The 56,163-nt window shown below is 45.6% G+C and carries 57 protein-coding genes, 3 tRNA genes and 1 riboswitch (1 of these 61 running past the window's edge); of the genes, 27 read left to right on the top strand and 33 right to left on the bottom strand.

Annotated features, from left to right (window positions below):
- Together ICN40_RS01290 and ICN40_RS01295 are read right to left on the bottom strand one after the other, a co-directional pair.
- On the bottom strand, window positions 1–81 hold the start of the coding sequence (locus ICN40_RS01290; protein WP_216241501.1) for a peptidylprolyl isomerase. The gene continues 423 nt to the left of window position 1, outside the view; 81 of the gene's 504 nt are visible here — the first part of the coding sequence; it begins with the start codon at window positions 79–81; its stop codon lies off the left edge, out of view.
- The gene (locus tag ICN40_RS01295; protein WP_216241503.1) at window positions 53–967 is read right to left on the bottom strand and encodes a M48 family metallopeptidase; all 915 of its coding nucleotides are present in this window, start codon (window positions 965–967) and stop codon (window positions 53–55) included. The genes ICN40_RS01290 and ICN40_RS01295 overlap by 29 nt, the downstream gene beginning before the upstream one ends.
- A 60-nt stretch (window positions 968–1,027) precedes the next feature.
- Between ICN40_RS01295 and cysS the strand changes: the two genes are divergently transcribed.
- Genes cysS through tilS form a run of 4 tightly spaced genes read left to right on the top strand, consistent with a single transcriptional unit; the run spans window position 1,028 to window position 5,383 of the window.
- Entirely contained in the window at window positions 1,028–2,449 is a 1,422-nt protein-coding gene (gene cysS, locus ICN40_RS01300) for a cysteine--tRNA ligase (protein WP_216241505.1), read from the top strand.
- Entirely contained in the window at window positions 2,449–3,123 is a 675-nt protein-coding gene (locus tag ICN40_RS01305; protein WP_216241507.1) for a DNA-3-methyladenine glycosylase, read from the top strand. Before cysS ends, ICN40_RS01305 begins: the two co-directional genes overlap by 1 nt.
- Before the next feature lie 9 nt (window positions 3,124–3,132).
- Window positions 3,133–4,104, top strand: coding sequence for an acetyl-CoA carboxylase carboxyltransferase subunit alpha (locus tag ICN40_RS01310; protein ID WP_215360100.1), 972 nt, complete (start codon window positions 3,133–3,135; stop codon window positions 4,102–4,104).
- On the top strand, window positions 4,070–5,383 hold the full coding sequence (gene tilS / locus ICN40_RS01315) for a tRNA lysidine(34) synthetase TilS (protein ID WP_216241509.1): 1,314 nt from the start codon (window positions 4,070–4,072) through the stop codon (window positions 5,381–5,383). Before ICN40_RS01310 ends, tilS begins: the two co-directional genes overlap by 35 nt.
- Here tilS and ICN40_RS01320 read toward each other — a convergent pair.
- Entirely contained in the window at window positions 5,373–5,666 is a 294-nt protein-coding gene (locus ICN40_RS01320; RefSeq protein WP_216241511.1) for a type II toxin-antitoxin system RelE/ParE family toxin, read from the bottom strand. The two genes, tilS and ICN40_RS01320, sit on opposite strands and share 11 nt — an antisense overlap.
- Window positions 5,660–5,944, bottom strand: a complete 285-nt coding sequence (locus ICN40_RS01325) for a hypothetical protein (RefSeq protein ID WP_216241513.1) — start codon at window positions 5,942–5,944, stop codon at window positions 5,660–5,662. The genes ICN40_RS01320 and ICN40_RS01325 overlap by 7 nt, the downstream gene beginning before the upstream one ends.
- A gap of 171 nt (window positions 5,945–6,115) precedes the next feature.
- Between ICN40_RS01325 and ICN40_RS01330 the strand changes: the two genes are divergently transcribed.
- The 4 genes from ICN40_RS01330 to ICN40_RS01345 all read left to right on the top strand — a co-directional run bounded on the left by ICN40_RS01330 (window position 6,116) and on the right by ICN40_RS01345 (window position 10,776).
- Complete coding sequence (locus tag ICN40_RS01330; RefSeq protein WP_216241517.1) at window positions 6,116–7,366, top strand: aspartate kinase; 1,251 nt, start codon at window positions 6,116–6,118, stop codon at window positions 7,364–7,366.
- 72 nt (window positions 7,367–7,438) lie between these two features.
- Window positions 7,439–7,533, top strand: a tRNA-Ser gene (locus ICN40_RS01335).
- Window positions 7,534–8,009: 476 nt separating this feature from the next.
- A complete protein-coding gene (locus ICN40_RS01340; protein WP_216122720.1) occupies window positions 8,010–9,479 on the top strand; it encodes a Fic family protein in 1,470 nt (489 codons plus the stop codon).
- Between the two features lie 529 nt (window positions 9,480–10,008).
- Complete coding sequence (locus ICN40_RS01345) at window positions 10,009–10,776, top strand: metallophosphoesterase (protein WP_216241519.1); 768 nt, start codon at window positions 10,009–10,011, stop codon at window positions 10,774–10,776.
- A gap of 29 nt (window positions 10,777–10,805) precedes the next feature.
- Here ICN40_RS01345 and ICN40_RS01350 read toward each other — a convergent pair whose 3' ends face one another.
- The 4 genes from ICN40_RS01350 to ICN40_RS01365 form a co-directional block, all read right to left on the bottom strand.
- A complete protein-coding gene (locus ICN40_RS01350) occupies window positions 10,806–12,113 on the bottom strand; it encodes a type II toxin-antitoxin system HipA family toxin (protein ID WP_216241521.1) in 1,308 nt (435 codons plus the stop codon).
- Window positions 12,113–12,469, bottom strand: coding sequence for a helix-turn-helix transcriptional regulator (locus ICN40_RS01355; RefSeq protein ID WP_234397328.1), 357 nt, complete (start codon window positions 12,467–12,469; stop codon window positions 12,113–12,115). Before ICN40_RS01355 ends, ICN40_RS01350 begins: the two co-directional genes overlap by 1 nt.
- A 144-nt stretch (window positions 12,470–12,613) precedes the next feature.
- Window positions 12,614–13,858 carry a site-specific integrase gene (locus ICN40_RS01360; protein WP_216241524.1) on the bottom strand — a complete coding sequence of 415 codons (1,245 nt, stop codon included), beginning with the start codon at window positions 13,856–13,858 and terminating at the stop codon, window positions 12,614–12,616.
- A 326-nt stretch (window positions 13,859–14,184) separates the two neighbouring features.
- Window positions 14,185–14,730 carry a hypothetical protein gene (locus ICN40_RS01365; protein ID WP_216241526.1) on the bottom strand — a complete coding sequence of 182 codons (546 nt, stop codon included), beginning with the start codon at window positions 14,728–14,730 and terminating at the stop codon, window positions 14,185–14,187.
- 546 nt (window positions 14,731–15,276) lie between these two features.
- Here ICN40_RS01365 and ICN40_RS01370 point away from each other — a divergent pair.
- Genes ICN40_RS01370 through ICN40_RS01390 form a run of 5 tightly spaced genes read left to right on the top strand, consistent with a single transcriptional unit; the run spans window position 15,277 to window position 17,104 of the window.
- On the top strand, window positions 15,277–15,576 hold the full coding sequence (locus ICN40_RS01370; RefSeq protein WP_216241527.1) for a hypothetical protein: 300 nt from the start codon (window positions 15,277–15,279) through the stop codon (window positions 15,574–15,576).
- A 59-nt stretch (window positions 15,577–15,635) separates the two neighbouring features.
- Entirely contained in the window at window positions 15,636–16,061 is a 426-nt protein-coding gene (locus tag ICN40_RS01375) for a Smr/MutS family protein (protein ID WP_216860698.1), read from the top strand.
- A gap of 48 nt (window positions 16,062–16,109) precedes the next feature.
- Window positions 16,110–16,451, top strand: a complete 342-nt coding sequence (locus ICN40_RS01380; RefSeq protein ID WP_216241531.1) for a YqjD family protein — start codon at window positions 16,110–16,112, stop codon at window positions 16,449–16,451.
- Window positions 16,452–16,457: 6 nt separating this feature from the next.
- On the top strand, window positions 16,458–16,826 hold the full coding sequence (locus ICN40_RS01385) for a phage holin family protein (RefSeq protein ID WP_216241534.1): 369 nt from the start codon (window positions 16,458–16,460) through the stop codon (window positions 16,824–16,826).
- Window positions 16,823–17,104: a YqjK-like family protein gene (locus ICN40_RS01390; protein WP_216241536.1), complete on the top strand. Its 282-nt coding sequence runs from the start codon at window positions 16,823–16,825 to the stop codon at window positions 17,102–17,104. Before ICN40_RS01385 ends, ICN40_RS01390 begins: the two co-directional genes overlap by 4 nt.
- Window positions 17,105–17,107: 3 nt before the next feature.
- On the opposite strand, the gene ICN40_RS01395 is transcribed toward ICN40_RS01390, so the two are convergent.
- Entirely contained in the window at window positions 17,108–17,626 is a 519-nt protein-coding gene (locus ICN40_RS01395) for an adenine phosphoribosyltransferase (RefSeq protein WP_216241539.1), read from the bottom strand.
- Window positions 17,627–17,637: 11 nt separating this feature from the next.
- Here ICN40_RS01395 and ICN40_RS01400 point away from each other — a divergent pair, with 11 nt between their 5' ends.
- From ICN40_RS01400 to ICN40_RS01410, 3 genes are all read left to right on the top strand, one after another.
- A complete protein-coding gene (locus ICN40_RS01400) occupies window positions 17,638–18,198 on the top strand; it encodes a 5'-methylthioadenosine nucleosidase (protein WP_216241541.1) in 561 nt (186 codons plus the stop codon).
- Window positions 18,199–18,275: 77 nt separating this feature from the next.
- A complete protein-coding gene (locus ICN40_RS01405; protein WP_374222772.1) occupies window positions 18,276–19,436 on the top strand; it encodes an alkane 1-monooxygenase in 1,161 nt (386 codons plus the stop codon).
- A complete protein-coding gene (locus ICN40_RS01410; protein ID WP_216241543.1) occupies window positions 19,433–21,031 on the top strand; it encodes a GMC family oxidoreductase in 1,599 nt (532 codons plus the stop codon). The genes ICN40_RS01405 and ICN40_RS01410 overlap by 4 nt, the downstream gene beginning before the upstream one ends.
- On the opposite strand, the gene ICN40_RS01415 is transcribed toward ICN40_RS01410, so the two are convergent.
- From ICN40_RS01415 to ICN40_RS01445, 7 genes are read right to left on the bottom strand one after another with little or no spacing between them, the layout of a single operon-like run.
- Window positions 21,028–21,792, bottom strand: a complete 765-nt coding sequence (locus ICN40_RS01415; RefSeq protein ID WP_216241548.1) for an enoyl-CoA hydratase — start codon at window positions 21,790–21,792, stop codon at window positions 21,028–21,030. The two genes, ICN40_RS01410 and ICN40_RS01415, sit on opposite strands and share 4 nt — an antisense overlap.
- Window positions 21,793–21,797: 5 nt before the next feature.
- Window positions 21,798–22,778 carry a nitronate monooxygenase family protein gene (locus tag ICN40_RS01420; protein WP_216241550.1) on the bottom strand — a complete coding sequence of 327 codons (981 nt, stop codon included), beginning with the start codon at window positions 22,776–22,778 and terminating at the stop codon, window positions 21,798–21,800.
- A gap of 20 nt (window positions 22,779–22,798) precedes the next feature.
- Window positions 22,799–23,254, bottom strand: coding sequence for a DUF2147 domain-containing protein (locus tag ICN40_RS01425; protein WP_216241552.1), 456 nt, complete (start codon window positions 23,252–23,254; stop codon window positions 22,799–22,801).
- A 41-nt stretch (window positions 23,255–23,295) separates the two neighbouring features.
- Window positions 23,296–24,492 (bottom strand): acetyl-CoA C-acyltransferase, encoded by a 1,197-nt coding sequence (locus ICN40_RS01430; RefSeq protein WP_216241555.1) that lies wholly within the window; start codon window positions 24,490–24,492, stop codon window positions 23,296–23,298.
- A gap of 17 nt (window positions 24,493–24,509) precedes the next feature.
- Complete coding sequence (locus tag ICN40_RS01435) at window positions 24,510–26,951, bottom strand: 3-hydroxyacyl-CoA dehydrogenase/enoyl-CoA hydratase family protein (RefSeq protein WP_216241557.1); 2,442 nt, start codon at window positions 26,949–26,951, stop codon at window positions 24,510–24,512.
- Window positions 26,952–26,961: 10 nt separating this feature from the next.
- Window positions 26,962–28,749 carry an acyl-CoA dehydrogenase C-terminal domain-containing protein gene (locus tag ICN40_RS01440; RefSeq protein ID WP_216241558.1) on the bottom strand — a complete coding sequence of 596 codons (1,788 nt, stop codon included), beginning with the start codon at window positions 28,747–28,749 and terminating at the stop codon, window positions 26,962–26,964.
- 24 nt (window positions 28,750–28,773) lie between these two features.
- The gene (locus tag ICN40_RS01445; RefSeq protein WP_216120928.1) at window positions 28,774–29,409 is read right to left on the bottom strand and encodes a TetR/AcrR family transcriptional regulator; all 636 of its coding nucleotides are present in this window, start codon (window positions 29,407–29,409) and stop codon (window positions 28,774–28,776) included.
- Between the two features lie 234 nt (window positions 29,410–29,643).
- Between ICN40_RS01445 and ICN40_RS01450 the strand changes: the two genes are divergently transcribed.
- From ICN40_RS01450 to ICN40_RS01460, 3 genes are all read left to right on the top strand, one after another.
- A complete protein-coding gene (locus ICN40_RS01450) occupies window positions 29,644–30,408 on the top strand; it encodes an outer membrane beta-barrel protein (protein WP_216120930.1) in 765 nt (254 codons plus the stop codon).
- A 139-nt stretch (window positions 30,409–30,547) separates the two neighbouring features.
- Window positions 30,548–32,224 (top strand): long-chain-fatty-acid--CoA ligase, encoded by a 1,677-nt coding sequence (locus tag ICN40_RS01455; protein ID WP_216241560.1) that lies wholly within the window; start codon window positions 30,548–30,550, stop codon window positions 32,222–32,224.
- A gap of 119 nt (window positions 32,225–32,343) precedes the next feature.
- Window positions 32,344–33,084: a lysophospholipid acyltransferase family protein gene (locus ICN40_RS01460; protein WP_308281757.1), complete on the top strand. Its 741-nt coding sequence runs from the start codon at window positions 32,344–32,346 to the stop codon at window positions 33,082–33,084.
- A gap of 33 nt (window positions 33,085–33,117) precedes the next feature.
- On the opposite strand, the gene ICN40_RS01465 is transcribed toward ICN40_RS01460, so the two are convergent.
- The 5 genes from ICN40_RS01465 to ICN40_RS01485 all read right to left on the bottom strand — a co-directional run bounded on the left by ICN40_RS01465 (window position 33,118) and on the right by ICN40_RS01485 (window position 38,143).
- Window positions 33,118–33,573, bottom strand: coding sequence for a DUF4442 domain-containing protein (locus ICN40_RS01465; RefSeq protein WP_255561083.1), 456 nt, complete (start codon window positions 33,571–33,573; stop codon window positions 33,118–33,120).
- Window positions 33,574–33,582: 9 nt separating this feature from the next.
- Window positions 33,583–35,325, bottom strand: coding sequence for an IlvD/Edd family dehydratase (locus ICN40_RS01470; RefSeq protein ID WP_216241562.1), 1,743 nt, complete (start codon window positions 35,323–35,325; stop codon window positions 33,583–33,585).
- A 64-nt stretch (window positions 35,326–35,389) separates the two neighbouring features.
- On the bottom strand, window positions 35,390–36,232 hold the full coding sequence (locus ICN40_RS01475) for a transporter (RefSeq protein ID WP_255561084.1): 843 nt from the start codon (window positions 36,230–36,232) through the stop codon (window positions 35,390–35,392).
- Window positions 36,233–36,271: 39 nt separating this feature from the next.
- The gene (locus ICN40_RS01480; protein WP_216241568.1) at window positions 36,272–36,799 is read right to left on the bottom strand and encodes a hypothetical protein; all 528 of its coding nucleotides are present in this window, start codon (window positions 36,797–36,799) and stop codon (window positions 36,272–36,274) included.
- Between the two features lie 30 nt (window positions 36,800–36,829).
- Window positions 36,830–38,143 (bottom strand): U32 family peptidase, encoded by a 1,314-nt coding sequence (locus ICN40_RS01485; RefSeq protein ID WP_216241572.1) that lies wholly within the window; start codon window positions 38,141–38,143, stop codon window positions 36,830–36,832.
- A gap of 234 nt (window positions 38,144–38,377) precedes the next feature.
- On the opposite strand from ICN40_RS01485, the gene ICN40_RS01490 reads away from it, so the two are divergent.
- Window positions 38,378–38,962 (top strand): hypothetical protein, encoded by a 585-nt coding sequence (locus ICN40_RS01490; RefSeq protein ID WP_216241575.1) that lies wholly within the window; start codon window positions 38,378–38,380, stop codon window positions 38,960–38,962.
- Between the two features lie 65 nt (window positions 38,963–39,027).
- Here the strand turns inward: ICN40_RS01490 and ICN40_RS01495 are convergent.
- Window positions 39,028–39,103: transfer RNA gene (locus ICN40_RS01495), tRNA-Asn, on the bottom strand.
- A gap of 21 nt (window positions 39,104–39,124) precedes the next feature.
- Here ICN40_RS01495 and thiD point away from each other — a divergent pair.
- The 4 genes from thiD to ICN40_RS01515 all read left to right on the top strand — a co-directional run bounded on the left by thiD (window position 39,125) and on the right by ICN40_RS01515 (window position 40,813).
- Window positions 39,125–40,009 (top strand): bifunctional hydroxymethylpyrimidine kinase/phosphomethylpyrimidine kinase, encoded by an 885-nt coding sequence (thiD, locus tag ICN40_RS01500; RefSeq protein ID WP_216241578.1) that lies wholly within the window; start codon window positions 39,125–39,127, stop codon window positions 40,007–40,009.
- A 77-nt stretch (window positions 40,010–40,086) separates the two neighbouring features.
- Window positions 40,087–40,431: a nucleotidyltransferase domain-containing protein gene (locus tag ICN40_RS01505; RefSeq protein ID WP_216241581.1), complete on the top strand. Its 345-nt coding sequence runs from the start codon at window positions 40,087–40,089 to the stop codon at window positions 40,429–40,431.
- Window positions 40,428–40,634: a HEPN domain-containing protein gene (locus ICN40_RS01510; protein ID WP_216241584.1), complete on the top strand. Its 207-nt coding sequence runs from the start codon at window positions 40,428–40,430 to the stop codon at window positions 40,632–40,634. Before ICN40_RS01505 ends, ICN40_RS01510 begins: the two co-directional genes overlap by 4 nt.
- Complete coding sequence (locus ICN40_RS01515) at window positions 40,631–40,813, top strand: hypothetical protein (protein ID WP_216241586.1); 183 nt, start codon at window positions 40,631–40,633, stop codon at window positions 40,811–40,813. The genes ICN40_RS01510 and ICN40_RS01515 overlap by 4 nt, the downstream gene beginning before the upstream one ends.
- A gap of 6 nt (window positions 40,814–40,819) precedes the next feature.
- Here the strand turns inward: ICN40_RS01515 and thiE are convergent, their stop codons facing one another.
- From thiE to ICN40_RS01565, 10 genes are all read right to left on the bottom strand, one after another.
- Window positions 40,820–41,746: a thiamine phosphate synthase gene (gene thiE / locus ICN40_RS01520; protein WP_216241588.1), complete on the bottom strand. Its 927-nt coding sequence runs from the start codon at window positions 41,744–41,746 to the stop codon at window positions 40,820–40,822.
- A gap of 27 nt (window positions 41,747–41,773) precedes the next feature.
- The gene (locus ICN40_RS01525) at window positions 41,774–42,592 is read right to left on the bottom strand and encodes a thiazole synthase (protein WP_216241590.1); all 819 of its coding nucleotides are present in this window, start codon (window positions 42,590–42,592) and stop codon (window positions 41,774–41,776) included.
- A gap of 21 nt (window positions 42,593–42,613) precedes the next feature.
- On the bottom strand, window positions 42,614–42,811 hold the full coding sequence (thiS, locus tag ICN40_RS01530; protein WP_072582372.1) for a sulfur carrier protein ThiS: 198 nt from the start codon (window positions 42,809–42,811) through the stop codon (window positions 42,614–42,616).
- Window positions 42,802–43,950, bottom strand: coding sequence for an FAD-dependent oxidoreductase (locus ICN40_RS01535; RefSeq protein ID WP_216120956.1), 1,149 nt, complete (start codon window positions 43,948–43,950; stop codon window positions 42,802–42,804). Before ICN40_RS01535 ends, thiS begins: the two co-directional genes overlap by 10 nt.
- 23 nt (window positions 43,951–43,973) lie before the next feature.
- On the bottom strand, window positions 43,974–45,914 hold the full coding sequence (gene thiC / locus ICN40_RS01540) for a phosphomethylpyrimidine synthase ThiC (protein ID WP_216860699.1): 1,941 nt from the start codon (window positions 45,912–45,914) through the stop codon (window positions 43,974–43,976).
- 37 nt (window positions 45,915–45,951) lie between these two features.
- Window positions 45,952–46,059, bottom strand: a riboswitch (TPP riboswitch).
- 86 nt (window positions 46,060–46,145) lie between these two features.
- Complete coding sequence (locus ICN40_RS01545) at window positions 46,146–46,979, bottom strand: DUF4743 domain-containing protein (protein WP_216241593.1); 834 nt, start codon at window positions 46,977–46,979, stop codon at window positions 46,146–46,148.
- Window positions 46,980–47,203: 224 nt separating this feature from the next.
- Window positions 47,204–47,278, bottom strand: a tRNA-Arg gene (locus ICN40_RS01550).
- Between the two features lie 56 nt (window positions 47,279–47,334).
- Entirely contained in the window at window positions 47,335–47,478 is a 144-nt protein-coding gene (locus tag ICN40_RS01555; protein WP_215322096.1) for a hypothetical protein, read from the bottom strand.
- Window positions 47,471–48,703 (bottom strand): MFS transporter, encoded by a 1,233-nt coding sequence (locus ICN40_RS01560; protein WP_216241595.1) that lies wholly within the window; start codon window positions 48,701–48,703, stop codon window positions 47,471–47,473. The genes ICN40_RS01555 and ICN40_RS01560 overlap by 8 nt, the downstream gene beginning before the upstream one ends.
- Window positions 48,704–48,708: 5 nt before the next feature.
- Window positions 48,709–49,929, bottom strand: a complete 1,221-nt coding sequence (locus ICN40_RS01565) for a CaiB/BaiF CoA-transferase family protein (protein WP_216241599.1) — start codon at window positions 49,927–49,929, stop codon at window positions 48,709–48,711.
- 79 nt (window positions 49,930–50,008) lie between these two features.
- Here ICN40_RS01565 and ICN40_RS01570 point away from each other — a divergent pair, with 79 nt between their 5' ends.
- Both ICN40_RS01570 and parC read left to right on the top strand, forming a co-directional pair.
- On the top strand, window positions 50,009–51,997 hold the full coding sequence (locus ICN40_RS01570) for a DNA topoisomerase IV subunit B (protein ID WP_216241602.1): 1,989 nt from the start codon (window positions 50,009–50,011) through the stop codon (window positions 51,995–51,997).
- A 71-nt stretch (window positions 51,998–52,068) separates the two neighbouring features.
- On the top strand, window positions 52,069–54,444 hold the full coding sequence (parC, locus tag ICN40_RS01575; RefSeq protein WP_216242027.1) for a DNA topoisomerase IV subunit A: 2,376 nt from the start codon (window positions 52,069–52,071) through the stop codon (window positions 54,442–54,444).
- A gap of 28 nt (window positions 54,445–54,472) precedes the next feature.
- Here the strand turns inward: parC and ICN40_RS01580 are convergent, their stop codons facing one another.
- On the bottom strand, window positions 54,473–55,435 hold the full coding sequence (locus tag ICN40_RS01580; protein WP_216241606.1) for an XdhC family protein: 963 nt from the start codon (window positions 55,433–55,435) through the stop codon (window positions 54,473–54,475).
- Between the two features lie 63 nt (window positions 55,436–55,498).
- On the opposite strand from ICN40_RS01580, the gene ICN40_RS01585 reads away from it, so the two are divergent.
- Window positions 55,499–56,149: an NTP transferase domain-containing protein gene (locus ICN40_RS01585; protein WP_216241609.1), complete on the top strand. Its 651-nt coding sequence runs from the start codon at window positions 55,499–55,501 to the stop codon at window positions 56,147–56,149.
- Window positions 56,150–56,163 lie beyond the last annotated feature (14 nt).

Raw genomic sequence — 56,163 nt, forward strand, 5'->3', positions numbered from 1 at the left:
AGCAACACTTTTCGGTGCCTTAGCTGCGTCAAGGGTGAGGGTGATCTCACCCTTATTGGTTTTTAAGAGTACTTTCGCCATTATTAGGTCTACTTTCTAGAGGGTTAGTGGATGGAGTATTACTAGGCTGAGAATCTGCAGAATTGAGAGCGCGATTAACGGGGCGCTTTGCAGGGGGCTTGAGCACATCTAAGAGCGCTTTAGCGCGGTTGGAGTATTGACGCTGATTCAGTGTTGCATTTTTTGCTGCGTCTTCATACGCTTGAGCGCCAAGGCGAATATAGATCTCACCCAGATTGGCTGAGGCAATGGCATAGCTAGGGCGCAGCTTTAATGCAAGCTCTAAATAATCTCGCGCTTCAATCCATTGGCCTTGGTTGGCAGCTATCGCTGCAAGATTATTGTAGGGTTCTGGCAATTCAGGGAACTGCTGAGTAATTTCAATCAAGGTTTTTTTAGCTTGATCGAATTGGCGCATCTCAATTTGTAAGCGCGCTTTTACAAAACGCAATTGCACATTACGTGGCGTCTTCTTAAGGTCCACATTGATTTGGGTAACCGCATCTTGATATTTGCGCGCCTTGATGAGCTTTTCTACATCGGATGGCACCGCATTTTTGGTGATGGGGTCCGCTTCAATAATCAAGAAGGACATAAATGGGACGCCAACGGTCTCTGATAGCTCTGGATTTAATGGGTCATAGCCCACATCCGCCGATAACCTGGGAGGATCAGTTGGGCTGTAGCCACCTAAATAGGGTTGTGGGGCCAATTGTCCCGACTTCATTTCCCGGGTATTTAATGCCTGAATTTCAGCATCCGCACGTTGCTGAGCGGGCGTGCTGCACCCTGTCATTAGCACCAATGACACCAAAGTGGCAAAAGTTAGGGCTAAGACCTTATTCGGGGTAATTTGTGGCGCTGGGGCGTTGTGGGGCATAGAGGAAGGGGTGTGAAACGGGCTCATTCGATATACTCAGCGCTCAGTCTAACAAATTGGCGCTACTTGCCCCACCTTTATAGCCCTATGCTGCAAATCTATAACACCCTTAGCCGTTCTAAACAGCTCTTTAAGCCCATAGTGCCGGGCAAGGTCAAGATGTACGTCTGCGGCATGACGGTTTATGACTTTTGCCATATTGGCCATGCCAGGGTCATGATCGTCTTTGATATGGTGGTTCGTTGGCTTAGGGCTAGCGGCTATGAAGTGCTTTATGTGCGCAATATCACTGATATTGATGACAAGATCATCAACCGTGCCATTGAGAATGGCGAACCCATTTCTGCATTAACCAATCGTTTTATCGATGCGATGCATGCCGACTCGAATGAGTTGGGTTTAATTCATCCCGATCAAGAGCCGCGTGCTACCGATTACATTGCCCAAATGCAGGGCATGATTGGCAAACTCATTGAAAACGACTTGGCCTATCAAGCCAATGATGGCGATGTCAATTTTGCGGTGCGTTTGCTGCCACGCTATGGTCAGCTATCCGGTAAGACACTTGATGAATTAAATGCTGGTGAGAGGGTAGCGGTTGGTGATGGCAAGCGTGATCCGTTAGATTTTGTTTTATGGAAAAGTGCTAAAGCTGAAGAGCCTGCTGATACTCGCTGGAAGTCACCATGGGGTGAAGGCCGTCCAGGCTGGCATATTGAGTGCTCAGCCATGTCTTGTGACTTACTGGGTGAGCACTTTGATATTCATGGTGGAGGTGCGGATTTGCAATTCCCGCACCACGAAAATGAAATTGCTCAAAGCGAAGGCGCTTTGTATGGCAAAGATCGTAAAGAAGATGATGCTCCCTTTGTTAGTTACTGGATGCATAACGGCCACATTCGAGTGAACGAAGAGAAAATGTCCAAGTCATTGGGCAACTTCTTTTTAATACGAGATGTCTTAAAAAGCTTTGATCCAGAAGTATTGCGCTTCTTCATGCTGAAGGCGCATTACCGTAGTCCGATTAATTACAGCGATGCACAACTAGAAGAGGCACGCTCAGGACTTGGTCGTCTATACACTGCCTTGGCTCAAGCCCCAAAAGCACAATCAATCAATCTAGATTCACACAATCCATGGGCCAAGCGCTTTGCGGATGCCATGAATGATGATTTCAATACACCAGAAGCGATTGCAGTCTTGTTTGACCTGGCCAGCGAAGTCAACCGTGCGCAAGGCGATGAAAAGCAATTACTCGCCAATACAATGAAGGCTCTCGGCGCTTCCCTGAACTTCTTGCAGCGTGATCCAACCACATTTTTGCAAGCAGGCTCCAAAGATCAGGATGGCTTAAGTCCTGCGCAAATTGAAGAGCATATCGCTGCACGTGTGGCCGCTAAACAGTCAAAAGATTTTGCCCAGGCAGACTTAATTCGTAAGACATTACTAGAGCAAGGAATTGTTCTGGAAGATAAACCCGGCGGCTTAACAGAATGGCGTAGGGCTTAATGACTGTAGTAAAAGAAATAAAAGTGGAAAAAGCAGAATCAATCTTGCAAGAAATTGCTCCAGACTATTGGGAGCAGGCTTGCAAAGAATTGATGAAGCACGATCGTATTCTGAAAAAACTAATTCCTAAAATTGGATCCGGATTTTTAGTCACACGCGGCGATTCATTTAATACTTTGGCGAGATCGATTGTGGGGCAGCAGATTTCAGTAGCAGCAGCCCAATCCGTTTGGAATAGAGTGGTTGCCGCCAGTAAAAAGAAAGTCACCCCTAAAAATATCCTAGCGCTCTCCGTAGAAGAATTGCGCGCCGCCGGATTGTCTGGGCGCAAGGTGGAGTACATCCGCGATTTAGCAGATCACTTTGATTCTGGACGTCTGCATGCTAATCAGTGGAAAGATATGGATGATGAGAGCGTGATCAAAGAATTAAGCTCTATTCGGGGAATTGGCCGCTGGACTGCTGAAATGTTCCTCATTTTTAATATGGTTCGCCCTAATATCCTCCCCTTAGACGATGTTGGTCTAATTAAGGCTATTTCCCTCAATTACTTCAGCGGTGAGCCTGTTAGCCGCCATGAGGCGAGGGAGGTGGCTGCCAATTGGGCCCCGTGGCGTACGGTAGCTACCTGGTATATGTGGAGAAGTCTCGACCCCGTCCCAGTTGAACATTAAAATCAGACTATGAAAACGACTTTCCTGGATTTTGAGCAGCAAATCGCCGAATTAGAGTCAAAGATTGAAGAGCTGCGTTTTGTACAAGACGAGTCATCGGTAGACATCTCCGATGAAATTAAAACGCTTGCCGAAAAAAGTCAGCAGTTAACAAAAGATGTTTATGCCAATTTGACTCCTTGGCAGGTCTCTCAAGTAGCGCGTCATCCTCAGCGTCCTTATACCCTGGATTATGTTGGCGCTTTATTTACCGACTTCCATGAACTACATGGTGATCGCACTTTTGCGGATGATCAATCGATCATTGCTGGATTAGCCCGTTTTGAAAATCAGCCTTGTATGGTGATTGGTCATCAGAAGGGTCGCGATACTAAAGAGCGTGCTCTCAGAAACTTCGGCATGAGTCGACCAGAAGGTTATCGTAAAGCAATGCGCCTCATGCGCCTTGCAGAAAAGTTTGGCATTCCGGTATTTACTTTTGTAGATACTCCTGGGGCATTCCCTGGCATTGATGCGGAAGAGCGCAATCAGTCTGAAGCGATTGGCCGTAATTTGTTTGTGCAAGCAGAACTTGAGGTTCCAATCATCGCTACCATTATTGGTGAAGGTGGTTCCGGTGGTGCGTTAGCAATTGCGATGGGCGATGTGGTCTTAATGTTGCAGAACTCCACTTACTCAGTAATCTCTCCCGAGGGCTGTGCATCTATCCTCTGGAAGACTGCCGATAAAGCGCCTGAGGCGGCTGAGCAACTGGGTCTCACAGCGCAACGCTTAAAAGCTTTGGGCCTGATTGATAAGATCGTTGCCGAGCCTATTGGTGGTGCGCATCGCGATTACGACAATATGATGAGTAATATGCGCAAAGCGCTTACTGAATCCTTAAAAACTTTTGATGGCATGAAAGTAGACGCATTGCTTGAGCGTCGTCATGAGCGTTTGATGAGCTATGGCAAGTTCAAGGAAATCACAGCAAAGTCCTAAGCCAGGAAAACGAATTGCGGTTGCCCTCAGTGGCGGCCTCGATTCGGTTGTGTTGCTTGACACGGTTTGTAAAGCGCAAGCTAAAGTAACAACACAAAACAAAAACCAAACCAAAGACCAAATCTACGCATTCCATATCCATCATGGTTTACAAAAGCCAGCGGATGACTGGTTAATCTTTTGTGAGAAGCTGGCAAAAAAATATAAGATCCATTTTGATTTCCGTCTTCTGCATTTGGATAATTTCAATGAGCAGGGTAATGTTGAGGCAAGGGCAAGAGCAGGTCGTTACGAGGCGCTAGCCGACCTGTGTGAAGAGTATGGCATTGAAGACTTACTGCTCGCGCACCACCAGAACGATCAGGCTGAAACGGTACTGCTCCAGCTAATGAGGGGCTCTGGAGTGGCGGGCTTATCAGGTATGCCGCAAGCTAGGGGAATCGCTACTAATCAAAGTCTCACCCTTTGGCGACCACTCTTAAATCAAAGTAGGCAAGAGCTAGAGGCTTATGCAAAAGAGCATAAGCTCCAATGGATTGAAGACCCTAGTAATCAAGATCGCAAATATAGACGCAATGCGATTCGTAAAGACATCATTCCCAAGTTAGAAAAGATTCAACCGGAAGCATTGGCCAATATGGCGCGTAGTGCTGTTTTACTAGGTGAGGCACAAACACTACTTAACCGATTAGCAATACAAGATGGCAAAAGCATTCTGAATAAGGGTCAGGTGAAAGCAGCACCATTGCTAGCGCTAGCTAAGGATGACTTACCGGCAGCCAATAATGTCTTGCGCTATTGGTTCCAAACTCAACAGTTGGCCATGCCATCTCAAGAACGCCTACAAGCCTGGTGGCGTGATCTTGCTACGGTTAAAGCGGATGCCAAATTAGAGTGGTTGCATGACGACAAAAAAATCTATCTATGGCGTGGGGCACTGCAAGTTGCAAATCCCGAGGAAGGGCTTTGGGTTCTCAAATCATTGCCGGCTAATTCCAAGCAATTAGGGTTACCAGCGGATTGGGTTAAGAATGCCCAAGAAACTAATCAAATTACCCTCAGAGAGCGCCTAGGCTCGGAGAAGATTCAGATTAAGCCCAAGACACCCCGTAAAACCCTCAAAAACCTCTACCAGGAGGCCGATGTGCCGCCCTGGGAGCGCCAGGCACCCTTGCTCTATATCGGTGATGAGTTAGTCGCTGTAGCTGGAATTGGGCTTAGTTATCCGCATCTCGTTACCTCAGGCAGGCGGGTGTTGCCTATTTGGTCTAAGGTGTAATGCCAGATTCTTTTTGATGGCGTATCGCGCAGATGAGTGCCGTATCTTTAGCCTCATCAAAACTATAGAGCGCAACGTAACCAGATTTTCCGCGGGAGATAATTAATTCTCTGATGTAGGCATCACAGGTGCGACCTATAAAAGGATGCTCGGACAAAATCTGAATTGCGCTCTCAATAATTTCTAAAGTAGCTAAAGCAGTATTTTTGTCAATTTCAATTAAAAAGTCAGTCAGTCGCTCAAGATCATGTAAGGCTTTTGGGGAGAAAACAATCCTTACCAATTCGTCGCTTTCAAGTTTGACTTCTTACCGGCTATACGCGCTTTTAAATGTTTGAAAACTTTATCAGCGTCATGCACTTTACCTTCTTGTAAAACCTCATTGCGAGCATTGTTAGCGTCTTCTAGGAAAGATCTCCGTAATTCTGCGTTAATGCTTGCTTGTTTAATCGCCTCCACCATAAATGCGTGAGTAGTAACGCCAAGATCTTTGGCAGCATTGGCCGCTTGGAGCTTGATTTCATCTGGAAGTTTGAGTGAGGTCGTGCTAACAGGGCTCATGGAGGGTCCTAGGATCAGAAAGGTAACACTAAAGTAACACCATCCTAAACTGCCTCATACGACAAAGTCAACAGCTTGGTCTTAAAGACCTACAAAACCCTGTAAAATAAGCCCTTTTTAGACCTCCAAGGATTCATTTCCTTGTCACAGATAGTTAAATAGACGGTTTTTATGGCTCTCATCGTTCATAAATATGGCGGCACCTCAATGGGCTCAACAGAGCGCATTGCCAATGTTGCCAAACGCGTAGCTAAATGGATGCGTGCTGGCCACCAAGTGGTGGTCGTGCCATCGGCTATGTCAGGCGAAACCAATCGCTTGCTTGGCCTTGCAAAAGAAATTAATCCGGATGCAAGCCCACGCGAGTTGGATCAAATTGCATCTACGGGTGAGCAGGTTAGCTCTGGCTTATTAGCTCTAGCATTAATCCATGAAGGTATTGATGCAGTGAGTTACGCTGGTTGGCAAGTAACTGTTCATACGGATTCCGCATTTACCAAAGCGCGCATCAAGAGCATTGATGACAAAAAAATCATGGCTGATCTCAACGCTGGTCGTGCTGTAGTGGTTACTGGTTTTCAGGGTGTCGATCCGAACGGCAACATCACCACATTAGGTCGTGGCGGTTCTGATACATCAGCGGTGGCGATGGCGGCAGCTCTAAAAGCCGATGAGTGCTTGATCTACACAGACGTTGATGGTGTGTACACAACAGACCCACGCGTCTGCGAAGATGCACGTCGCTTAGATAAGATTACCTTTGAAGAGATGCTAGAAATGGCAAGCTTAGGTTCAAAGGTATTGCAGATTCGTTCAGTTGAGTTTGCAGGCAAGTACAAAGTTAAAACCCGGGTTCTGTCTTCATTGACAGACCCATTGATGCCTTTAGACATCGAAATGAAGTCGGGCACCTTGATTACATTTGAAGAGGACAGCACTATGGAAGCCGCAGTTATTTCCGGTATCGCCTTTGCGCGTGATGAAGCGAAGATTACCGTTCTTGGGGTTCCTGATCGTCCAGGTATTGCATATCAAATTCTTGGTCCGATTGCGGATGCCAATATCGATGTGGATATGATTATTCAGAACCAATCAGTTGAAGGTAAAACAGACTTTACTTTCACGGTGCCGCGTGCTGATTATCAAAAAGCATTGGACTTGCTCAAGAACACTGTGCAGGCGCACATCGAAGCAAAAGAAATCTCTGGCGATCCAAAGGTTTCTAAAGTTTCAGTGGTTGGTGTAGGTATGCGTTCCCACGTTGGTATCGCCAGCAAGATGTTCCGCACTTTGTCAGAAGAGGGCATCAACATCTTGATGATCTCCACCAGTGAAATCAAGATCTCTGTGGTCATTGATGAGAAATACATGGAATTGGCTGTACGCGCCTTGCACAAGGCATTTGAGCTGGATCAGAAGTAAGTAAAAAGCGTAATAAACCCCTCAGGAGCGGTTATCCGTTAAACTGTGGGGCGTTGTAATAGTAAGAAGTACGGAGACGTGGCCGAGCTGGTCGAAGGCACTCCCCTGCTAAGGGAGCATCGGGGCTAAAACTCTGATCGGAGGTTCGAATCCTCTCGTCTCCGCCAGCACTTTTGGCATTTTTTCTTTTTTTTACTATATGCATCAATAACTTAGCCCCCTAACCGGGGCTTTTTCTTTATCACTCCCGCTTACCAGTACGCTTACCACCCAAGCAATGCTTGTTTTGGGATGCTCTAGAGCTTAGTTGCCAAATCTAGCTCTAAAACCTAATGGTTTAAATTGCTCAAAATTTAGGCAATATGGATATCTCAGGTGCTTTCGACATGTTGCGCCTGGTAGGTGGCATATTAAGAAAACTGCATTTTCAAGGTGAATTCAGGCCCTCGATGCCACTAGTAAAAAATAATTTAAATAGCTATTTAGTAGGAAAAAGTGAGGATATGTTTAAAAATGTAGGAATCTATTAAAAAATGTAATAAAAAGTATTTAAATATGTGTAATCGTAAGAAAAAGTGTGTATATGTAAGAAAAAGTATGGGAAAATAACCATTCGAACGAAAAAGCGGAGCTTGAGGGAAATATGAGTGAAATAGGCTACTCACGAGTAAAAAGTCAGTTAGATCTCAGTGCTTTTGATCCTCTGGTACCCGCACGCCTTGCCTCGGTAACCAGTGTAACGCCCACTCAGGGCGCATTGTTGATACCGGCAAAGGTAGCCCCTAAAGATGATCGCCCACTAAGCCACCTTTTGTTTGCACTAAAGCATGAGGGGGTTAATCTTCAGCTGCTATCGCAGGCCTTAAGAAAAATCCCGGCCCAAGAGATGCTGGCTGCCATTAGTGAATCGCCAACAGGCGTTTATATACGCACAGCATGTTTTTTGTGGGAAGCCTTTAATAAGCAAGAGTTAAAGGGCGCGCCAGTAATTACAGGGCCAATGGCCAATTTATTTGACCCAAAAAAATACATTACCGGTCCAAGCATACGCAATGCTAAATGGCGGGTTCATTTCAATGGATTGGGTTCTTTGGATTACTGCGTAACTGTTGAGCGAACCGCACGTATTAATAGCTTGCTTGAATCCAACATCCTCCAGAAGGCAAATGAATTTCTATCGCAGCTTGGTGGAGCCGCGTCCGATAGGGCAATGTCATGGGCTTATTTAAGCGAGACCAAAAGTTCTTTTGAGATTGAGCATGAAACACCAAGCGCAACTAAAGCAGAAGCATTTGTAGAGCTGCTTAAAAAAGCACATCTGACTCCTCAATTGAATGAAGAATACTTGGTTGGATTGCAAAACACTGCCATTACAAACCCATTAGATAGGGCCGTTCATTATCGGCATGAGCAGAATTGGTTAAGTAGTCCGTTACGTGGTGCTGCTGGCGTAACGTATATTCCGCCACCACCTGAAATTGTTAATGACTTGATGAAGGGTTTGGTAGATTTTGCTAATGCCTCGCCAAAGCAGATAGACCCCTTGGTTGCAGCTGCAATTATTTCATTCGGGTTTGTTTTCATTCACCCATTTATGGATGGAAATGGACGTTTGTCCAGATTTTTATTTCATCATGCAATATGCCAGTCTGGCGCTTTAAAGAATGGCCTGCTATTGCCAGTATCCATTGCGATGAAGCGGAATGAAGATTTATATCTAACCGCTCTAAAGAGCTTTTCTGAACCTGCTCGCAAGCGCTGGGAAGTTATTTGGATTGATGGTGATGAATATCAAATGACATTCAAATCAAATGATTCCTTATATCGCTATTGGAATGCCACTGCCTGTGTTGATTTTGGATTGGAGATGGCCAAGCAAGCATTGGAAAAGGACTTAAGAGAAGAGACCGAGTTCTTGGCAAAGTATGACCTTATTTACCGTGCTATTGATAGTCAGTTTGATATACGCGGCAAGGATCTCAACGCCTTAATTTTGACCTGCATGGAACAAAATGGAAAGCTATCAGCTAACCGTCGTAAGAAATTTTCTGCAACGGTGCCGGAAGAAATATTTAATGCAATTGAAGCTGAATATATGAAGATAGCGGACTGATTCAAAAAGCCTCGCTAATTCTATCAAGGTCAACCCAAGGGCTGGCGCAATGATAAATTGGGTAATTCAGTTGCCTGAAGTTTAATCTTCCCAGACCTTTTGGCTTGCATCCTAACTATGTAAGGCCATCATTTGCTTACCATCCCGCTTACCAGCAAAACATGGATTTTAGTAAGTTTGAATGGATTGCTCGGGAGTAGGGTCTACCTTCTAAGCCATATATATAAAAGATTTAATGGACATTGGTGCACATGACAGGAGGGTCAAAACCTAGATCTCGTCTCCGCCAGCACTTTTGGCATTTTTTCCTCTTTTTGCTATACGCAACATAGACTTAGCCCCCTAACCGGGGCTTTTTCTTTATCACTCCCGCTTACCAGTACGCTTACCACTCAAACAGTATTGCATTTCATATGTGTGGCTAATGCGATTTAAGCTAACAATCGCTTATTACATCCTGGTGGCATGGTTAATTTATTGAATACACTAGATTTCAATATAAAAACCAAGATCGTGTCTTATCCAATTTATGAAACTTCATGTACTGAGTGATTTACATCTAGAGTTTGCTGACTTTACCCCTGCATCAAATACGGCAGATGTTATCGTTCTGGCGGGTGATATCGGCCTTCGCGCGGAAGGTGTAACTTGGGCCAGGAAATCTTTTCCGGATCAAGAAATCATTTATGTGGCTGGCAACCATGAGTTCTATGGTTCTCAGCGTTCTCATGTCATTGAGGACATCCAAAATGCATGCGCAGAAAACGGCATTCATTTCCTAGATGACTATGGGATTGAGCTACATGATTCGCAGTTAAATACCCCCGTCCGTTTTTTAGGGGCTACTTTATGGACGGACTTTTTATTATTTGGTGAAGATCTAAAATCTAAATGCTTATCGTATGGCGAGCTTTACTTAAATGACTTCAGAAGAATCCGTGACGGAGGTAGAAATTTTTCTCCAAAAAAATCTATCCAATTGCATGAAAAGTCACTGGCTTGGCTGCAAAAAGAGTTAGAGAATCCGTTTGATGGCAAGACGGTAGTGATTACCCATCACCTACCTTCAATGTTATCGGTTGCACAGCGCTATAAGCCCGATCTACTATCCGCCTGTTTTGCCTCCGAGTTAGCCCATCTCTTTGGAAGGATGTCTCTATGGATTCATGGGCATACGCATGACTCCTGTGATTATCAAATGAATGGCACTAGGGTGGTTTGTAATCCTCGCGGTTATGTGCGATCTAACCATGCTGAAAACCCAGCATTTAATCCATCTTTAATAATTGAAATCTAGTTACCCACCATGCGCTTCATAATGAGAGCTTAGTTTTTGGCTAGGGTCTTGATTAATTCAGTGCTGCAAATATCATCGATATGCCTAAAGGCTAGAGAGATTCCTTCGATTTGATTTGCAGCAATTCCAAGGCTTTCAAAGTGTGTTTTCCATTGTCTAGTTACTCGCCATACACGATCGATAATGGTGCTTGCTTGCTGCGCGGATAGGCCAAAGCGCTCTTTGGCACCATAGGCATTATCTAGTGTGGCCAATTTACCTTGTGGTCCAACGCCTAGATGTTGATAACGCTCACTTGCAATGACTGCATGAGGCATCACGTCATAGAGTGGGCTCAGGCTCCAGCCTTTAAGCGCATGGCTCCATAAGAATGCATGATTGCGTAGATGATCGTCATCGTTACTAACAAAAATATTAAAGATCATGCGTGCATATAGTTCCTCAATATCAGCTTTGACTGTTTGAACCACGCAATATCTGCGGATGGCATCCGCAATATCCATATAGCTTTTTGTATTGGATTCTGATTCGTGACAGGCAACTAAGGTGAGGGCGCTAACGACATGATGACGAATTTCTACTGGCCGAGCAAAAGCAGTCCAAGAGCGATCAAAGCGTTTGACCATCAACACTTTTTTCTTGCCAACCTGTTCTAATTGAGTTTGCGCTACATTAAGACCGGCTAACTGCGCAAGTTTGAGTGTGGCGTATTCAATGCTTGGTACATCTAAAGCGCCATCTGTGTTACCTGGGAACTTGGCCATCCATAAAATGTTTTCATCATCGCGCACGCTTGCCTTAGGGCGCATGCCCCCAAGACCGCTACCCACAAGCAAAATTTTGGATAGTGCTTCTGACACTGGCAAGCCCGCCTCAATCTTTTGCGCACCCTCGAGTACGTATGACAGATTGTGAATACTTTCGTGAGCAGGGCGCTCCTCTTGATCTAAAGAAGATCGAATGTCTAAAGCCCCAACACGATCACTGCCCGCTTCGAGTAGATAGGTTGATTCTGGAAGGCTATTGGCTGGAACCTTAAGCCTAGCTTCAATCACTCTTCTTCCCCAAGAATCAGGAGCAGCATCCCGAATTCCACCAAAAGCCTCTAAGCCGTTAGGTGGAATGAGGCGTTTACCTTTGATCTCACTTTTACTCCTAAGGCTAAGAGCGACTGGATCCACTTCTTGTGCGTTGCTCCTATCTAAGTAACGCAAGCCATAAGCAAATGAAGAGGCAATAAGTCTTGAGCCTTCCTCATCTACTTGCAGTTGACCTGCTGGTATAAATTCGCCATCAAGATTGGCAAAGACAAAAAGATCCTTAGTGGTATTGGCCATCAGAAATCAAGCGCTTTCATTTCCGCTGCACTTAAATCACGCACGCGTTGTGGACGTGAGCGACGCTCTAAAGCAATGATCGCAGGATCATCTCCGCTTAAGAGTTGCAATAAGTTCATGCCTGGAGCGATTGCATCTAAGTAACGCAGGAGCGCGCCAATGGCTACACCAGGATCACCCTTTTCAATGCGCTGGGCAGTAGCGCGAGATAGGCCGGCACGGACTGCTGCTTCACCTTGGCGAACACGACGCGCAAGACGCAAAGAAACAAGGCATTGCGCTATTTCAGCGGATTGGCCAAGTTGCTTTGATGCTAGGGTCAGTTCTTGATCTACGCGCATAGTTGCCTCATGCATTTTGTTAAGTATGAGACGTTAATATACCTGTTTATACTCCATAGGTCAATAAATATGACTCATAAATGAGTCTTTAAGTATTTTAATGACTTATTTATAAGTCTTTTAATGGTTTACAGTAGAAAATTTAGGCTTGTAATTCCGTCAAAGGGACACCTCTTTACCGGACAGATTCTCCATGTGTCTTTCTATAAAGCCCTCCCAGTCGCTCATCAAGCAAACCCGTTTTTCCAGCTGATCTTGCCTTCTATAGGCCGCCTCTACCTTATTCTGAATCGTATGCGCTAAAGCTAGCTCGACAGTCTCATTTGAGTATTCAGTAGTCTCGGCCGCCCAGTCACGAAATGTAGATCTAAAGCCATGCGGCACGAAGTCTGCGTACTTAGGCATCTTTCTCATCATGGAGAGCAGGGCCATATTGGATAGAGCGCGCTCTTTATGAAGAGAGCTAGGAAATAAATAGGAGTTCACTCTGATTGTCTTCAGATAGTCGAGGATTTCTATGGCTCTTCTATTGAGTGGAACGCGATGTTCCTTACCAGCTTTCATTCGATGAGCGGGGATGGTCCAGACCTTAGCTTGCAAATCAAATTCAGCCCACTTAGCCTCGATGACTTCACCGGTACGAGTAGCAGTAAGAATCAGCAATTCAAGCGCATAGGCAGAGTAGCCAGTATGAGTTCGTAAATCGCTGATGAATTCACCGATCCTTTTAAATGGAGGAGCAGGGTGGTGAGCAACCTTCTTGATCTTGTTGGCCTTAGGTAGCAGATGGCATAGAGCGCCTTGATAGCGAGCAGGATTGTCACCACTAATATATTTATGAGCCTTACACCAGTCCAGAATTACCTCAATACGCTGACGTACCCTTGTTGCAGTTTCAGTTCTCACCTTCCAGAAAGTTCCCTCTACCTCACCATTCTTCTTTTTGATCTCTTGCTCAAGTAACTTAACTAAATGAGTAGTAGTAATCTGATCAACCCTCATTTTTCCAATGATTGGCAGTGCATAAGTATTGATGGTGCTTACCCATTGATCTTTGTGCTTTGAGTTTGACCATTCAGCTTCCTTCGTTTTAATGCACCTATTAGCAGCCTCTTGAAAGGTGATGGAATTGAGATCATATTCCTTTACGCCCAATTTCTTTTCATGGCGCTGGTCAATGGGATCAATCCCATCAAAAATGGCTCTTCTGAGGCCTAGAGACTTTTGTCTGGCATTGGCTAATGAACAAATTTCTACGGATCCAAGCCCCATTGCCCGTCTTTTACCGCTAACCGGACTGGTAAATCTATAGAGCCAGCTTCGGGATGGACCATCAGCCCCTTCAAAAACCCGCAAATATAAACCTCTGGTCTCAGGATCGGCATACCATCCAGGTTGGTTCATAGCGAGAATCCCCCTCGCAGTAAATTTATTTAGTTTCAGTTCTTTTAATGTAACTCGACCACTATTTATACCCATAGTTTCTAACCATCTCGCTTACCAATGAAACTTAGATTTTAGTAAGTTTGAATGGATTACTTGGGAGTAGGGTCTACCTTCAGAGGCATATAGGTAAAGGGTTTAATGGACATTGGTAGACTTAGTGGGAGGGTCAAAATCTTGATCTCGTCTCCGCCAAGTGCTTCTTGCGACCCATATAGAATATGCCCCGTAAGGGGCTTTTCTATTCTATATGGCTTGTACCCACCATCCTACCCACCACTAGAACATCAGTTAAACCCGTTCACAGCCTGCATATAACCTTGGATATATTGAGGTGGTACAAAGAGCTCAGTCTTCACACCATTCTTGGCGGATAGAGTGATGATGAAACCTTTCTTCATTTTGTCTTTGAGGAATGCCTCAGGTATTTGAATAGATACCACTTCCCTGAAGATACAACCTTTATCTCCGCATGCGCCAGCTTCTCTACCTACAACTTTAAATGTAGTGCTAGGAGTGTTTTCTAGCATTGCAGAGTCGTAATAACGCCATTGTGAGTAATAAGTTAATTGCGCATTGAGCTCATAAGTCTTGGCGCCTTGCTTAGGCTGCTCAGCTCTGAGGCCAAACATTTCATAGGTATTAGCCTCATCCATCGTATTGATAGGAGGGCCTTGATAGATTTTTCCACCGGTTGCTGAGTTGGGGGTAATGATGGTTGAGTGATAGACATCATTGGATTCCCATCCGCTAATTTTTTTATCATTCATATTGCAGGCAGCTAGCCCGCTTATTGCCAGCAATAGAACAACTCGATAGATGATTCGATACATATAAAGCTCCTAGAGAATCATCAAATCATACTATCCCTTTGGTTAGGGGCTGCAATTCTGGGGCTTGCACGTATTTTCCGGTCATACCGCGCCATCAATCGCCAGTTCCCACGCAGTGCCAGATTTACCCATGTGACCTCCTTATCCCTGGCGGAACAAGCTTCATCAATGCTGTTCTCCGAATAAATTGGATATTAGCGGCCTTGTTCACGCTCTCACACTAAAGCTGCCTAGAGGCGTTCTTGGCGGTAAAGCTCAGTTAACGCCTCCATATCTTTTTATTAGGGTAGCTCCCTATGCTTTTTTATACTTCACAACTTCACAACTTCAGAAGTTATGATATAGTGTTGGTACTGGGAGATGAAATGAAGAGACAGGTACCGAAAACACATCAAGCCTTGGAGTGGGTGGGGAAGGGCATGACCGCTGCTCAAGCGGCCAGAAAGATGCAGATTTCAGAATCCAGTGTGTACGCCGCCCTCAGAAAGACAAGGGCGAAAGAAGTGGGTTGTTGTCCAACGTGTGGTCACAAAATAAGGAACTAAGATGAAAAAGACTCTATTAGCAGCTGTAACAATCACTGTTGCTGCATTCGCTTATGCGAATACATCGCCGTCAGATTCTTCTGAGTTAGTCAATCAGCAGTGCAAGATATCTGCTGAAGCGGTATCTACCTTGAAGGGTCTGCGTTACGGCAACACTTCAATCCGCAAGGATGTTTCCACATTAATTAACGCTAGCCTCAAGACTCCAGAGAATCGCGAGCTAGCGCAAAAGACTTTGAACCTCATGGTTGACGATAAGACAACGGATGCAAGAGGTTTAGAGGGTAAGTACTGCTCTTAAGGAGTTCAGTCTAATTTCATAAGGTGGCACATAACGCGGAATGTCCTGATTGTGGGAATATGCGGGCATTGTTTAATCAGTGTCCGCATTGCGGTTCAGTCAATTTGCCTATCTTGAGCTCAGATACGATTGAGCTCAATATCAAGCAAGATGGCCCCTATGTTGACGAGGCATTAGATCGGTTAACAGACTACCTAAGAAAATCTCTAGAAGTAGGAATCAAGGCCATCATTTTGATTCATGGATATGGGTCTAGTGGTGAGGGTGGCCGTATTAAGTGGGCCATTCATGAAGCACTAGAAAACAATCGATACTCCGACCGAGTCGACGAATACCATTTTGGTGAAGATGTCGCCTTTGGTAGTGAGGCCTATCATGCCTTGCTTAGGCGCCGTCCTGGTTTAAAGCGCTATCTCAAGCGCTTTAAGGAAGGCAATGCTGGTATGACAGTTTTATTGCTGGGATCTCAGGCTAGAAGTGCTTAGAATAGAAATATTGGCAATTAATGCTTTATCTATTAGGAATCCATTTCCATGACCACTAAGAAACTCGAACATTCAGATTTGCATGATGATAAGCAAGCAGGCGCAGAAAGCCTGATTGGTGAATTCAAATCCCTAATGGCTGATGCGGAAGCTTTAATCAAGGCAACCGAAGATCATCCGGGCGCTGCCATTAGCTCCATTCGCAATAAAGCCCTAGAAACTCTCGCAGGCGCCAAAGAAAGTCTTTCAGGTGTCGAGGGCAAGATGCTTGAGAAAGCGAAGGTGGCTGCTGAAGGCGCAGATGACTTCGTGCATCGCAATCCTTGGGAGGCAGTGGGTGTTGCGGCGGGCTTAGGTTTGCTGATTGGCTTATTCATTGGACGCCGCTAGACCCTTATGTCTCAAGAAAACTTACTTTCCTCTATCAAAGGCCTTGCATCAACTGGTGCATCGATAGCGCAAACGCGCTTAGAACTTTTATCTCTGGATGTCCAAATCGCTAGAGGTAAATTCATCAGATTGTTAGTGATGATTATTGGGGCCTTATTCTTTTTATTCTTTGGCTTGGTGATGCTGGCATTGCTTATCGTGATTTATAGCTGGGAGACCGATCGAATGCTGGCCTTAGGTTTATTGACCGGAGCCTTTATATTAGTTGGTCTGATTCTCGCAGCGCTGATTAATCAATCATTACGTACGATGCCTAGACTATTTGAGGCCTCTATTACTGAATTAGCCAAAGATCGCGAAGCCCTTTCAAAATGAGTGAGCATTTAAAGGCTTTAGAGCTCCGCCAACACCAATTGAAGCTTCAGGCGCACCGTGAGCGCATTGCGTTTGCTGAACATTTTGAGGCTTGGGAAAAGCCACTCTCTTGGGCTGATAAGGGGGTTGATGCGGTCAACTTCTTAAGAAGCAACCCTATCCTGTGGACTAGCGCATTTGCAGCACTTGCGCATTACAAGCCCAAGTTGGCGAGCAAGGCCCTAGCGGTAGGTTGGGGTGCGATGAAGATCATCAAGAGTGCTAAAAAACTAATCTAGTTTCTAGCTTTTTAAGATGGACTGATGGCGAATGCCGGATTGATTTAAAAGATCAGTGCCATTTAGGAAAGTTATTTCTAGCAAGGTGATTGCGCCACATACTTTAAAGCCGGCACTGCGAATTAATTTATCAGCAGCAACTAAGGTTCCGCCGGTAGCAAGAACATCGTCAAGCAGCAACACTCTTGCATCTTTAGGCAGAGTAGATTGCTGAATCTCTAGAGCATCATTTCCATATTCCAGGCCATAAGCTTCACGATGACTAGCTAAAGGGAGTTTGTTAGGCTTTCTGGCCAGTGCCAAGCCCTTGTGAGCGTGGTGGGCTAGGGCAGAGCCAAAGATAAAGCCGCGGGATTCAATTCCTAGAATGTGGGTGTAATCAAATTGCTGGGCCACCTCATCTAACTGACGAATAGCCTCTTTAAAAGCCGTTGGGTTGGCTAATAAGGGCGATATATCCCTAAAAAGAACTCCGGGTTTTGGAAAATCAGGAACCCCGGGTAGATAATCTAATAAATTCATCACCGACCAATATGAAAACAGAACTTCTTATTATTACCGCATTAGAGTCCGAGCTCAAGCGTGAAGCGCTACCAAGTGGCGTGGAAATTGTTTATTCAGGCGTTGGCAAAATTAATGCTGCCATAACCAGCATCAAAGCCATTCACCAATACTCACCAAAGAGAATATTGAACTTTGGTACCGTAGGAAAAATCAAATCAGAATTACAGGGCCTACTAGAAATTGGTAAGGTCATTCAGCGCGATATGGATACCGAGCCATTAGCCCCTCGCGGCAGCACTCCTTTTTGCACAAGACCGCAAGAGTATGTATCTACCGGACAATTTATCTGCGGTTCTGGTGATAGTTTTGTGACTGCTTATGATCCTTGGTTGCATAGTCGAGGTGTTGATGTTGTTGATATGGAGCTATTTGCAATTGCTGCGATTGCACATGATCATCACATACCTTGGCAATCATTTAAATACATCACCGATGAAGCTAATGAGAATTCAGGCGATGACTGGCAGTCTAAAGTCAATCACGGCCAAGATCTATACCTGGCTCAAATCAAGGACATATTGCGTAATTAGTTTTGGTGGCATTATGATGCTATTCATTCCCGTCTTTAGCTAGCATCAATCTACTAAAGCAATCCAAAGGGGTAATAGTGAGTATTGCAACTGCACCTGCTAGTGAGTCTTGGAGCGATAAGCGCTGGCTCTGGTTATTGAGCCCAACCATTCCATTTGCCTTTACTGCTTCTATTCTAGCTTTCTCATTGACAGGACAATGGCTCTGTTTGCTTTTTGCCCCAGCTATTATTCATATTGCTATCCCCATCTTAGATCTGACTTTTGGCGAAGACTTTAGCAATCCTCCAGAATCCGCTGTCGAGAATTTAAATAGAGATTTCTTTTATCGTGCTTTGGTCTGGCTTTATGTCCCGTTTCAACTCATTGGAACAGTCTATGGAACTTGGCTAGCGGCGACTCAATCTTTAGATTGGTATACCTATGTTGCCTTGGTATTTACTGTGGGATCCACCAACGGCATTGGTATTGGAACCGCCCATGAGCTAGGGCATAAACAAGAATCTATTGATCGTTGGCTTTCTAAATTGGCATTAGCTTCGAGTATGTATGGCCACTTTTTTGTAGAACATAATCGCGGTCATCACAAGCGGGTGGCGACACCCGAGGATCCTGCTAGCGCCCGTATGGGCGAAAGTTTTTGGGCATTTCTGCCACGCACAGTATTGGGGAGCTTGGTTTCTGCATGGGAGCTAGAGCGCGAGCGCTTAAAAAGAAAAGGCAAGGACGTTTGGACTATTCACAATGAAAATCTCCAAGCCTGGTCACTCACCATCCTCCTGTATGGTGTGCTCATGCTTTGGCTTGGATGGTCAGCATTGATTTTTCTATTGCTTCAGGGCATCTACGCCGCCTCAATGTTGGAAGTGGTGAACTACGTAGAGCACTACGGGTTATTGCGCCAAAAAAATCAACATGGTGAGTATGTTCGCTGTGCCCCAGAGCATTCCTGGAATAGCAATCACATAGTAGGCAATATTCTGCTTTACCACCTGCAAAGACATTCAGATCATCATGCACACCCAACCAGACGTTATCAAGCATTGCGTCATTTTGGGGAAGCGCCTCAATTACCTGGTGGTTATGCATCCATGATTACTTTGGCGTATTTTCCGCCCCTCTGGTTTGCCTTAATGGATAAGCGTGTGGTACGTCATTACGCTGGAGATATACATAAGATCAATATTCAACCATCTGCTAGATCAAAGCTGATGAATCACTGGGGTAATAAATCATGAAGCCTCAAATTTATGATTACATCGTCGTAGGTGGTGGGTCTGCCGGTAGCGTGATGGCAGGGCGGCTTAGTGAGGATGCTGACACTAGCGTTGCATTGCTTGAGGCTGGCGGTAAGGGCGACAGCTGGGTCGTGAAAACACCTGCGGCTGCAGTCGCCATGTTACCAACATCAATCAATAATTATGCCTTTCAAACGGTAGCTCAGAAGGGCTTGAATGGTCGCCGAGGTTATCAACCCAGAGGGAAGTGCTTAGGCGGTTCTTCGGCGATTAATGCCATGATTTACACCAGGGGTCATCGCGCTGATTACGATCATTGGGCGTCTCTTGGCAATGCAGGTTGGTCATATGATGACCTACTGCCTTACTTTAAGAAAAGCGAAAGCAACGCTACCATTAAGAATTCCTTCCACGGTATTGATGGCCCTTTATCTGTATCAAATCTGCAGTCACATAATCCTTTTCAGCAAATCTATTTGAATGCAGCCAAGGAAGCCGGATTTCCGGTTACGGAAGACTTCAATGGTGCTGAGCAAGAGGGTTTAGGGATTTATCAAGTTACCCATAAAAATGGTGAGCGCTGGAGTGCAGCGCGTGGCTATTTACACCCCTATATGGGTAAACGAAAAAATTTAAATGTGCAAACTGGTATTCAGGTTGAGTGTATTTTGTTCGAAGGTAAGCGCGCTGTGGGCGTGAGCTATATGCAGGGTGGTAAACAGCACATCATGCGCGCTAACAAAGAAGTTATTCTGTGTGCAGGCGCCTTCCATTCCCCACAATTACTCATGGTTTCAGGGGTGGGGACTGCTCAAGAGTTAAAGAAATTCGATATACCAGTTATCCATGATTTGCCTGGTGTAGGTCAAAATCTTCAAGACCATCCAGACTTTATTTTTGGCTATTCAGCAGATAGCCTTGATCTGATCGGCATTTCTTTAGGTGGTACGGTTAAATTGACTGGTGAAATTATCAAGTATGTTCGTTCACGCGAAGGTATGATTGCCACCAACTTTGCAGAGGCGGGCGGCTTCCTCAAAACAGATCCCAGTCTTGAGGCGCCAGATGTGCAATTGCATTTTGTAGTTAGCTTAGTGGAAGATCATGCTCGTAAATTACATATGGCCCATGGCTATTCGTGTCATGTATGCGTTCTGAGGCCTAAGAGCCGTGGGCAGATTACGCTAGCTAGTAACAGTATGCAAGACGCACCATTAATTGATCCAGCTTTTTTGGCTGAAGAAGAGGATTTGGAAACCCTAGTTAAAGGTTATAAGCTGACCAAACAACTAATGGATGCCCCCTCGTTTACTAAGATACGCAAAAAAGATGTCTTTACACCTAATGTAAAAACAGATGATGACATTCGGAAGATTATTCGGGAGCGGGCTGATACGGTCTATCACCCAGTGGGCACCTGCAAGATGGGCCATGATGCAATGGCAGTAGTTGATGCAAACTTAAAAGTTCATGGCATGGAGGGGCTAAGGGTGGTTGATGGCTCGATCATGCCAACCCTAATCGGAGGCAATACTAATGCTCCCATCATTGCTATCGCTGAAAAAGCAGTAGACCTGATCCGAGCAGGTCGCTAATCTAGCCCATCAAAATTGGGGGTGCGCTTTTCTAAAAAGGAGGTCAGCGCTTCTTTTGCTGCTGGACTATGGAGTCTATCGATGAAGTGCTTGCCTTCAATATCAATTTGATTGAGTACTGCAGCCTTAAGTTCACCCTCTTTTAACAAAGACTTCGTTCTTGAGACTGATCCGGAGGATAAGGTAGTTAGTTTTTTGGCTCTCTGCTCCGCATAAGGCAGTGCAGATGGTTCTGAAATTACTTTGTTTACAAATCCAATTTGATGGGCTTCATCAGCGCTGATGGGTTCACCAAAAAGCAATATTTCTGAAGCCTTTTGATGGCCAGCGAGACGTGGTAGCAATAATGAGACCGCACCTTCTGGAACCAAGCCCAAGGAAACGAAAGGAAATATAAAACGAGCATTCTTCTGCGCGTATACCAAATCGCAATGAAACAGTAATGTTGCCCCAATGCCAACCGCAACTCCATCAACTGCTGCGATTAAAGGCTTAGTTAGTCCTGCTAGCGCCTTTAACAAATTAATGGGTGGCGCATCTTCATGTGTAATCGGCGATTGCATGAAATCCACAATATCGTTACCTGCTGAAAAGGCATTACCAGCCCCAGAGATCAACATCACATTCACTTGAGGGTTTTGATCTCCATCAAAGAGTATCTGTGTAAGTTCACGATACATTGCATTAGTAAATGCGTTCTTTTTCTCAGAACGGTTCAGTAATATCTTCAGAATCCCGTCAGACAGATGGTGATTAATCATGTGATCTACGCTGCACCTTTAAGCAAAATTGCTTTAGTTTGATCATATTCAACTTTTAATCGAGCAACAAACTGCGCTGTAGGCGTAACTGCTTTTACGGCGCCAATACCTTGACCACAGCCCCAAATATCTTTCCAGGCTTTCTGAGCTGCGCCACCAAAGTTCATTTTGCTCGGATCGCTTTCTGGAAGATTATCTGGATCCAAGCCAGCATTGCGAATAGAGGGTGCTAAATAGTTCCCAGAAACACCAGTGAAAAGGTTGCTCAAGATAATGTCATCTGAGTTGCAATCAACCACTGCTTGCTTATAGGCCTCACTTGCACGCGCTTCTTCAGTGGCAATAAATGCAGAGCCAATATACGCATAGTCAGCGCCTATGGCCTGGGCTGCTAAAACTGCACCTCCAGTAGCAATGGAGCCACTCAGTACTAATGGTCCTTTAAACCATTCCCGAATTTCCTGAATCAATGCAAATGGGCTTTTAATGCCAGCATGTCCACCAGCGCCAGCTGCAACAGCAATTAAGCCATCAGCACCTTTTTCTATCGCCTTTTTAGCAAAGGCATTATTGATAATGTCATGCAATACGATTCCGCCATAACTATGTGCGGCAGTATTAATTTCTTCACGAGCACCTAACGAGGTAATGATGATGGGTACTTTGTATTTGACGCACAGAGCCATATCATGTTCAAGGCGATCATTGCTCTTGTGCACAATTTGATTGATGGCAAAGGGTGCGGCAGACTTTTCAGGATGTTCTTTGTTGTATAGATCCAATGCAGTTGTAATTTCAATCAACCATTCTTCAAACTGCTCAGCCGGCCTCGCATTAAGTGCGGGCATAGAGCCAATCACTCCCGCTTTGCATTGGGCAATTACCAATTTAGGATTGCTGATAATGAATAGAGGCGCTGCAATGACGGGTAAATTACCATCCGCCAAATGTTTACGAAGAACTTCTGGAAGAGGTTTATTGCTCATATTTTTAAATGATCTGTGGATTACTGCTCAGCTTTGTACCAAACTTGGGTACGACCTAATAATGGAACCCCAATATAGCCACGGACATCCATTTTCTTGCCATCTTCAGTGGCAACCTTGACTTTGTAGGTTTCGCCATTCTTTGGGTCTAAGATTTTTCCATCTGACCAAGTACCCGACCCATCTTGCTTAAGATCACTCATGATTTTCATGCCAACAAGTGGTTTATCTTTGCGCTCATCTTTGCAGAGATTGCAATAGACTAGCGGCGTTTCGCCTGGAGATGGGAATGTCTTGATGATGGTGCCCTGTAAAAGGCCATTGGCTTCTTCAATCTTAATTAAGGAAGCTGGTTGATTGGTTTTATCATCAATCGTTTTCCAAACCCCAATAGCTGGGTCGGTTGCTTGAGCGTACACATTTCCCGCGATCAGACTAAGACAACATGCCGATAAGATCAATTGTTTTTTTAGCATTCTCTTGCCCCCTAATATTGGTTGATGTTGATAAATTCTGATTAACAACGCTCAAAGATTCCAGCAGCGCCCATACCAGTACCAACGCACATTGTCACCATGGCGTGCTTAAGATTACGCCTCTGTAGGGCATGAATCGCTGTCGCAGCTCGGATGGCGCCGGTTGCCCCCAATGGATGTCCAAGGGCAATAGCGCTACCCAAAGGATTGACTTTACTTTGATCCAAGCCAAGATCTCGAATGACTGCTAAAGACTGGGCTGCAAACGCTTCATTCAACTCGATCCAGTCCAAATCCTGCAAATTGAGTCCAGCTAGTTTTAATGCGGCTGGAATCGCCTCTTTAGGGCCGATACCCATAATTTCAGGTGGAACACCCTTAACGGCAAAACTGACAAAGCGTGCCAAAGGGGTAAGGCCAAAGGTCTTGATCGCTTTTTCACTGGCTAAGATGAGTGCGCCAACACCATCAGAGGTTTGTGAGCTGTTGCCAGCGGTAACGCTACCTCTAGCTGCAAATGGAGATTTGAGTTTAGCTAGACCTTCAAGTGAAGTGTCAACGCGCGGACCTTCATCCTTCAAAAAATCGCGCCATTGCACATCTACTTGACCCTTGTCTAGATTCATGGAGCGATAAGCCACCTTGACTGGAAAGATTTCAGAATTAAATTCACCGGCGGCTTGTGCGGCCATGGCCTTTTGATGCGAATGGAATGCAAAAGCATCTTGATCTTCACGACTGATTTTCCATTGCTGCGCAACTTTCTCAGCGGTTAAGCCCATCCCGTAAGCGATACCAATGTTTTCATCGCCCATAAAGATTTCTGGCGACATTGATGGAGAATTGCCGCCCATAGGCACCATGCTCATTGACTCAACACCACCAGCAATCATGACATCTGCTTCACCAACCCTTATGCGGTCAGCGGCCATAGCAATCGCATTTAAGCCTGATGAACAGAAGCGGTTAACGGTAATGCCGCCGACAGTATTGGGAAGGCCGCCTAAAAGAAGTCCAATGCGGGCCACATTTAATCCTTGCTGGCCTTCTGGCATGGCGCAGCCAATAATGGCATCTTCAATTGCTTTGGGATCTAAGGTGGGGACTTGTGTCAGTACGTGCTGCAAGGCATTGCCAAGTAAGTCATCCGGACGAGTATTTTTTAATGCACCTCGTCCAGATCTACCAACGGCACTGCGAGTGGCAGCAACGATATATGCGTCTTGAATATTTTTCATAGTGATATCTCGGTAAATTAGTTTCTAACAGGCTTGCCAGTTTGGAGAATACCCATAATCCGTTCCATGGATTTAGGGTGGCCAATGAGCTCCACAAAAGCCTGACGCTCCAGTTTGAGCAGCCACTCTTCAGTAACTAGCGTTCCTGCATCGACATCGCCACCAGTAATGATCTGAATGATCTTCTGAGCAATGTGCGCATCGTGTTCAGAGATAAAGCCACCGTCACGCATATTGACTACTTGACCCATCACGGTGGCGGCAACAGAACGGCCACCAACCGGTATTAAGGTTGGTATAGGAGGTCTGTATCCGGAGTAGCGCATTGCTTTGACTTGATCTTGTGCCAAAGCCAGTAATTCATAAACGTTTGCAACGATAATGTCACCCTTTTGGAGGTAAGCCATCCTCATTGCTTCTTGAGCTGATGAAGAAACCTTAGCCATTGCAGCATTTTCAAAAGCGGCTTTGGTGAAATCCAAATAATTGGTGTTCCCAGCAAGCGCAACGCCTTGAGCCGCACGAATGGCTGCTTCTTTAAGTCCGCCACCAGCAGGTAATAAGCCAACACCAACTTCCACCAGGCCAATATAGCTTTCCATAGCAGCAACTCTGCGCGCAGATTGGAGAACTAATTCACAACCACCCCCTAGGGCAATACCAGAGACTGCGGCAACTACAGGCACTTGGGAGTATTTGATTTTCATCATCGTATCTTGAAACTCTTTGACGAACGGCTCAACTCCAGCAGGGCCGCCTTTCATGACCATAGGCATTGCAGCTTCTAGATTAGCACCTGCAGAAAAGGGCCCACCAGGCGTGCCTAGCTTCAATGAAGTAGGTTGCCAGATCACCAATCCTGCATAGTTCGCTTCTGCGATCTCAACGGCTTTTTGTAGGCCACTTAATACGTCTGGGCTGAAGGTATTCATCTTCGAGCGGAATGAGGCAATTAATACCTCAGGTTGGTTGGCATCAACCCATGCGCGGAAGTCGGTATTTTCAAAAACGGTAGTACCCGCTGTTTTAGGATCTGGTGAACCATCTCCCAACAATGGTGCTCTGAATACTTGCTTCTGATACACCGGCAAGGAAGAGCGTGGAATGTATTTATTCTCAGATGCAGACCATGAACCTTCAGGCGTATGGAAAGCTTGCTTATCAGCAACTGGTCCATTAAAGATCCATGCGGGCAAAGGCTCTTTGCTTAGTGTTTTGCCTGCATCAATATCCTCTTTAATCCAATTAGCCACTTGCGTAACGCCAGCTGCTTGCCAGTCCTCAAAGGGGCCTAAATTCCAACCATAACCCCAGCGCATCGCGAAGTCGATTTCTCGAGCAGATTGTGCAATCTCACCAAGGTGAATCGCACAGTAGTGGAAGATATCCCGATAGATAGCCCATAAAAACTGAGCTTGAGGTTCATCGGTCTCGCGTAGCAATGCAAGTCGCTCTGCAATTGGTTTTTTCAGAATGCGCTCAATCAGCGGTTCAATCGTTGCTGTAGATGGTTTGTATTCACCGGTGACAGCATCCAATACAAGAACATTCTTCCCGTCCTTGCGATAAAAACCTGCTTTGGTTTTCTGTCCCAGCGCACCTTTTGCAATGAGTTGACTAACCACTTCAGGCGTTTTAAATAGGGCAGAGAAGGAATCGCCTTGTAATGCATTTTCCATGGTCTTAATGACATGGGCCATAGTATCCAAGCCAACCACATCGCTGGTTCTAAAGGTAGCTGATTTAGCACGTCCAAGTTTGCTGCCGGTAATGGCATCAACTTCATCAAAGCCTAGGCCAAACTTTTGTGCCTCTGCAAACACTGCCAGGATCGAGAAAACACCTACACGGTTGCCGATAAAGTTCGGGGTATCCTTAGCGCGCACAACCCCTTTGCCCATCGTGGAAGTCATAAAGGTTTCAAGTGCATCCAATACGGCGGGATCAGTGTCTGCCGCTGGAATGAGCTCTAGTAAATGCATATACCGAGGTGGGTTAAAGAAGTGCACGCCACAGAAGCGCTTCTTCAGATCACCAGAAAAACCTTTGGCAAGTTCGCCGATAGGAAGGCCTGAGGTATTGGTAGCAAACAGAGCATGCGCCGGAATATGTGGCGCTACTTTTTCATAAAGAGCATGCTTCCAATCGAGACGCTCTGCAATGGCTTCAATGATGAGGTCGCAACCCGCTAAAAGACCTAAGTCGTCTTCATAATTTGCTGGAGTAATTAGATTGGCTTCTGAAGATAAACCCAAAGGTGCCGGCTTTATCTTTTTAAGATTCTCAATCGCTTTAATGGCAATTGCATTCTTATTAGAAGGTTTGCCATCTTCAGAATTCGTCGGCAAATCAAACAACACTACAGGCAACCCTACATTAATACATTGCGCAGCAATCTGAGCGCCCATCACGCCAGCGCCTAGGATGGCTACTTTCTTAATAATCTTGTTATCACTCATATTTAGTCTCTCAGAAAAAATCAGCAGGCATAGCCATTAACGATTTAGAGCCAGCACGTGCTTGACGGATCAGCATGGCTGTCTCAGGAAGGAGTTTGTCAAAGTAGAAGCGGGCAGTAGCCAATTTCGCTTCATAAAAAGGATCTTTGCTAGCCTTATTGGCTAAAGCAATTTTTGCCATCCGCGCAAAGAGGTATGAGTAAATCAAGTGACCCACAACACGTAAGTAAGGTACGGCAGCAGCACCCACTTCTTCGTGATTCATCATGGCTTTCATGCCAATCTCTTTGGTGAGCTTTTCCACCTTGACGGCGATATCAGAAAGAGGATCGATAAACTCCTGCATTTCCTTGCGAACACCTTCATCTTCGATGAACTGTTCAATGATCTTGCCAAACTTGGTGAGCTTCTTGCCCATATCTCCAAGAACTTTTCTGCCTAAGAGATCAAGCGATTGAATGGTATTGGTGCCCTCATAAATCATATTGATGCGGGCATCACGAACATATTGCTCCATGCCCCATTCAGCAATATACCCATGACCACCAAATACCTGCATGCCTTCATTCGTAGCAGTAAATGCGTTATCGGTTAAGAAGGCTTTAATGATTGGAGTGAGAAGGGCGACCATCTCGCCTGTTTCTTTACGAACTTTTTCATCGGGATGATTGAGTTCTTTATCAATCATGAGGGCCACCCAGTAAGAGAAGGCTCTACCAGCTTCTGCGTAAGCTCTTTGGGTGAGCAACATTCTACGAACATCGGGATGAACAATAATCGGATCAGCAGCCTTTTCAGGAGCTTTGGCCCCAGTTAAGCTACGCATCTGCAAACGCTCTTTTGCATAGGCGGCGGAGTTTTGATACGCTACCTCAGTTAAGCCAAGACTTTGCATACCAACACCCAAACGCGCTGCATTCATCATCACAAACATTGCGTTCAGCCCTTTATGGGGTTCGCCTACGAGAGTGCCAATAGCGCCATCAAAGTTCATAACGCAAGTAGCATTCCCATGGATACCCATCTTATGTTCTAGGGAACCACAAGACACTGCATTGGCCTTACCAATCGAACCATTGGCCCCAACCTGAAATTTAGGTACTGCAAATAAAGAGATGCCTTTGCTTCCAATGGGGGAGTCTGGTAGGCGTGCCAAAACAAGATGAACAATATTCTCAGCTAAATCATGATCGCCGCTAGAGATAAAAATCTTGGTTCCGTTAATAGAGTATGTACCGTCTGCTTGTGGCTCGGCTTTAGTCTTTAGCAAACCAAGATCAGTACCGCAATGTGGCTCAGTCAAGCACATGGTTCCAGTCCACTGACCAGATACCAATTTTTCTAAATAAGTTTTTTTCTGTTCTTCAGTACCATGCGCATGCAAGCACTCGTATGCACCATGTGACAAGCCTGGGTACATCGTCCAAGATTGATTGGCGGAGTTGAGCGTCTCATACAGAACGGTATTGAGCAGCTGTGGCAATCCTTGGCCACCATACTCAGGATCACATGACAATGCAGGCCATCCACCAGCAACGTATTGCTCATAGGCTTGTTTGAAGCCATCAGGAGTCGTGACAGACCCATCCTCATGACGCGTACAGCCTTGTTGATCACCAATTTGATTTAAGGGAAAGGCGATCTCACTAGCAAACTTGCCGGCCTCTTCAATGATCTGATTCATGGTGTCTTTATCAACATCCTGGTATGCGGGCAGGGCAGCAAACTCTTTGCCAGCATCAAGCATTTCATGAATAACGAATTGAATATCGCGGAGCGGTGGATTGTATTGAGGCATGATGTTCTTCTATTAAGGTTGAGATTAATGTGACTTACTGTTGCTCAAGATTTCTTTGATTAATTTATTTGCGTTGGCTAGACATTTAGGATTCTCTAAAAAGCGAGAGTCATGATGTACGCCGAGCGCGATGCTATAAAGCTGGAAGAGTAGACCTTCTACATTGATAGATTTCTTTAGGTGTCCAGCTGCAATGGATTCTTTAATCGCACGACGGATTGCAGCACGCCAGTCTTCTACGCTACGCACTAATTCATCGCGAACAATTCCGGGTTGGTCATCAAACTCGACAGCGCCAGCAATAAAGAAGCAACTTGAACTATCGTCACCAATGCTCATCTTGATCCAAGACTGAATCATTTGATTAAGGCGGGGCAAACCTTTAGGCTTGAGAAGTGCGGGTGAGAAGATGAGATCCTGAAACCGCTGGTAATACTCTCGTACAACGGCAACCTGCAACTCTTCTCTAGACCCAAAGTGGGCGAATACACCGCTTTTACTCATTTTGACGGCCTCTGCAATATTGCCGATGGTCAAGCCTTCTAGCCCAGATTTGCTGGCAATTGCCAAAGCCGCCTCAATGATGGAATTCTTTGTCTGAACACCTTTCTTGGGCTCAATTAATTCTCTTTGTAAATCCCTTGATTCTTGAATGGACATGTCAATTTACGCAAATTGTTGTAAAAATAATACGATCGTTCGTTTATATTACATCATTAATTAAATCTTGAAACCTAACCTAGAGCCTTTAAAACAAAGTTTCCTATCCATAAGGCTAATAAAATTGATGCGCTGCAAAATAAATAGAGGGAAAACCCGAGATCCAAATACAAACAAAGTTAATTAATATTCAACGAGTAGTTTCATATTAAAAAAATTAACACAGGAAGACTTATGAAAACAGTAAAGATTAGCGCCATAGTCTTGGCAATGGCTGGAGTATTTGCTACAAGTGCTAACGCACAGTCTGCAAAGACAAATGCTTGGGAAGGCTTTTATGGTCAAGTTGGCGTAGGTTACGGTACTGTAACTCCCACCATCAAGGATGGCACCGCAACAATACCCGCCGGTTTTGGAGGAGTCATTCCCGTATCCCTCAATGCGACTACATCTGGTCAAAATGTCAATACCTTGAATACTGCTGTAGCTAACATCGCCGCAGGCTACAACTTTGCTATCAATGACAAGTTTGTTGTTGGTCTTGGTGTTTCCTATGATCCTGGCGCAAGTTCTGGTGCAACTGGTCAGCTCGTAACAAGAGCGCCAACTAATCCTGCATTAGGCCCATTGAGCGGTGCTGCGGTTGGGCCTACTCAGAATGCAACATATCAAATGAAGAATGTCTACTCTATTACAGTGAATCCCGGATACACCATAGATAATGATAAATTGGCATATCTGATGTTGGGTTATACGGGAGCTACAGTTGGCCTATCTAGCCAAAATATTCCTTACAATACCGTAAACCTAACTGGTTACACTGTCGGACTCGGCTATAAGCAGATGATTACCCAATCGCTTTATATGCTTGGCGAAGTTAAATATGCTTCTTATGGTCAAAAAACTGCAAATGCGACGGCTTATGGTGCAGTTCCTGTAGCCCAGCCTGTTAGCGCAAATGGAGCAGAATTCCTGGTAGGCGTTGGTTACCGCTTCTAATCGCTGTAAGTTGTTAAGTCAAAGCCCTCTCATTGCAGAGGGCTTTTTCTTTAGATTTATTGTTCCTGTGATTAGAATGAGTCATACAGATATAACAATCTGACTATAAATAAAACTAGATCGAGACTGAAAGTAACTCATGGTTAATCCTTCAAAACCTTGGTTAAAGCACTATCCTGAGGGCGTACCTCATGAGGTAGACATCTCTGGCTACAACTCCTTATTGGACATGTTTGAGGAGGCCTTTAATCGATACCCCAATAGAGCTGCATGCGAGTATCTCGATAAGTTTTTAACCTACCGAGAGTTAGATCAGCACTCCAAGCACTTTGCTTCTTACTTGCAAAACCTGGGTTTAGAACCTGGTGCTCGTGTGGCAATCATGTTACCTAACGTATTGCAGTTTCAGATTGCGATGATCGGTATTCTTCGTGCTGGGTACGTAGTGGTCAACGTCAATCCACTTTATACTGCTCGCGAACTGGAGTACCAACTCAAAGACAGCGGCGCATCAGCCCTAATCATCCTAGAAAACTTTGCCCATGTTTATCAGCACATCGCTGCTGAAGTGCCTTTGAAAAAAACCATCGTTACTTCACTTGGAGAAATGATTGGTCTTAAAGGAGCAATAATTAACTTTGTAGTGCGCAATGTCAAGAAACTCGTGCCCTCATGGGATCTGCCTGGACACATTACTTTCTTAGCGGCTCTAGGTGAGGGTAGTCGCCATCGTTGGAATAAACCCAACACCTCTTTAGCTGACATTGCTTTTTTGCAATACACAGGTGGTACTACCGGTTTATCTAAAGGCGCCATTCTGTCGCATAAAAATATTTTGTCTAATGTTATTCAGACTGAGTTATGGCTTGAGCCAGGATTAAAGCGTAAAAAAGTAGATCAATTGGTTTTCTTATGCGCGCTACCGATGTATCACATCTTTGCTTTAACAGCCTGTTCAGTATTGGGTATGCGTAAGGGTGGTTTGTTGGTTTTGGTGCCTAACCCACGTGATTTTGATGGCTTCATCAAACTATTGAAAAAGCACCCAAATATCAATATCTTCCCCGGTGTTAATACACTCTTTAATGCATTGATGCACAAACCTGAATTTGCCTCTGTTAAGTTCCCTAATATTTTGGCAACTATTGGCGGCGGTATGGCAATGCAAAAGATAGTTGCTGATCATTGGCAGGAAATGACGGGCGCCCCGATTGCCGAGGGCTATGGTCTTTCAGAAACATCACCAGTTGCTTGCGTAAATTCCGCTTTGATCGACAGCTTTACTGGATATATTGGTTATCCAGTACCAAGTACAGAAGTAGTTATTTTGGGTGACGATGGTATTGAGGTGCCATTTGGTACGCCTGGTGAAATTTGTATTTGGGGTCCGCAGGTGATGGTTGGTTACTGGAATAAGCCTGAAGAAACGAAGAATGTCATGACATCCGATGGCTTCTTTAAATCTGGCGATATTGGCATCATGAATGCCGACGGTCTGACCAAGATTGTGGACCGCAAAAAAGATATGGTTCTGGTCTCTGGATTCAACGTCTATCCAAATGAGGTAGAAGAGGTCATATCATTAATTCCTGGTGTCTTGGAGTGTGCAGTTATTGGTGTGCCTGATGAAGACTCTGGTGAAGCTGTCAAAGCGTTTATTGTGAAGCAGGATCAGTCTTTAACAGAGGAAGCTATCTTGGCATTTTGCAAAGAGAACCTTACCAACTATAAGCGTCCTAAATATATTGTTTTCCGCTCTGATTTACCAAAAACGAATGTTGGAAAAATCCTAAGGCGGGAATTACGAGATTTATAAACAATTCCAAAATAGGCACTTCATGGCATGGGTATTGAGCCCTTCAATATCCATGCCCATCTTGTAAGGGCTAGTCATTTAAAATAGGTTTTTAGCTCCTTTTAAGCAAAAATACTATCGTGATTCTTTGGCTTCGCTCTTTTATATTCTATTTATTCGGGATTACTACCGTCACCATTGTTGCTAGCGCAATGATTCTGGTCATCCCCTTTACAAATCGAAGTGCGCGTTACCAGATGGGCGTATTTTGGTGCCGCCTAACCCAGAAAGCACTCTTATTTTTCTGTGGAATTAACCTAAAGATAAAGGGCTTTGAGAATATTCCTCAAGATCCTAATAAATCATTAATTATTTTAGGCAAGCATCAATCCGCATGGGAAACTTTTATCTACCCAGCCTTTTTCCCAAGACAACTCTGCTTTGTATTCAAAAGAGAATTATTATTCGTGCCATTTTTTGGTTGGGCTTTGGCCTCGTTAAAAATGATTCACATTAATCGTGGCGATCGTGAGAAGGCTCGAGAAGCCGTCAACGAGCAGGGCAAAGTAGTTTTATCGGAGGGGAATTGGATTGCTATCTATCCAGAGGGTACTCGAACCCCGCGCGGGTCATTGAAGCCTTATAGAAAAGGTGGGGTTCGCCTAGCCATTAGCACGCAAATCGACATCCTTCCGGTGGCGCAGAACTCGGCTGCCATATGGCCTAGAAACACCTTCTTAAAGCGCCCAGGCGTGGTTACGCTTTCTATGGGGCCTGTGATTTCTGTTACAGGAAAAACGGAAGAGCAGCTGCAGCTTGAAGTAGAAGCCTGGATCGAAGGCGAGATGCGCATCATTGATGCGCCCGCTTATACAAAGTAATCAGAGAATTCATTAAAAAGTTAACAATACACGTTAGCTTTTCTTAATTTTCTTGCGGATATATAAAGTCTTCGTAATTCTCGCGACTACATCATTCTCTTGATCTTTCACATCAACAACAAAGTCTTTGAGTACTTTGTTGCCAGACTCAGCAGAGCCGATGATGTCATCTAGTTGTTCTTGAGCAATTTCAAAACTAGCATGAACCTTACCCTTGCCTGGCTTCAGAAATTCAATCTTCGCTGCTTGATCCCAAACGATATACCCTTTGCCAATATTCTGAGACACCATCATCATGAAGAAGGGGTCAGTCATCGCAAAGAGACTGCCACCAAAATGCACCCCCACAATATTGCGGTTCAATAAGCCATGCTTTAAGCGTACCTTAGCATGTCGAAAATCCTTAGAAATTTTTTCAACAGTAATGCCAGCCCCGATAAATGGTGGCCATAGATTCATGCCCCTACGCAAGAGATTGGCGTTAATCATTGAAAAATTTTATTTGGATGAGGGGGTTTTGCCGACCATCTTTGCTGCTCTTAAGAAGTCAAAGTCCACACCTTGGTCCGCTTGAGTAACGGTATCTAAAAAGAGTTTCTTGTAACCGCGTTCAGCTGTAGGAGAAGTAATGGGATTGTCATTCATACGCTTAGCTAGTTCTTCATCGGAAATTAAGAGGCTAATCTCTCGATTCTTAACGCTCAAACGAATGCGATCACCGTTACGTACCTGCGCTAATGGACCCCCAATAGCGGATTCAGGGGTAACGTGCAACACAATCGTGCCGAAGGCAGTGCCGCTCATGCGTCCATCAGAGATGCGCACAATATCTTTGACGCCAGCTCGTGCCAATTTCATGGGAATAGGGATGTACCCAGCCTCTGGCATACCAGGGGCACCTTTAGGCCCAATATTTTTGAGTACCAAAATGTCATCAGCAGTGACATCTAAGTCTGAGCTATCGATACGGTTAGCTAAATCAGCAGCATCTTCAAACACCACTGCACGACCTTCATGTTCCATCAGCTTTTCATTAGCAGCAGACTGTTTAATGATGGCGCCACCAGGCGCTAGATTGCCGTGCAAGACAGCAATACTGCCGCGTGGGTAAATTGGTTTATCAAATGGACGTACTACATCTTGTTTAAAGCTTGGTGCAGCAGCATCAATCTCTTCACCAAGAGTTCTGCCGGAAACAGTCATTGCATCAAGCTTCAAGAGAGGCTTCAGTTCACGAAGCAGGGTGGTCATGCCACCGGCGTCATGGAAGTTTTCCATATAGTGGTCACCAGAGGGTTTTAAGTCCACCAAAACTGGGGTCTCATCACCCATCTTATCGAGTGCATCTAAATCAATCTCTAGACCCATGCGTCCAGCAATAGCAGCTAAGTGAACTATGCCATTAGTGGATCCGCCAATGGCCAGCAAAACACGCATCGCATTTTCAAAGGCGTCTGCAGTGAGTATCTTGTCTATCGTCAAACCTTCTTTTGCCATCTTCACAGCACAAGTACCAGTTTCTTCAGCTACGCGGATACGGTCTGCAGTGACTGCTGGAGGAGTTGCGCCACCGGGAACTGTCATGCCCAGCGCTTCCGAGATGCAGGCCATCGTGCTTGCTGTTCCCATTACTGAACAAGTGCCAACGCTGGCTACCAGTTGATCATTGACTTCATCTTTTTCAACTTCATCAATTTCACCGGCGCGGAATTTACCCCAGTAACGGCGGCAGTCAGTACAAGCACCAACACGCTCGCTGCGATGCGATCCAGTCAGCATTGAGCCGGTAATCAGTTGGATAGCGGGTAAGCCTGCAGAAGCGGCACCCATCATTTGTGCGGGAACAGTTTTATCGCAACCACCAATCATGACAACTGCATCCATTGGCTGTGCGCGCAGCATCTCTTCAGTGTCCATCGACATTAAGTTGCGCAAGTACATACTAGTAGGCGCAGCAAAACTCTCATGTATCGAAATTGTCGGAAATTCCATCGGCAAACCACCGGCCAACATCACACCACGCTTTACCGCCTCCAAAAGCTGAGGCATATTGCCATGGCAGGGGTTGTACGCACTGCCAGTATTGATAATGCCGATAACAGGGCGATCTAAAGCGCTATTGGTATATCCAGCACCTTTAATAAAAGCCTTACGTAAAAATAAAGAAAAGCCTTTATCGCCATAGCTAGTTAAGCCTTTACGTAAACCACTCTCTGCAGGGTCTTTTGGTGTATTGCTCATGATTGTCTCGTGTCTCTTTTTAATGATCTTTGGCTTTATTGTAGCGATGGAGTAGCCTATATACCTACACTCCGCCGCCCCAGCGGTACTGCCAGGAAATTCCCAGTGCGGTGTAGTCAGTATTGGTGTTGGAGTAGACGCCTTTGCTACCAGTCAGGCGGATGGAATTGCGCTTATTAATAGGGTAAGAAAAAGTACTGCCAAAACGCCAATTTTCTTGTGAGCCGCTGATTGCTGTGCCATTGACATATTTCTGACCACCCATGAAGTAGGTAGCATCAGCAGAAATATAGGCTGTATTCTCAAAGTAATAGATCCCATGGGCTTCCGAGGAGTAGACGGGGTTTTGAGAGAGCGTATTACTTCCCAGAAAACTAGTATTGTTGGTGTAGATGGTAGCCATGCCTGCCAATTCCAAGCGCCATGATCCGATTGCTTGAGAGACTCCGATGGCGGGCTGAATAAGAGAGCGATTGGCGCCCACGTTGAGCATTTGCTCACTGTTGTACTTACCCCATGGGATTGATGCAGCGAGACTAGTGCCGATAATAAGATCTTGTTTGTAGTTATTAAATTCCTCTAGCGAGAGTGCTGGCGCACCATACAGATTGGCGGAGATCTTTACAATAGGATCGGATAAGCCTTCGGCAGAAGCGTTGATATTTTGAGGGCCAAGACTACCAGCGCCAGAAAGTTGGGCATACGGAAGTAGTAGACTAATCCGGCCAGACTGTCCAAAGACATTAATAATGCGTGTCAGACTTGTTGCTTCAGTAGTGAGGGTGTATGAACCACTCTTGGCCTGGGCTATTCCACCCGAAATAAAGTTAATGCCAATAGGCGCATTTGAATACGCGCGAGCTTCAATCTCTTGAGCGGACGCTTGTTGGCAAATGAATCCTAACAAGCAGAGCCAAAAAATTCTCACGCAATACAAGTAAGGCAATTATTTTTTGGAGCCAAACAAGACTGCAAGAGTTTCAGTATTGCCTACGACCATATTAAAGCCCACAAAAATCAAGTAAGGCCAAACAATCAACCAATACACAATTGACATGGCAAGGACTCTTAATGGATCGCCGCTACCAAATGCTGCCATAGAGGCAATAAAGTCTTTACCATTAATGAGTCCATGAACTCCAGCCTCAAGATAATTTAGCGCCACAACTACCACTAGATAAATCAGCGACTCAAGCATGAGTGACTTAACAATGCCGTTTTGTTTATCAATTTTAACTGGATACACAGCCTGAGCAATCAACATAAATTTTGCCGATAAAGCAGCTTTAATCAACGCAAACCCAAAAAGAGATAGGGGAATGGGGCGCTCCTCAAGAGCGGTTGCAGCCATAAAGGCAATCGCGCAGAACCAAGTGCCAAAGTAAATTGATAAAGCAAACGCTTTTTTCATTTCATCCTCAAACTTGATTTTCAAGCCTGTTTTATTTGTAAGGTTTTTGGCGCTGTTAGTCATGAAAATCTTTATTCAGAAGATTGAGGTGTATTAATCGCCGCAAGTGGAGCAAGAGCTAGAAGTAGCCACTTCAGCTGGTGCAGGTTCTTGTGTATAGCGCGCAATAAAGGCATGTGTTGTGGCCATTGGTATTTTTAGCCAAACAAAGTGACCCGATCCAGGGGCTATATCAATTGACTCGCCCTTCATATTCCACATCTCAGTCAATACAACATCCGTGTTTCCGTTCGGTTCGATAATTTCAATTTTGTCACCAACAGAAAAGCGATTCTTGACATCTACCTTAATTCGGCCGGTGGCAGCGTCGATCTCGAGTGTTTCTCCAACATATAGGCTGCGGCCAGATAGAGAGTGACCACGCATATAGAGTTGATACTCTTTGTCATGGTGACGCTCATAAAAGCCATCGGTATAACCGCGGTTGGCTAAACCTTCTAATTGACCTAATAATGCAGTATTAAATGGTTTGCCTGCTACAGCATCATTAATTGCCGCTCTATAGGATTGCACAGTACGCGAAACGTAATAAGGTGATTTGGTGCGACCTTCAATTTTGAAAGAGTCAACACCCATCTTAGTTAGGCGCTCAATATGCTCAACGGCTCTCAGATCTTTTGAGTTCATGATGTAGGTACCATGCTCATCTTCTTCCATTGGCATCAAGTCATCAGGGCGACGTGCTTCCTGAAGCAGTACAACATCACCACTCGTATTTTGTTGCCCAGGCTTCACCTTGTAATCCCAGCGGCAAGCATTCGTGCAGGCGCCTTGATTAGAGTCGCGGTGAGACATATAGCCCGATAACAAGCAGCGACCTGAGTAGGCAATACAGAGAGCGCCATGAACAAATACCTCAAGCTCCATCTCAGGGCAGTCTTGACGCACTTCCTCAATTTCATCAAAGGAAAGTTCGCGGGACAAAATTACACGACTAATACCAACCGAGCGCCAGAACTTAGCGGAAGCACCATTCACGGTATTGGCCTGAACGGATAAATGAATTGGCATATCTGGCCAAGCTTCGCGCGCCATCATGATTAGTCCAGGATCAGACATGATTAAAGCATCCGGCTTTAATGCAATTACTGGATCCATATCCTTAATGTAAGTACGCGTCTTACCACCGTGAGGTAATAAGTTAGAAACTAAATAAAACTTCTTGCCCATTTCATGGGCGGTATCGATGCCTTGCTTGAGAACCTCAATCTTGCCGAAGTCGTTATTGCGTACCCGCAGTGAATAACGAGGTTGTCCGGCATAGATGGCGTCTGCGCCAAAATCAAAGGCAGTACGCAGCATGGAAAGGCTGCCGGCTGGAGCGAGGAGTTCAGGAATCTTAGTCATCCGTCTATTTTAGTGAATACAGCCGAACTTGTTTGATTTGCCCCATGAGTCAGCCCTGGGGCCTGCTAGAACTAGGTTTGCGTAGGCCTGACAAGTAGGCAGCTAGCCAATGAAGAGTATCCTACGGGGGATGTGGAGAGCATTGTCAAGATGAACGGGGAGCCTTCCCTTTGACTTTTCACCCTAAATTGAAGGCGCTTATTAAAAAAGCAGAACGAATCCAGAAAGAATGCAATGTCAAAACTCACATCCAAACCCATCTTAAAAAAAGCCAGTGCAATTTTGGCTCAAGATTTTGCAATACCTAAAGATATTGCTTGGGCATGGGTCACTCTATTGCTTTCACAAGAAGAACAGAAGCGCGATAGCGAAGAAAAGCGTTACAGCCGCATTGCTGAATTTGAAGCTTGGATCTTGGGCCTAAGCCTACTAACCGATCCAAAGAATCCTGAGGGCGGTGCAGTGAGTCCAGAAGCGGTAAAAATTTCAGCAAGAAATGTCTTTGAGTGGCCACATGAGTACATCTTCGAAGAACCAGCATCCCCAAATCATATGGATACTAAGGTTACCTATAGCGATACCATCACCAAACCCATTTTGGATGCAGTTAAAGACGCTGGTGGATCCAATGACCGAGCAGCACTGATCGCCATCTTAGAAGGCTATGCAAAGGAAGGTAAAGAGCCGTTCGCTAATGTCACACCAGAAGGCATCGAATGGAAAGGTAGTGTTTGGAAGGAGGGGGATAAATACAATCTTCTGACATTGAAGTCTCTCCATAATCGCCTGTCCAACTTGCACAAGAAGGGCTTGATCTAAGAGATCGACTTAATCAGTCCTCATAAAGAAAAAGCCCCTAGATTTCTCTAGGGGCTTTACTTATTTGGCTCCTCGACCTGGGCTCGAACCAGGGACCTACGGATTAACAGTCCGGCGCTCTACCGACTGAGCTATCGAGGAATAAGCCGATATTATAGCAAGATGAATTCACTTCTTCCCACTTCTGTGCAGATCCCTAAAGTACTGACCATTGCTGGGTCCGATAGCGGCGGCGGGGCGGGACTCCAGGCCGACCTCAAGGTCATCACCGCCCTTGGTGGCTACGGCATGTCAGTCATAACTGCAATTACCGCCCAAAATACCTTGGGCGTCACACGTATTCAGGATGTTGATCTTGACGTGGTTGAAGCCCAGATTGACGCAGTTTTAATGGATATTGGTGCTGATATTGTCAAAATCGGCATGCTGGCTAACCCAGAAATAGTCCGAACAGTTGCTAAATCTTTACGCAAACATGGTGTTAAACGTATTGTTTTAGACCCTGTTTTGCGCGCAACCTCCGGCGCTAGCTTAGGTGGTGACGATACCGCTCAAGCAATGATTACTGAATTATTTCCGATGGCATTGCTTGTTACTCCTAACTTAGACGAGGCTTCATTGCTACTTGGTCGTGATATTAGTGGCCCTAATGATTTCAAATTAGCTGCAGAAGAGTTATTGGATATGGGGCCACAAGCAGTCCTCATTAAAGGTGGGCATTTAGATAGTACGCACACTCAAATTACCGATTACTTAATGTGGCGCTCCATGGAAGACGGCCTTGAAGTTGTGCAATCAAAAGAATTCAAGCACTACCGTGTTAACACAGCAAACACGCACGGCACCGGATGTTCTTTAGCGTCTGCCATTGCTACCTATCTAGCTGATGGTCATGATCTAGCTCATGCAGTTGCTAAGGCAATAGCCTATGTCGAGGCAGGCTTAGAGGCGGGGCGTTTCTTAAGTGTTGGCGAAGGTCCAGGGCCTCTATGGCACATGCACGATTTTTATCCAACTGCGCTGCTTGATGAAAAAACGAAGCTTTAGCAGTGTTTTTGACCTCAATCTACTATGGTTAAAGACCTTAATTGCCATAAGATGTCTTTCTTTGGATAATGTAGGCTATGAGCAATTTCTTCATTGACTATCAAACAAAAGCTGCTACATCAGCTTTTATGGATAAGGTTGCTCAATACTTTCCAATAGCAAAAGCATTGTTGTTTGGAAGTCGAGCTAGGGGTACTCATCACGTAGAAAGTGACGCCGATGTTGCTATTCTTTTGAAAGGCCTAGCAACTCCATTTATGGCGACAAAATTTGCTATGGATGACCTTGCTTATGAAGTTCTTTTAGAGACCGGTATACGTATTCAGCCGCTACCAATATGGCAGGAAGAATGGGATCATCCAGAAACTTATTCAAATCCAAGCCTTATCAATAATGTGCGAAACAAAGGTATTGTGCTTTGAAGGCAAAAGAACTTTTTATTAAAGCGACAACAGCAGCTGCCTCGGAAAAAATACTATTAAATGCTGATGATTTCGATGGAGCATGTAATCGAGCCTATTACGCTATGTTTGACGCTGCTCGAGGTGCTTTACTTGCTTCGGGCGAGGTAAATCGGTCGAGCATACAAAAACCCATAGTGGTCTCATATCAGTTTTTAGTTTGAAATTGGTAAAAACAGGTCAAGTCTCAATTGAATTCGGCAAAGCATTAAACAGGGTCGAGGATCTTCGTTTAATGGGTGATTACAAAGGTGATTTGGTGGCCAAGGAGGATGCTCAATGGGCGGTTGCTAAAGCAAGTGAATTCGTTGAGCACCTTTTGGGGTTATTTGATAAATCCTAAATCGATTTAAGCCTGCATTAATTCTTGTAAGCGCTTAACTGCTGCCTTAGGGTCTTTAGCTTGGGTAATGGCTCTCACAACAGCTACAGAACCAACACCACTTTTTGCTACTGCATGAATGCTATCTTGATCAATGCCACCAATAGCTACCAGCGGGTAGTTGCTCATGAGTTGAGCATATCGATATAAACGACCCAGTCCTTGGGGTGCTGTAGGCATCTTCTTTAAATTCGTAGGAAAGACGGCGCCCATCGCAATGTAACTTGGACAATAGCGATCTGCATAAGCCAGCTCTGCATAGCCATGAGTGCTTAGTCCCAGCCTTAAGCCTGCACCCCGGATTTCTTCTAGGTTGGCATCTACTAAATCCTCTTGACCTAAATGCACGCCATAGGCGCCGGCATCAATTGCTTCTTGCCAGTAATCATTAATGAAGAGCAGAGTTTTACTATCTTTAACTGCAGCAACAGATTCCTTGATTTGTTTTCGGATCTTGGATTTTTCATCCGACTTAAAGCGAAGTTGTACTGTAGGCAGCTCCACCTCAACCATGCGCTTTACCCAATCAGCATCCGGCATGACACCATACAAGCCTAAACGTTTTGGACATTCTTTAAACGCATTGGGATTCATATTGCGAGTCCAGGGCAGTAAATCAAAATGCTCTGGCCTGCTAGGCCATTTAAAGGGATTAAAGCCACCATCTTGCAAAGTCATGCGAGACCACGCCTTACCCAGGATTCTGGCATCAGACTCTATAAATCCCATCTCAATTGCTGCTAGAGCACCGGCTAATTCGTAATGATCGACTGCTGCTTCGTTATCAATCAGTGGAGGCGGAGAGTTCAGGCTAAAGCTCGGAATCGGAATACATAAATCTTCATTGCGATGCGCAGCAACAATTTGATCAGCAAGGTCACGAATCAGGCTCATGTGTTCAGTGTACTTAACTTAGCGTCACTACGATTGGTGCCAAAAAGGAGTGCCCACCAATGGAGTGCTTGCCTGGGCTGATTCCTGGGGCTTCATAGCGCCAGATAAATAGGCTGTACGACCCGCATCAACCGCCATTGCAAAGGCTTTGGCCATCACTACAGGATCATCCGCCAAGGCTACTGCGGTATTCAGCAGTACACCATCAAATCCCCATTCCATGACGGTGCATGCATGTGAAGGCAGCCCTAGGCCGGCATCCACCAAGAGCGGAACCTTCAGACGATCACACAAGAGTTTCATGGCATATGGATTTAAAGGGCCTTGTCCGGTACCAATTGGAGCAGCCCAAGGCATCACCGCTTGGCAGCCGACATCAACCAAACGTTGGCACAAAATGAGATCCTCCGTGCAATACGGCAGAACCTTAAAGCCATCTTTAATCAGAGTCTCTGCTGTCTGCACTAAGCGCAATACATCGGGTTGCAAAGTGTAATCATCGCCAATAAGCTCTAACTTGATCCAATCTGTTTCAAATACTTCGCGCGCCATTTGCGCGGTAGTAATCACTTCTTGTGGGCTATGGCAACCAGCGGTATTCGGTAGAACAGGAACCGCCATCTTCTTAAGTAAATCCCAAAAGCCGCTATGCGCTTCTGCAGTTGATGTTCCTTGGCGACGCAAGCTTACAGTAATCATGCCGGGATTCGATACTTGTACAGCGTTCTCCAGCACCTGTGGAGAGGGGTAGCGTGAGGTCCCTAGCAGCAAGCGACTCGCAAAGCTCTCGCCATAAAGGACAAGTGTATCGGCGCTATTGAGGTTATTAGGTAAAGGAGCGTTCATAGCAAAATAATTGGTTCTTAATCAGCCGCCAGTAACTGGAGCAATCACTTCAATTTGGTCATTCTCATTTAATGCAAAGTCTGCATGCTTAGTCTTGGGCACAAAGTTGAGATTTACGGCAACGGCATAGGGTGGCTTCGCATTGATCAAGGCTAGAGCATCACTCACCATACTCTTGCTAGGCAACTCATAAGCTACTTGATTCACGATTACGCGCATACCGCCTCAATCTGGTTGCAATCTTGAGTCACACTCAACCCTAAATCCAATGCAGTCTTACTTGTGCCGAACTCCAGAAGCTCTAATGCGCAATCGAGTACTGCAGGAGAAATCATAAAACCATGGCGATATAAGCCATTGATCATGATCAAATCTGCAAGCCCTTTATTTCTTATCGACCGAATTTCTGGGAGATTATTTTTTAAAGTGGGGCGACAATGCGTCGCCATCTCCAAAATGCGCGCTTCTGCAAACCCACTATGAACGGTATAAACGGCACTGAGTAACTCCATAGCAGAGCGTACGCTCATTTCTGATAGGTCATCGGATTCGATCTCAGTGGCACCCACCACATAGACATCATTTTCTTTAGGAGCAATATAAATCGGATAGCGCGGATGGATTAGGCGTGTAGGGCGACGCAACTTCACCTCTGGCGCATAGAGTCTGATCACTTCACCGCGAACACCGCGCAAGTTATTGGACTTATCTCCAGTTGACCAAGCTTCTTTAGCGCCCGTACCGCGACAATCAATTACCGCTTTATAGCCAGTCTGTTTGCGCAATTCAGAAGGTTCGATCTCGGTATGCCAGTGGCAATTGACCTTCAATAGCGTTAATTCGCTAGCGAGAGCATCCAATAGCTGGCGATTATCTAATTGCCCTTCATTGGGTAAATACAGTCCCTGAGTAAAGCGATCGGCAACGCCAGGCTCGAGTTCGCGTAATGCTTCATTATTGAGCTTTTGTGGTTCGCTGAGATCAGCGTTTGAGCGACAGTTCTTATCTAAATGAGCAGCAAAGCGTTCAGCTTCACTAGCATCTTGGCGGTGCCACAAAATCAAGGTGCCAACTTGCTGAAAGTAAACCGGTGAAGATAAGTTAGCAATAAGCTCCTTCCAGCGAGGCAGGCTATGCAAACCCATGCGCACAACAGAATCTTCAGTAATTGCAGACTCAGCTAATGGTGCCAACATCGCTGCAGCAATGCGCGCAGCAGCATGAGAACCATCAGGGCCGCCTTTATCAAAGAGATCGACTTGAGCACCTCCTTTAGCAAGCGCAACAGCCAGCAAGCGACCCATTAGGCCGCCGCCAACAATTGCGTATTTGCTATTGGAGAAGCTTGCGCTAGTCATCTTTATCTTTTTAGCTGGTTGGCTTACTGATAAATCTCACTACCGCGCTTACGGAACTCCGCAGACATCTCTTCCATACCTTTAGAAGCATCAGCTACCTCAGTAATGGGAATGACTTTTGCTTTCGGATTGCCATCGGCATCTAGGGTTGCCGCGTAGTCACGAACTTCTTGAGTGATCTTCATGGAGCAGAACTTTGGACCGCACATGGAGCAGAAGTGCGCAATTTTGGCACCTTCAGCTGGTAGGGTCGCATCGTGATACTCACGCGCGCGCTCAGGATCTAAGCCCAGATTAAATTGGTCTTCCCAGCGGAACTCAAAGCGAGCCTTGGAGAGGGCGTTATCGCGTACTTGCGCGCCAGGCAAACCTTTGGCTAAGTCGGCACCATGGGCAGCAATCTTGTAAGTGATGATGCCCTCACGCACATCTTCTTTATCTGGCAATCCCAGATGCTCTTTTGGTGTGACATAGCAAAGCATCGCTGTGCCATACCAACCGATTTGCGCGGCACCAATACCGCTGGTGATGTGGTCATAGCCAGGGGCAATATCGGTAATCAATGGTCCGAGGGTATAGAAGGGAGCTTCTAAGCAATACTTTAGCTCTTCAGTCATATTTTCTTCAATGCGCTGCATTGGAACGTGACCAGGACCTTCAATCATGACTTGTACATCATGTTTCCAGGCCTTAGCCGTCAATTCACCAAGTGTGTGAAGTTCACCAAACTGAGCAGCATCATTAGAGTCAGCAATACAACCAGGGCGCAAGCCATCACCCAAGCTAAATGACACGTCATACGCTTTCATGATCTCGCAAATCTCATCAAACTTTGTGTACAGGAAGTTTTCTTTGTGATGAGCCAAGCACCATTTAGCCATGATCGAGCCGCCACGAGAAACAATACCGGTAATACGATCCGCTGTTAGCGGCACATAACGGAGTAATACACCAGCATGAATGGTGAAGTAGTCAACACCTTGCTCTGCTTGCTCAATGAGTGTGTCACGGAACATTTCCCAGGTGAGGTCTTCAGCAATACCGCCGGTTTTATCTAATGCTTGATAGATTGGCACTGTGCCAATAGGTACTGGAGAGTTGCGAATAATCCATTCACGAGTCTCGTGAATATGTTTACCAGTGGAGAGATCCATGATAGTGTCTGCACCCCAACGAATGGACCACACCATCTTTTCAACTTCTTCATTAATGGATGAAGTAACAGCAGAGTTACCTAAGTTACCGTTAATCTTCACGCGGAAGTTACGGCCAATAATCATTGGCTCTAATTCAGGGTGATTGATGTTTGCTGGAATGATCGCGCGGCCTGCAGCAATCTCAGAGCGCACAAATTCACCGGTGACGATGTCAGGCAGGTTTGCGCCATAACCTTTGCCTGGGTGCTGCTTCAATAACTGCTTGTAAGCTGGATCTTTGCGAAGTTGCTCAAGGCCCATAGATTCACGCAGGGCAATGTACTCCATTTCAGGAGTGATGATGCCTTGGCGAGCGTAATACATCTGACTGACGTTATGTCCAGACTTCGCAACGCGCGGTGCGCTGATATGAGAAAAGCGTAAATTTTGTGTGGCTTCATCTTGAGAACGCGCAACGCCGTATTCGGAGCTGGGCCCTGCCAACTGGATGGTGTCATTGCGTTCAGCAATCCAGGCATCACGTAGTCTTGGCAAACCTTTTTCAAGATTAATCACAACATCAGGATCGCTGTATGGACCAGATGTGTCATAGACGGGTACTGGAGGGTTAGCCAACATTTCTTCACCTACGCGAGTAGGTAGTTGCTTAATCATCCGGATTGGCGCCTTGACATCAGGTCTTGACCCTTGAAGGTAAGTTTTGGTTGAGGCAGGATAGGCAAACTTTTGCCCGAAGTCGCGCTCTAAGCTTTTAAGGCTTGGAATCTCATGTTTAGCGTTTTTAGTTGAGGTGTTGCCTGTACTCATGTCCATCTCCTAGCTGTTTTAGATGGACGAAACCGGGTGTCGGTCTGATGTAACTCCCCACGCCAGCATTACCTGGATCGGGTTCTAGGGTCTTTCTCAGCGCCTTCTAGCAAAACTGCTATGAAGGGCACCCCTGTTTCATCCTTAAGATGAATTTAACCACGAATTGATTGATTACTGTATGACACCAGTCAAGCGGTAGGTGGAATTAAGCAAATGGGGTGAAATAGCCTATTTATTGCGGCGCAATATGAAATCAGCCGTAACAAAGGCAGCATCAGAGGTAAATTCATCAGCCAAGATTCTGGCGGCAGCCTCTGGCAGGGAGATTTCAATAAAGCCACTGACTTCACCATCATGATTGGTGGGGATAAAGTTGTCAGCCAGCTCTAAATCGTAGACGTATAGCTGCTCATCATGAAAGCCTCGACCTTGAGATGGGCGGCGCATATGAATCCGTCCCACAGGCTCAATTTGATCGGAGATTTGCTCAGGTACGCCAGCTTCTTCCCAAAGCTCACGACGCGCGCTAACCCAGGGTGTTTCATCAGCAGTAATTCCACCGGCTGCCAAGTTGTCTAACTTGCCTGGATCAGTAGGCTTAGTTTCACTGCGTCTACCCAGCCAAATAGTATTACCGTGGGTATAACCATTGATATGCGTTGCCATACTTCGAAAACCAAAGGTACGAAACGCAGCACGCTCCATGCGAAAGTATTTGTGACCATTTAGATCAACCCAAGCAAAGTCTTCGTTACGCCAGCCTGGAATAAATCCACCCAGTCTCATACGATTGGCTAACTGATAAAGACTATTGGATAAATCTCTAGGTTTGCCTAATTGAATGGTGAGCTTGTAATGACCCATGGCAATCAGTGCAATGGATTCTTTTTGTAAAGACTCTTGCAGATAAGGAATAAATTCTGGATTGAGGTGGCCAATGAGTTGCTCACCTGTTGCGCCGCGGGATAAATAAATCGGCAGGTATTCCGCAGGAGCAGAGCGCGCCGTGTTTTGGAGCATTTCCTCAAGGGCGGCTAGCGTACTGGTTGAGAGACTGGTCATGGTCTAAGTGTAAGGGAACTTCCAGTTCTATGTCCTTATTGGTAAAGCTCCATAACACATAATTTCATAAGAACTAACTTAAATATTTATAAGTAAACATCCAAAACAGGGAAAGCTATCCTGCACACAAATTAGGCAAGCTAGGTCTGTCTATACAAATCTGTGACTTACGAAAACTTTTGAGGATTTATCCACATGACCTGTGGATAACTATGAAGAAATTCTGGTCCCGCCGACAGGAATCGAACCTGTATCCCACGCTTAGGAGGCATGTGCACTATCCATTGTGCTACGGCGAGATGCTAAAAAATAAAAAAGTGTGCTAGGTCAATTCTAATGAATTACAAACCACGAATTACCAACCACACAGCGCCCATACTTGATTTGTCACTGCCACCATCATATCGGGTGCGAAGTACATCGAGAAAACAAACAACAAAGCGAATAGAGCAAACCCATAAAACATGATTTCCCCAATACTTGGTTTTCTCTTAAGCATTGGCCACTCTGTGAATTGCTCGTTCCTTTACGGGAAGATTAACCAAGAAAGCAAAGACGCCCAATCCAATCGCGATTTCCCAAACAATTAAATAAGAACCAGTATGGTCAAATAAATAGCCGCCTAGGAAGGCTCCGCAGAAACTGCCCAATTGATGAGAGAAAAAGATGAGGCCAGAAAGCATCGTTAAATACTTCACGCCGAAAATTTGCGCAACGATACCGTTGGTCAGTGGAATAGTTGAGAGCCACAAGAAGCCCATGATGGCCGCAAAGATATAAGTGCTCATCGGTGTTGGTGGCAACAATAAAAACGCTGTAATGGCAATAGAACGCCCGATATAGATTGCAGATAGTAAATAGCGTTTAGGAAAGCGCTGACCTAGGATGCCGGAGCTATAAGTGCCGAAGATATTAAATAAGCCAATTAATGCTAGGGCGGTCGTGGCAACAACCGGAGCCCCAACGGCTGGATAGGTAGAAGACAGATCCTTAAGGTAAGGCGCCAAATGAACCGCAATAAACACCACCTGAAAACCGCAAACAAAATAACCTAAGGTCAGATAACGAAAGCTTGGATTACCCATTGCTTCCTTTAAGGCCTGCTTAATCGTCTGATCACCCAGATTATGGTTATAGGTGAAATTCTTTTCACGCAACATAAATGCAGTTGGAATCATTAGACTGGCCATCAATGCCAACATGAGAAGCGCATCTTGTGTGCCAAACATACTGAGCAAGCCTTGCTCGGCTGGAATCATGAGGAACTGACCAAATGAACCGGCAGCTGCAGTAATGCCCATTGCCCAGATCCGTTTCTCCGCAGAAACATTGCGACCCAAGATTCCGTAGACCACGCTGTAGGTCGTGGCAGTTTGTGCCAAACCAATGAGCAAGCCACCAGCTAATGTGAAATTCATGACATCAGTAGAAATAGCCATGCCTGCCAAACCTAGGGCATACAAAATCCCACCGGCAACCATGATTTTGAATGCGCCGTAACGATCAGCCAAGGCCCCGGTAACTGGCTGCACAGCTCCCCAAATCAGATTTTGTAAAGCAATAGTCAGAGCAAACGTTTCGCGACCCCAGCCATTGGCTGAAGTAATGGGTAAATTAAAGAGGCCAAAGCCATGACGAATACCCATCGATAGGGTGACCATAAGTCCACCATAGATGAGGACTTCCTTCATCGAAAGCCCTGCTTTGGATGTCTGAGTTGTCATGGTTCCTAGATGATTCCCTTAGTGCGTAAGGCTTCAATCGCTTGATCATCTAGTTTGAGACGTTCATGCAAAATCTCTTGTGTATGTTGACCAAGAGTAGGGGGTGCCATTCGCACCTCAGTGGGTGTTTTAGAAAGACGCATAGGACTAGCAACTAATTTCATATTGCCAACAGTAGGGTGTGGAACATTGATCTCTACCCCACGAGCTATGACTTGCTCGTTTTCAAAGACTTCTTTGAAGTTATTGATCGGTCCGCAAGGAACATTCACTTTTTCTAGAAGTGATATCCATTCCTTCTTTGTTTTTTTACGGGTCATGGCTTCCAGTAGCGGCACAAGCTCATCTCGGTGTTGAACGCGGAGTGGGTTAGTGGCGTAACGTGGATTATCAGCAAGGTGACCTTCTTCGCCAGCCATAACAAAGTGTCTATATTGACCGTCATTGCCAGCAGCAACAATCATCCAGCCATCCGATGTTGGGAAGGTTTGATACGGAACAATGGTTACGGAGGCATTGCCAATCCGACGGGGCACTTTTTCAGATGTAAGGTAGGCGCTTGAAACGTTAGCCATCACTGCAATTTGGGTGTCCAATAAAGCCATATCGATGTATTGGCCTTCACCTGTATGGTCACGGTGAATGACTGCTGCCAATATGGCTGTAGAGGCATACATGCCTGTAAAGATGTCTGCGATTGCAACCCCTGCTTTTTGTGGGCTGGCGCCTTTAACACCATCCGCTTCACCGGTCACACTCATAAATCCGCCCATACCCTGAACAATGAAGTCGTAGCCAGGACGATTAGCAAAGGGACCAGTCTGACCAAAACCTGTAATTGAGCAGTAGATCAAATCTGGTTTTACTTTTTTGAGGCTTTCATAATCAAGACCATATTTGGCGAGGTCGCCAACTTTGTAGTTTTCAATCACCACATCCGATTCGGCAGCCAGCTGGCGGATCAACTCTTGACCTTCGGGTTTTGCAATGTCGACCGTAATTGAGCGCTTATTCCGGTTAATGCAAATAAAATAGGCAGACTCTTCAGTTTCCTTGCCATTGGCGTCTTTGACAAAAGGAGGCCCCCAATGGCGGGTATCGTCGCCAACGACAGGTCTTTCGACTTTGATGACATCTGCACCCAAATCCGCTAGGTTTTGAGCGCACCAAGGCCCTGCCAAGACTCGGCTAAGGTCTAAAACGCGAATATGACTTAAGGCTCCCATCCCCTAATTTTGGCATGGATGACAGGGGAATTCCCGAAAAATTCGGTCTGGAGCTCAGACATGACTACAATTTGCGCGCATGGCTACCCGTAAAACTTCCGAATACAGCGAATCGTCGATTCAGGTCCTAAAAGGGCTGGAACCAGTCCGTCAAAGGCCTGGAATGTACACCCGCACCGACAATCCACTCCATATCATTCAAGAGGTGCTGGATAACGCATCCGATGAGGCCTTAGGAGGTTTTGGCAAGCAAATCATTGTTACGATGCATACCGATGGCAGCGTGAGCGTAGAAGATGATGGTCGCGGGATTCCAGTGGGTATGCATCCTACTGAAAAATTGCCAGTAGTGGAGATTGTGTTTACCCAGCTACATGCTGGCGGTAAGTTTGAAAAAGGCACTGGTGGTGCTTATGCATTCTCAGGTGGCTTACACGGTGTTGGTGTTTCTGTAACCAATGCCTTATCTAAACGATTAGAAGTCACCGTTTGGCGTGATAGCCAAATGTCGACATTGACCTTTGCTGATGGCAAGGTGATTGAAAAGCTCAAAACAATTTCTTCTGCAAAAGAAGATAAGTCACACGGCACACGCGTACGTGCATGGCCAGATGGAAAGTATTTTGATAGCTCAGTGATTCCAATGCCTGAGCTCATTCGTCTATTACGTTCCAAGGCTGTTTTATTGCCAGGCGTGAAGGTAACGCTGATTCAAGAAAAATCAGGCGATACCCAGACATGGCAATACGCACAAGGCTTGCGTGGCTACTTAAATGAAGCGATTGCGCAAGCAGGTCATGGTGCCGAAGTCATTCCTCCATTCGAAGGTGAGCAATACGCTACCGGCACTGGAGAGGAAGATTCTTTTGCTGAAGGCGAGGGTGCGGCTTGGGTTGTTTGCTGGACTGAAGATGGCGCACCAGTACGCGAGAGTTATGTGAACTTGATTCCAACACCTGCAGGCGGCACGCACGAAAGTGGTTTGCGTGAAGGTTTATTTAATGCTGTTAAAGGCTTTATTGAGATGCATGCATTACAACCGAAAGGCGTGAAACTCATGCCTGAAGACGTATTTGCTCGCGCATCTTTCATTCTGTCGGCCAAAGTATTGGATCCTCAGTTCCAAGGGCAGATTAAAGAGCGGCTGAATTCTCGTGATGCCGTACGTTTAGTTTCTGGCTATGTGAAGTCTGCTTTAGAGCTTTGGCTCAACCAACACGTTGACTACGGTCGCAAATTAGCTGACCTCGTAATCAAGCAGGCGCAAGCAAGAACCCGTGCCGGCCAAAAGGTAGAGAAGAAGAAGTCTTCTGGCGTCGCTGTGCTTCCTGGCAAGCTTACAGATTGCGAGAGCGAAGATATTGGCATGAATGAAATCTTCCTAGTAGAGGGCGATTCTGCTGGCGGTTCAGCCAAAATGGGGCGAAATAAGGAATATCAGGCGATTCTGCCATTGCGGGGCAAGGTATTAAATACCTGGGAAGCTGAGCGTGATCGCTTATTTGCTAATAATGAAGTGCATGACATCGCTGTAGCGATTGGTGTGGATCCGCATGGAGCAAATGACAGCCCCGATTTATCTAATCTTCGCTACGGTAAGGTTTGTATTTTGTCTGATGCGGACGTGGATGGTGCTCACATCCAAGTATTGCTCTTAACCTTGTTCTACAAGCATTTCCCCAAACTCATTGAGTTAGGGCATGTGCATATTTCTAGGCCACCACTATTTAGAGTCGATGCTCCAGCGCGTGGCAAGAAACCAGCACAAAAGATTTATGCCCTAGATGCTAATGAGCTTCAAGCGATTGAAGATAAATTACGCAAAGACGGCGTTAAAGAAACTGCATGGCAAATCTCCCGCTTTAAGGGTCTGGGAGAGATGAGTGCTGAGCAACTTTGGGATACGACTTTGAATCCAGATACTCGTCGTTTACTACCAGTCACTTTGGGCACATGGACTGAAGACGAAACGTTTAAAACAATGGATATGTTGATGGGTAAATCAGAGTCTGGTGCACGTCGTGATTGGTTAGAAGAGCGCGGTAATGAAGTGGAGGCGGATATCTAATGACAACTAAAAAGACTCCTGGAAAAAATACTCCAGCCGATCAGGCGGATTTGTTTGCCAGTCCCATTGAAATGGATATCGTTGAAGTGGAAGAGACCCCTGCAGTTGCTGCTTCTTCTGGTGGTGGAGCGGGCAATCATGACCCCAAAACGGTTGACTTAAATGAAGATGGTAAAGACAGCTTAACTCTAGCGGTATATGCAGAGCGTGCCTATTTAGATTATGCAATTAGCGTAGTTAAAGGCCGTGCATTACCTGATGTATCTGATGGACAGAAACCCGTACAGCGCCGCATCTTGTTCTCAATGAGCGAAATGGGTTTGCGTGCAGATGCTAAACCAGTGAAGAGTGCGCGTGTAGTTGGCGATGTATTAGGTAAGTTCCATCCCCACGGTGACCAATCTGCATACGATGCCTTGGTGCGCTTGGCGCAAAGCTTCTCATTGCGTTATCCACTAATCGATGGTCAAGGTAACTTTGGCTCACGCGATGGCGATGGTGCGGCAGCTATGCGCTACACCGAGGCTCGTCTTACTAAGATTGCTGGTTTGCTATTGAGTGAGATTGATGAGGGTACGGTAGATTTTGCGCCGAACTATGACGGCTCATTCCAAGAGCCTAAATTATTACCAGCGCGCTTACCTTTTGTATTGCTTAATGGCGCATCCGGCATTGCTGTCGGTATGGCGACCGAGATTCCTTCGCATAATTTGCGTGAAGTGGCTACAGCTGCCGTTGCTTTAATGAAGTCTCCAAAGATGAGTACTTCAGAGTTATTGGAGATCATGCCTGGCCCTGACTATCCGGGCGGCGGTCAAATCATTTCTTCTGCTGCAGAAATTGCTCAGATATACGAAGCGGGGCGCGGCAGTATTAAAGTGCGTGCACGTTGGTCTGTCGAAGAGCTCGCTCGCGGTCAATGGCAGATCGTGGTTAACGAATTGCCTCCAGCTACATCTTCACAGCGTGTTTTGCAAGAGATTGAAGAAATCACCAACCCGAAGGTTAAGGTTGGCAAAAAGACCTTAACACCCGAACAAAATAATCTTAAATCGACCATCTTGAATGTGCTTGATGGCGTGCGTGATGAATCCAGCAAGGATGCCGCAGTGCGTTTGGTATTTGAGCCGAAGAGTAAGAATATTGACGTCAATGAGTTTGTCAATTTATTGCTTGCTCACACTTCATTGGAATCCAATGCACCAATGAACTTGGTGATGATTGGCAACGATGGACGCCCACGTCAAAAAGGCTTAAAAGAAATTCTGTCTGAGTGGGTTGCATTTAGGGTTGCCACCGTTACTAGACGAACTCAGCACCGCTTAGGCAAAGTCAAAGACCGTATGCATATTTTGGAAGGGCGCTTAACCGTTCTTCTCAATATTGATAAGGTCATTAAGATCATCCGCAATAGCGATGAGCCAAAAGCAGATTTGATTAAAGGGTTCAAGCTGAGCGATCGCCAGGCTGAAGATATTCTGGATATTCGCTTGCGCCAGTTGGCTCGCTTAGAAGGCATCAAGATTGAGCAAGAGCTTAAAGAGCTCAAGTCTGAACGTGATGATCTAGAAGGTTTGTTGCAGAACGACACCGTCTTACGCAAGCGCATCATCAAAGAAATTGAGTCTGATATGAAAGACTTCGGCGATGATCGTCGCACCCTCATTCAGGAAGATAAGCGCGCCGTTGCTGAGACCAAGGTCATTGATGAGCCGGTCACAGTCATTGTTTCTCAAAAAGGCTGGGTACGTGTGCGTCAAGGTCATGAACATGATGCAACTCAATTTGGATTCAAGGCAGGCGATGCTTTATATGCCACCTTTGAAGTGAGAACTGTAGACGTTATTCAGGGCTTTGGTAGCGACGGACGTGTATATACAGTGCCTGTCAGCGAATTACCAGGTGCCCGTGGTGATGGCTCGCCATTAACTAGCTTCGTCAATTTGGCCGCTGGCTCCCAAATGGTTGCCTATTACGCTGGTCAACCAGATGATTTGGTATTGCTTTCTACTAAAGCGGGTTATGGATTCTTGGCCAATGTATCTGATATGACTACCCGTAACAAAGCGGGTAAATCATTCTTGAGTATGGATGCTAAAGTTCCTGGCGATGCTCCTTTAGGTGCTGCTAAGGTGAAGGTAGGCATGAAGCAAGTGGCCTGCTTATCAGAAGCTTCTAAGTTATTGGTTTTCCCATTAGATGAACTCAAGCGTCTGCCAACCGGCGGCAAGGGTGTAATCCTGATGGGCCTAGATGATAAAGAGCGCTTGGCTTCGGCTATCGCAGTAGGTCCTGACGGGGCTACCTATTCAGGCGCTGGACGTGCTGGTAAACCAACTGAACTCGGCCTTGATGCCAAAACCTTAAAGTCTTTTGCAGGTAACCGCGCACGCAAAGGTCACTTTGTTGAGCCGCGCTTAAAAGACAGCAAATTAACAGCGAACTAAGCCAGTTAAGTCAGCTAAGTCAGTTAAGTCAGCTAATTTTCTTTGGAATACTCACGCCATATTTAACAGCAATTACCTCCGCCAGAATCGAAACTGCGATCTCTGGTGGGGTGAGAGCGCCAATGTATAGACCAACAGGACCGTGTAATTTTTCAACCTGCTCTTGGCTGACATCAAACTCGAGCAAGCGCTCTTTGCGTTTTTGAGTATTTTTTCTGCTGCCTAACGCCCCCACATAAAAGGCGGGAGACTTCAGGGCCTCCATCAAAGCCATGTCATCTAACTTGGGGTCATGTGTGAGAGCAACAACAGCGGTGTGAGAGTCAACGCCAATCTCCAGCAAGACATCATCTGGCATGCCCTTTGAGAAAGTAATATCAGAACGATTTAGACCTTCGGCATATTCTTCACGAGGATCAATCACGACGACTTCGAAATCTGAAGCCAACGCAAAATCCGCCGTGTATAGGGATAGCTGACCAGCGCCAATAATCACCATGCGCCAACGAGGGCCGTAAGTGGTTTGCATTTCCTGTTCAGTACAAGCAAATTCATCACTACGATCACCTAAGCTGAGGGTGGATTTGCCAGTAGCCAAATTTACGGAGCGACGTGTAATTTGATGAGAAGAAATATTCGCAAGCAACTTTTCTAAAATAGCTAATTCTGGCCTAGGCTCTACCAATAAACGTAAGGTGCCACCACAAGGCAGACCAAAACGGGCAGCTTCTTGCTGGGTTACTCCGTAAACCACCATTTCTGGGGTATCGCGAGTGAGGATTTCGGTTTGAACGCGGCGGATCAGGTCATCCTCAACGCAGCCGCCCGAAACAGACCCAGCTACTTGACCATCAGCTCGTATAGCAAGCCAAGAGCCGACTGGACGGGGTGCTGAGCCCCAAGTCTGAACCACGGTCGCAATCGCGACTGATTGACCCGCTTGTAGCCATTCGACGGCAGATTTGAGTACGCTTAAATCGGTGCTGTTCATGCGTTTTCTTCTTTTTCGTTCTTTTGTGAAAGCTTTTATTAATAACTATTTATTATCACTCTAATGACAGTCTCCGGTGAATCCCCCAACAGCCCCAATTTGCGTCTAGCCATCCTGATATTGGCAGCGGGTGAGGGAAGTCGTTTGGGCGGATATCCCAAAGCCTTATTAAAAAAAGGCGGAGATAGTTTGTTAAAGCGCTTTATTCAATCTACACAGAGTTTTGACCCCATTGAGACTTTGGTCGTTACAGGCTTTTATTCGGACCAGATTGAAGCGGAAATCAACTTACTCAAGCAGGGTGTAGCAAACCCTATAACTTGGATAAAAAATCTTCAGCCACAGTTGGGTCAAGCCTCTTCAGTACGTCTTGGTCTTGAATCTCTAAAAAGTGACTACGATGTTTTGTTGATTGCTTTATGCGATCAGCCTGGCATAGCTAGCAATGAGATTGACGCATTACTGTGGCAATTTAATCAACGAGACGTAAACCAAGAGATCGTATTGCCGATGGTGAACGGTCAACGAGGTAACCCCGTGTTATTTTCAAAACCAATCATTGAGAAAATCTTAGCAATACCCGGAATGGTCTGCAGACCATACATGGATCTACATCCCGAGCAAGTGAAAACTTTTGTTACTGATAATCAAGCATTTGTAATGGATGTCGATACACAGAACGACATCCAAAGGTTGGGGCTCGATAGTATTTAATCCAATGAAGGCGA

The organism is Polynucleobacter sp. Fuers-14, assembly GCF_018882045.1.
In the GTDB taxonomy this organism is placed as follows: domain Bacteria; phylum Pseudomonadota; class Gammaproteobacteria; order Burkholderiales; family Burkholderiaceae; genus Polynucleobacter.

What these genes read in the sequence shown, in the direction of transcription:
- thiS (WP_072582372.1), bottom strand. Translation starts at nt 42,811, where the DNA reads ATGCGCGTAATCGTGAATCAAGTAGCTTATGAGTTGCCTAGCAAGAGT.
- ICN40_RS01585 (WP_216241609.1), top strand. Translation starts at nt 55,499, where the DNA reads ATGACAGTCTCCGGTGAATCCCCCAACAGCCCCAATTTGCGTCTAGCC.
- thiD (WP_216241578.1), top strand. Translation starts at nt 39,125, where the DNA reads ATGAATTCACTTCTTCCCACTTCTGTGCAGATCCCTAAAGTACTGACC.
- ICN40_RS01395 (WP_216241539.1), bottom strand. Translation starts at nt 17,626, where the DNA reads ATGAATTTATTAGATTATCTACCCGGGGTTCCTGATTTTCCAAAACCC.
- tilS (WP_216241509.1), top strand. Translation starts at nt 4,070, where the DNA reads ATGGCAAGTTCAAGGAAATCACAGCAAAGTCCTAAGCCAGGAAAACGA.
- ICN40_RS01555 (WP_215322096.1), bottom strand. Translation starts at nt 47,478, where the DNA reads ATGCTTAAGAGAAAACCAAGTATTGGGGAAATCATGTTTTATGGGTTT.
- ICN40_RS01380 (WP_216241531.1), top strand. Translation starts at nt 16,110, where the DNA reads ATGACCACTAAGAAACTCGAACATTCAGATTTGCATGATGATAAGCAA.
- ICN40_RS01385 (WP_216241534.1), top strand. Translation starts at nt 16,458, where the DNA reads ATGTCTCAAGAAAACTTACTTTCCTCTATCAAAGGCCTTGCATCAACT.
- ICN40_RS01480 (WP_216241568.1), bottom strand. Translation starts at nt 36,799, where the DNA reads ATGACTAACAGCGCCAAAAACCTTACAAATAAAACAGGCTTGAAAATC.
- ICN40_RS01440 (WP_216241558.1), bottom strand. Translation starts at nt 28,749, where the DNA reads ATGCCTCAATACAATCCACCGCTCCGCGATATTCAATTCGTTATTCAT.
- ICN40_RS01445 (WP_216120928.1), bottom strand. Translation starts at nt 29,409, where the DNA reads ATGTCCATTCAAGAATCAAGGGATTTACAAAGAGAATTAATTGAGCCC.
- ICN40_RS01455 (WP_216241560.1), top strand. Translation starts at nt 30,548, where the DNA reads ATGGTTAATCCTTCAAAACCTTGGTTAAAGCACTATCCTGAGGGCGTA.
- ICN40_RS01535 (WP_216120956.1), bottom strand. Translation starts at nt 43,950, where the DNA reads ATGACTAGCGCAAGCTTCTCCAATAGCAAATACGCAATTGTTGGCGGC.
- ICN40_RS01420 (WP_216241550.1), bottom strand. Translation starts at nt 22,778, where the DNA reads ATGAGCAATAAACCTCTTCCAGAAGTTCTTCGTAAACATTTGGCGGAT.
- thiC (WP_216860699.1), bottom strand. Translation starts at nt 45,914, where the DNA reads ATGAGTACAGGCAACACCTCAACTAAAAACGCTAAACATGAGATTCCA.
- ICN40_RS01325 (WP_216241513.1), bottom strand. Translation starts at nt 5,944, where the DNA reads ATGAGCCCTGTTAGCACGACCTCACTCAAACTTCCAGATGAAATCAAG.
- ICN40_RS01580 (WP_216241606.1), bottom strand. Translation starts at nt 55,435, where the DNA reads ATGAACAGCACCGATTTAAGCGTACTCAAATCTGCCGTCGAATGGCTA.
- ICN40_RS01410 (WP_216241543.1), top strand. Translation starts at nt 19,433, where the DNA reads ATGAAGCCTCAAATTTATGATTACATCGTCGTAGGTGGTGGGTCTGCC.
- ICN40_RS01485 (WP_216241572.1), bottom strand. Translation starts at nt 38,143, where the DNA reads ATGACTAAGATTCCTGAACTCCTCGCTCCAGCCGGCAGCCTTTCCATG.
- ICN40_RS01365 (WP_216241526.1), bottom strand. Translation starts at nt 14,730, where the DNA reads ATGTATCGAATCATCTATCGAGTTGTTCTATTGCTGGCAATAAGCGGG.
- ICN40_RS01305 (WP_216241507.1), top strand. Translation starts at nt 2,449, where the DNA reads ATGACTGTAGTAAAAGAAATAAAAGTGGAAAAAGCAGAATCAATCTTG.
- ICN40_RS01430 (WP_216241555.1), bottom strand. Translation starts at nt 24,492, where the DNA reads ATGAAAAATATTCAAGACGCATATATCGTTGCTGCCACTCGCAGTGCC.
- ICN40_RS01345 (WP_216241519.1), top strand. Translation starts at nt 10,009, where the DNA reads ATGAAACTTCATGTACTGAGTGATTTACATCTAGAGTTTGCTGACTTT.
- ICN40_RS01330 (WP_216241517.1), top strand. Translation starts at nt 6,116, where the DNA reads ATGGCTCTCATCGTTCATAAATATGGCGGCACCTCAATGGGCTCAACA.
- ICN40_RS01525 (WP_216241590.1), bottom strand. Translation starts at nt 42,592, where the DNA reads ATGAACGCTCCTTTACCTAATAACCTCAATAGCGCCGATACACTTGTC.
- ICN40_RS01490 (WP_216241575.1), top strand. Translation starts at nt 38,378, where the DNA reads ATGTCAAAACTCACATCCAAACCCATCTTAAAAAAAGCCAGTGCAATT.
- ICN40_RS01545 (WP_216241593.1), bottom strand. Translation starts at nt 46,979, where the DNA reads ATGACCAGTCTCTCAACCAGTACGCTAGCCGCCCTTGAGGAAATGCTC.
- ICN40_RS01435 (WP_216241557.1), bottom strand. Translation starts at nt 26,951, where the DNA reads ATGAGTGATAACAAGATTATTAAGAAAGTAGCCATCCTAGGCGCTGGC.
- ICN40_RS01565 (WP_216241599.1), bottom strand. Translation starts at nt 49,929, where the DNA reads ATGGGAGCCTTAAGTCATATTCGCGTTTTAGACCTTAGCCGAGTCTTG.
- ICN40_RS01505 (WP_216241581.1), top strand. Translation starts at nt 40,087, where the DNA reads ATGAGCAATTTCTTCATTGACTATCAAACAAAAGCTGCTACATCAGCT.
- ICN40_RS01340 (WP_216122720.1), top strand. Translation starts at nt 8,010, where the DNA reads ATGAGTGAAATAGGCTACTCACGAGTAAAAAGTCAGTTAGATCTCAGT.
- ICN40_RS01400 (WP_216241541.1), top strand. Translation starts at nt 17,638, where the DNA reads ATGAAAACAGAACTTCTTATTATTACCGCATTAGAGTCCGAGCTCAAG.
- ICN40_RS01295 (WP_216241503.1), bottom strand. Translation starts at nt 967, where the DNA reads ATGAGCCCGTTTCACACCCCTTCCTCTATGCCCCACAACGCCCCAGCG.
- ICN40_RS01360 (WP_216241524.1), bottom strand. Translation starts at nt 13,858, where the DNA reads ATGAACCAACCTGGATGGTATGCCGATCCTGAGACCAGAGGTTTATAT.
- ICN40_RS01465 (WP_255561083.1), bottom strand. Translation starts at nt 33,573, where the DNA reads ATGATTAACGCCAATCTCTTGCGTAGGGGCATGAATCTATGGCCACCA.
- ICN40_RS01560 (WP_216241595.1), bottom strand. Translation starts at nt 48,703, where the DNA reads ATGACAACTCAGACATCCAAAGCAGGGCTTTCGATGAAGGAAGTCCTC.
- ICN40_RS01355 (WP_234397328.1), bottom strand. Translation starts at nt 12,469, where the DNA reads ATGCATGAGGCAACTATGCGCGTAGATCAAGAACTGACCCTAGCATCA.
- ICN40_RS01450 (WP_216120930.1), top strand. Translation starts at nt 29,644, where the DNA reads ATGAAAACAGTAAAGATTAGCGCCATAGTCTTGGCAATGGCTGGAGTA.
- ICN40_RS01310 (WP_215360100.1), top strand. Translation starts at nt 3,133, where the DNA reads ATGAAAACGACTTTCCTGGATTTTGAGCAGCAAATCGCCGAATTAGAG.
- ICN40_RS01370 (WP_216241527.1), top strand. Translation starts at nt 15,277, where the DNA reads ATGAAAAAGACTCTATTAGCAGCTGTAACAATCACTGTTGCTGCATTC.
- ICN40_RS01570 (WP_216241602.1), top strand. Translation starts at nt 50,009, where the DNA reads ATGGCTACCCGTAAAACTTCCGAATACAGCGAATCGTCGATTCAGGTC.
- ICN40_RS01390 (WP_216241536.1), top strand. Translation starts at nt 16,823, where the DNA reads ATGAGTGAGCATTTAAAGGCTTTAGAGCTCCGCCAACACCAATTGAAG.
- ICN40_RS01470 (WP_216241562.1), bottom strand. Translation starts at nt 35,325, where the DNA reads ATGAGCAATACACCAAAAGACCCTGCAGAGAGTGGTTTACGTAAAGGC.
- ICN40_RS01350 (WP_216241521.1), bottom strand. Translation starts at nt 12,113, where the DNA reads ATGGCCAATACCACTAAGGATCTTTTTGTCTTTGCCAATCTTGATGGC.
- ICN40_RS01375 (WP_216860698.1), top strand. Translation starts at nt 15,636, where the DNA reads ATGCGGGCATTGTTTAATCAGTGTCCGCATTGCGGTTCAGTCAATTTG.
- ICN40_RS01425 (WP_216241552.1), bottom strand. Translation starts at nt 23,254, where the DNA reads ATGCTAAAAAAACAATTGATCTTATCGGCATGTTGTCTTAGTCTGATC.
- ICN40_RS01415 (WP_216241548.1), bottom strand. Translation starts at nt 21,792, where the DNA reads ATGATTAATCACCATCTGTCTGACGGGATTCTGAAGATATTACTGAAC.
- parC (WP_216242027.1), top strand. Translation starts at nt 52,069, where the DNA reads ATGGATATCGTTGAAGTGGAAGAGACCCCTGCAGTTGCTGCTTCTTCT.
- cysS (WP_216241505.1), top strand. Translation starts at nt 1,028, where the DNA reads ATGCTGCAAATCTATAACACCCTTAGCCGTTCTAAACAGCTCTTTAAG.
- thiE (WP_216241588.1), bottom strand. Translation starts at nt 41,746, where the DNA reads ATGAGCCTGATTCGTGACCTTGCTGATCAAATTGTTGCTGCGCATCGC.